Origin of the sequence: Halomonas sp., assembly GCF_034520545.1 — a bacterium.
In the GTDB taxonomy this organism is placed as follows: domain Bacteria; phylum Pseudomonadota; class Gammaproteobacteria; order Pseudomonadales; family Halomonadaceae; genus Halomonas.
In genome coordinates, this window is sequence record NZ_JAXHNN010000010.1 from 1134573 (window position 1) to 1192243 (window position 57671).

At 62.9% G+C, this 57671-nt stretch carries 49 protein-coding genes and 3 pseudogenes (2 of these 52 cut by a window edge); 4 read left to right on the forward strand and 48 right to left on the reverse strand.

The annotated features are described in order from the left end of the window. The 7 genes from gshA to yrfG form a co-directional block, all read right to left on the reverse strand. Positions 1–484 carry the 5' end (the start) of a glutamate--cysteine ligase gene (gene gshA, locus U5L98_RS14000; protein WP_322558874.1) on the reverse strand. It extends 1139 nt beyond the left edge of the window, so only the first 484 of its 1623 coding nucleotides appear in the window; it begins with the start codon at positions 482–484; the stop codon falls past the left edge of the window. Between the two features lie 84 nt (positions 485–568). Then, positions 569–2962 (reverse strand): Tex family protein, encoded by a 2394-nt coding sequence (locus tag U5L98_RS14005; protein WP_322558875.1) that lies wholly within the window; start codon positions 2960–2962, stop codon positions 569–571. A gap of 158 nt (positions 2963–3120) precedes the next feature. Continuing rightward, positions 3121–3618 (reverse strand): peptide-methionine (R)-S-oxide reductase MsrB, encoded by a 498-nt coding sequence (gene msrB / locus U5L98_RS14010; protein WP_322558876.1) that lies wholly within the window; start codon positions 3616–3618, stop codon positions 3121–3123. Between the two features lie 169 nt (positions 3619–3787). Continuing rightward, positions 3788–5356, reverse strand: coding sequence for a phosphoenolpyruvate carboxykinase (locus U5L98_RS14015; RefSeq protein ID WP_322558877.1), 1569 nt, complete (start codon positions 5354–5356; stop codon positions 3788–3790). 268 nt (positions 5357–5624) lie between these two features. Continuing rightward, positions 5625–6500 (reverse strand): Hsp33 family molecular chaperone HslO, encoded by an 876-nt coding sequence (gene hslO / locus U5L98_RS14020; protein WP_322558878.1) that lies wholly within the window; start codon positions 6498–6500, stop codon positions 5625–5627. A 38-nt stretch (positions 6501–6538) separates the two neighbouring features. Then, entirely contained in the window at positions 6539–6925 is a 387-nt protein-coding gene (hslR, locus tag U5L98_RS14025; protein WP_322558879.1) for a ribosome-associated heat shock protein Hsp15, read from the reverse strand. Then, a complete protein-coding gene (gene yrfG / locus U5L98_RS14030; RefSeq protein WP_322558880.1) occupies positions 6918–7652 on the reverse strand; it encodes a GMP/IMP nucleotidase in 735 nt (244 codons plus the stop codon). Before yrfG ends, hslR begins: the two co-directional genes overlap by 8 nt. 73 nt (positions 7653–7725) lie before the next feature. Here yrfG and nudE point away from each other — a divergent pair, with 73 nt between their 5' ends. Beyond that, complete coding sequence (gene nudE, locus U5L98_RS14035; protein WP_322558881.1) at positions 7726–8331, forward strand: ADP compounds hydrolase NudE; 606 nt, start codon at positions 7726–7728, stop codon at positions 8329–8331. 46 nt (positions 8332–8377) lie between these two features. Here the strand turns inward: nudE and U5L98_RS14040 are convergent, their stop codons facing one another. From U5L98_RS14040 to U5L98_RS14095, 12 genes are all read right to left on the reverse strand, one after another. After that, positions 8378–9466: an oxidoreductase gene (locus U5L98_RS14040; RefSeq protein WP_322558976.1), complete on the reverse strand. Its 1089-nt coding sequence runs from the start codon at positions 9464–9466 to the stop codon at positions 8378–8380. 58 nt (positions 9467–9524) lie between these two features. After that, complete coding sequence (gene ilvD / locus U5L98_RS14045) at positions 9525–11369, reverse strand: dihydroxy-acid dehydratase (protein WP_322558882.1); 1845 nt, start codon at positions 11367–11369, stop codon at positions 9525–9527. 422 nt (positions 11370–11791) lie between these two features. After that, on the reverse strand, positions 11792–14224 hold the full coding sequence (lon, locus tag U5L98_RS14050) for an endopeptidase La (RefSeq protein WP_322558883.1): 2433 nt from the start codon (positions 14222–14224) through the stop codon (positions 11792–11794). A gap of 77 nt (positions 14225–14301) precedes the next feature. Continuing rightward, the gene (locus tag U5L98_RS14055) at positions 14302–15573 is read right to left on the reverse strand and encodes a DUF945 family protein (RefSeq protein ID WP_322558884.1); all 1272 of its coding nucleotides are present in this window, start codon (positions 15571–15573) and stop codon (positions 14302–14304) included. Positions 15574–15651: 78 nt separating this feature from the next. Further along, positions 15652–16125 carry a phosphatidylglycerophosphatase A gene (locus U5L98_RS14060; protein ID WP_151443019.1) on the reverse strand — a complete coding sequence of 158 codons (474 nt, stop codon included), beginning with the start codon at positions 16123–16125 and terminating at the stop codon, positions 15652–15654. Continuing rightward, a complete protein-coding gene (thiL, locus tag U5L98_RS14065; protein ID WP_322558885.1) occupies positions 16122–17081 on the reverse strand; it encodes a thiamine-phosphate kinase in 960 nt (319 codons plus the stop codon). The genes U5L98_RS14060 and thiL overlap by 4 nt, the downstream gene beginning before the upstream one ends. Positions 17082–17094: 13 nt before the next feature. Next, positions 17095–17598, reverse strand: a complete 504-nt coding sequence (gene nusB / locus U5L98_RS14070) for a transcription antitermination factor NusB (RefSeq protein WP_322558886.1) — start codon at positions 17596–17598, stop codon at positions 17095–17097. Then, positions 17595–18095, reverse strand: a complete 501-nt coding sequence (gene ribE / locus U5L98_RS14075) for a 6,7-dimethyl-8-ribityllumazine synthase (protein WP_322558887.1) — start codon at positions 18093–18095, stop codon at positions 17595–17597. Before ribE ends, nusB begins: the two co-directional genes overlap by 4 nt. 83 nt (positions 18096–18178) lie before the next feature. Continuing rightward, positions 18179–19342: a bifunctional 3,4-dihydroxy-2-butanone-4-phosphate synthase/GTP cyclohydrolase II gene (ribBA, locus tag U5L98_RS14080; RefSeq protein WP_322558888.1), complete on the reverse strand. Its 1164-nt coding sequence runs from the start codon at positions 19340–19342 to the stop codon at positions 18179–18181. A 189-nt stretch (positions 19343–19531) separates the two neighbouring features. Next, a complete protein-coding gene (ribD, locus tag U5L98_RS14085; protein WP_322558889.1) occupies positions 19532–20698 on the reverse strand; it encodes a bifunctional diaminohydroxyphosphoribosylaminopyrimidine deaminase/5-amino-6-(5-phosphoribosylamino)uracil reductase RibD in 1167 nt (388 codons plus the stop codon). Further along, the gene (gene nrdR, locus U5L98_RS14090; RefSeq protein WP_322558890.1) at positions 20698–21183 is read right to left on the reverse strand and encodes a transcriptional regulator NrdR; all 486 of its coding nucleotides are present in this window, start codon (positions 21181–21183) and stop codon (positions 20698–20700) included. Before nrdR ends, ribD begins: the two co-directional genes overlap by 1 nt. Positions 21184–21268: 85 nt before the next feature. After that, on the reverse strand, positions 21269–21733 hold the full coding sequence (locus U5L98_RS14095) for a copper chaperone PCu(A)C (protein ID WP_322558891.1): 465 nt from the start codon (positions 21731–21733) through the stop codon (positions 21269–21271). An 88-nt stretch (positions 21734–21821) separates the two neighbouring features. Between U5L98_RS14095 and dsbG the strand changes: the two genes are divergently transcribed. Further along, the gene (gene dsbG, locus U5L98_RS14100) at positions 21822–22586 is read left to right on the forward strand and encodes a thiol:disulfide interchange protein DsbG (RefSeq protein ID WP_322558892.1); all 765 of its coding nucleotides are present in this window, start codon (positions 21822–21824) and stop codon (positions 22584–22586) included. A gap of 190 nt (positions 22587–22776) precedes the next feature. On the opposite strand, the gene U5L98_RS14105 is transcribed toward dsbG, so the two are convergent. The 12 genes from U5L98_RS14105 to U5L98_RS14160 all read right to left on the reverse strand — a co-directional run bounded on the left by U5L98_RS14105 (position 22777) and on the right by U5L98_RS14160 (position 31800). After that, the gene (locus tag U5L98_RS14105) at positions 22777–23205 is read right to left on the reverse strand and encodes a DUF6691 family protein (RefSeq protein ID WP_322558893.1); all 429 of its coding nucleotides are present in this window, start codon (positions 23203–23205) and stop codon (positions 22777–22779) included. Beyond that, the gene (locus tag U5L98_RS14110) at positions 23202–23663 is read right to left on the reverse strand and encodes a YeeE/YedE family protein (protein ID WP_322558894.1); all 462 of its coding nucleotides are present in this window, start codon (positions 23661–23663) and stop codon (positions 23202–23204) included. Before U5L98_RS14110 ends, U5L98_RS14105 begins: the two co-directional genes overlap by 4 nt. 68 nt (positions 23664–23731) lie before the next feature. Then, positions 23732–25483, reverse strand: coding sequence for a SulP family inorganic anion transporter (locus U5L98_RS14115; protein WP_322558895.1), 1752 nt, complete (start codon positions 25481–25483; stop codon positions 23732–23734). A 3-nt stretch (positions 25484–25486) separates the two neighbouring features. Continuing rightward, positions 25487–25918 (reverse strand): TIGR01244 family sulfur transferase, encoded by a 432-nt coding sequence (locus U5L98_RS14120; protein WP_322558896.1) that lies wholly within the window; start codon positions 25916–25918, stop codon positions 25487–25489. Positions 25919–25969: 51 nt separating this feature from the next. Beyond that, a complete protein-coding gene (locus tag U5L98_RS14125) occupies positions 25970–26836 on the reverse strand; it encodes an MBL fold metallo-hydrolase (RefSeq protein WP_322558897.1) in 867 nt (288 codons plus the stop codon). 194 nt (positions 26837–27030) lie between these two features. After that, positions 27031–27939: an MBL fold metallo-hydrolase gene (locus U5L98_RS14130; RefSeq protein ID WP_322558898.1), complete on the reverse strand. Its 909-nt coding sequence runs from the start codon at positions 27937–27939 to the stop codon at positions 27031–27033. A gap of 220 nt (positions 27940–28159) precedes the next feature. Continuing rightward, entirely contained in the window at positions 28160–28351 is a 192-nt protein-coding gene (locus U5L98_RS14135) for a DUF2892 domain-containing protein (protein ID WP_322558899.1), read from the reverse strand. A gap of 29 nt (positions 28352–28380) precedes the next feature. Beyond that, on the reverse strand, positions 28381–28854 hold the full coding sequence (locus U5L98_RS14140; RefSeq protein ID WP_322558900.1) for a hypothetical protein: 474 nt from the start codon (positions 28852–28854) through the stop codon (positions 28381–28383). A gap of 252 nt (positions 28855–29106) precedes the next feature. Beyond that, the gene (locus tag U5L98_RS14145) at positions 29107–29658 is read right to left on the reverse strand and encodes an MBL fold metallo-hydrolase RNA specificity domain-containing protein (protein ID WP_322558977.1); all 552 of its coding nucleotides are present in this window, start codon (positions 29656–29658) and stop codon (positions 29107–29109) included. Then, positions 29541–30395 (reverse strand): MBL fold metallo-hydrolase, encoded by an 855-nt coding sequence (locus tag U5L98_RS14150; RefSeq protein WP_322558901.1) that lies wholly within the window; start codon positions 30393–30395, stop codon positions 29541–29543. The genes U5L98_RS14145 and U5L98_RS14150 overlap by 118 nt, the downstream gene beginning before the upstream one ends. Before the next feature lie 469 nt (positions 30396–30864). After that, positions 30865–31179 (reverse strand): HigA family addiction module antitoxin, encoded by a 315-nt coding sequence (locus tag U5L98_RS14155; protein WP_322558902.1) that lies wholly within the window; start codon positions 31177–31179, stop codon positions 30865–30867. 180 nt (positions 31180–31359) lie between these two features. Continuing rightward, positions 31360–31800, reverse strand: coding sequence for an HAD-IIB family hydrolase (locus tag U5L98_RS14160; protein WP_322558903.1), 441 nt, complete (start codon positions 31798–31800; stop codon positions 31360–31362). 419 nt (positions 31801–32219) lie between these two features. Between U5L98_RS14160 and U5L98_RS14165 the strand changes: the two genes are divergently transcribed. Beyond that, on the forward strand, positions 32220–33932 hold the full coding sequence (locus U5L98_RS14165; protein ID WP_322558978.1) for a DUF6311 domain-containing protein: 1713 nt from the start codon (positions 32220–32222) through the stop codon (positions 33930–33932). 212 nt (positions 33933–34144) lie between these two features. Here U5L98_RS14165 and U5L98_RS19065 read toward each other — a convergent pair. From U5L98_RS19065 to U5L98_RS14175, 3 genes and pseudogenes are all read right to left on the reverse strand, one after another. Beyond that, positions 34145–34287, reverse strand: a pseudogene (locus tag U5L98_RS19065) (IS1380 family transposase); the annotation flags it as partial. Between the two features lie 139 nt (positions 34288–34426). Further along, positions 34427–34807 (reverse strand): GtrA family protein, encoded by a 381-nt coding sequence (locus tag U5L98_RS14170; RefSeq protein WP_322558904.1) that lies wholly within the window; start codon positions 34805–34807, stop codon positions 34427–34429. A gap of 65 nt (positions 34808–34872) precedes the next feature. Then, entirely contained in the window at positions 34873–35901 is a 1029-nt protein-coding gene (locus U5L98_RS14175; protein ID WP_322558905.1) for a glycosyltransferase family 2 protein, read from the reverse strand. Between the two features lie 215 nt (positions 35902–36116). Between U5L98_RS14175 and U5L98_RS14180 the strand changes: the two are divergent. After that, positions 36117–36494, forward strand: a pseudogene (locus U5L98_RS14180) (transposase); the annotation flags it as partial. A gap of 378 nt (positions 36495–36872) precedes the next feature. Here the strand turns inward: U5L98_RS14180 and U5L98_RS14185 are convergent. The 14 genes and pseudogenes from U5L98_RS14185 to U5L98_RS14250 form a co-directional block, all read right to left on the reverse strand. Next, positions 36873–37097: a DUF6447 family protein gene (locus tag U5L98_RS14185; protein ID WP_322558906.1), complete on the reverse strand. Its 225-nt coding sequence runs from the start codon at positions 37095–37097 to the stop codon at positions 36873–36875. Between the two features lie 120 nt (positions 37098–37217). Next, a complete protein-coding gene (locus U5L98_RS14190; protein WP_322558907.1) occupies positions 37218–37991 on the reverse strand; it encodes a SapC family protein in 774 nt (257 codons plus the stop codon). A gap of 129 nt (positions 37992–38120) precedes the next feature. After that, positions 38121–43103: a DUF4214 domain-containing protein gene (locus U5L98_RS14195; protein WP_322558908.1), complete on the reverse strand. Its 4983-nt coding sequence runs from the start codon at positions 43101–43103 to the stop codon at positions 38121–38123. 142 nt (positions 43104–43245) lie between these two features. Beyond that, on the reverse strand, positions 43246–45819 hold the full coding sequence (locus U5L98_RS14200; protein WP_322558909.1) for a glycosyltransferase: 2574 nt from the start codon (positions 45817–45819) through the stop codon (positions 43246–43248). Continuing rightward, positions 45816–46853, reverse strand: a complete 1038-nt coding sequence (locus tag U5L98_RS14205; protein ID WP_322558910.1) for a glycosyltransferase family 4 protein — start codon at positions 46851–46853, stop codon at positions 45816–45818. Before U5L98_RS14205 ends, U5L98_RS14200 begins: the two co-directional genes overlap by 4 nt. After that, complete coding sequence (locus tag U5L98_RS14210; protein WP_322558911.1) at positions 46850–49579, reverse strand: Wzt carbohydrate-binding domain-containing protein; 2730 nt, start codon at positions 49577–49579, stop codon at positions 46850–46852. Before U5L98_RS14210 ends, U5L98_RS14205 begins: the two co-directional genes overlap by 4 nt. Before the next feature lie 11 nt (positions 49580–49590). Continuing rightward, positions 49591–50409: an ABC transporter permease gene (locus U5L98_RS14215; RefSeq protein ID WP_322558912.1), complete on the reverse strand. Its 819-nt coding sequence runs from the start codon at positions 50407–50409 to the stop codon at positions 49591–49593. Continuing rightward, positions 50406–53330 (reverse strand): glycosyltransferase, encoded by a 2925-nt coding sequence (locus U5L98_RS14220; protein ID WP_322558913.1) that lies wholly within the window; start codon positions 53328–53330, stop codon positions 50406–50408. Before U5L98_RS14220 ends, U5L98_RS14215 begins: the two co-directional genes overlap by 4 nt. Continuing rightward, positions 53327–53986 (reverse strand): hypothetical protein, encoded by a 660-nt coding sequence (locus tag U5L98_RS14225; protein WP_322558914.1) that lies wholly within the window; start codon positions 53984–53986, stop codon positions 53327–53329. Before U5L98_RS14225 ends, U5L98_RS14220 begins: the two co-directional genes overlap by 4 nt. A gap of 318 nt (positions 53987–54304) precedes the next feature. Beyond that, the gene (locus U5L98_RS14230) at positions 54305–54556 is read right to left on the reverse strand and encodes a hypothetical protein (RefSeq protein ID WP_322558915.1); all 252 of its coding nucleotides are present in this window, start codon (positions 54554–54556) and stop codon (positions 54305–54307) included. Beyond that, the gene (locus U5L98_RS14235) at positions 54553–55728 is read right to left on the reverse strand and encodes a glycosyltransferase (protein WP_322558916.1); all 1176 of its coding nucleotides are present in this window, start codon (positions 55726–55728) and stop codon (positions 54553–54555) included. The genes U5L98_RS14230 and U5L98_RS14235 overlap by 4 nt, the downstream gene beginning before the upstream one ends. Further along, entirely contained in the window at positions 55725–56297 is a 573-nt protein-coding gene (locus U5L98_RS14240) for a cupin domain-containing protein (RefSeq protein WP_416208250.1), read from the reverse strand. Before U5L98_RS14240 ends, U5L98_RS14235 begins: the two co-directional genes overlap by 4 nt. A 242-nt stretch (positions 56298–56539) precedes the next feature. Next, a pseudogene (locus U5L98_RS14245) lies at positions 56540–57181 on the reverse strand (mannose-1-phosphate guanylyltransferase); the annotation flags it as partial. Between the two features lie 101 nt (positions 57182–57282). Continuing rightward, positions 57283–57671 carry the final stretch of an undecaprenyl-phosphate glucose phosphotransferase gene (locus tag U5L98_RS14250; RefSeq protein WP_322558918.1) on the reverse strand. 991 nt of this gene lie beyond the right edge of the window, so the window shows 389 of its 1380 coding nt (coding positions 992–1380); its start codon lies off the right edge, out of view; it ends in the stop codon at positions 57283–57285.

The window sequence follows — 57671 nt, forward strand, 5'->3', positions numbered from 1 at the left end:
AGAGATCGTCGGGCAGCGAGACGTTGTAGTGAACGCCGGCGATGGACTGCATGATCCGCCCGTAGCGCAGGTCCAGCCCCTTGCGATAGACACGCTTCATGAGGCCCACGTTGGAGGAGCCATAGTCGGCGATGGGTACGCTGTCGTTGCCCGCCAGCCGCGATGGCATGCTGGCCGGCCAGATCAGTTCACCGTCCAGCTTGCGGTAGCTGAAGCGATGCAGATCGGCGAGGAAGGCCATGGCATCGCCCGGCCGAGAATAGACCGGTGTGATGTACTCCAGCAGCGCCTCGGAGTAGTCGGTGGTGATGTGCGGGTGGGTCAGCTTCGAGCCCAGTGCGGCGGGATGCGGGGTGGCAGCGATGCGTCCCTCGCCGTCAACCCGCAACCCCTCCTTTTCGATGCCGCGACGCAGGCGCCCGACCCGCCCCTGGTCGGCCAGGGCCTTGAGTCGATCGACGCGGCTGGTGAGCGATTCGGACAAGATGGTCACCCCATGTATGGAAAGGCGGGCGCCATGGCGCCCGGCAAACGTCAGATTATGGTGCCGGCTGGCGGCGCTTCAAGCTCAGCGACCCTTCTTTGCCTGCAGCAGGGCAGCCCCCAGGGCGCCCATCTGTCCGGCGGGCTCGGGTGCCTTGTTGCCGCGACCGGCCTTGCCGGGCCCTTGACCCTTGGCATTGCCACTGCCGCGGCGCGGCTGGTCGCCAATCTTTTCACCGCTTCCGTCGCCGCTCTTTTTTCCGCCCCGGTCACCACGCTGGTCGTCAGGCTGATCATCCAGGCGCATGGTGAGACCGATGCGAGAGCGCGCGAGGTCTACGCTCATCACCTTGACCCGCACGATATCACCGGCCTTGACCACGGTGCGCGGATCCTCGATGAACTTGTCGGAGAGCGCCGAGATGTGCACCAGGCCATCCTGATGCACGCCGATGTCGATGAAGGCGCCGAAGTGGGTGACGTTGGTCACGCTGCCTTCGAGGATCATGCCGGGCTCGAGGTCCTTCAGGGTCTCGACTCCCTCGCGGAACTCGGCCGCCTTGAATTCGGGACGCGGGTCACGTCCCGGCTTGTCGAGCTCGGCGAGGATATCGGTAACCGTGGGCACGCCGAAGCGTTCGTCGGCGAATTCGGCGGGCTTGAGCGACTTGAGGGTGGCGCTGTCGCCTATCAGACCGGCCAACGGACGCCCGCTGCGCTGGGCGATACGCTCCACCAGCGGATAGGCCTCGGGGTGCACGGCGCTGGCATCCAGCGGATTATCCCCCTGCATGATGCGCAAGAAGCCGGCGCACTGCTCGAAGGTCTTGGGCCCTAGGCGGCTGACGTCGAGCAGCGCCCGACGGCTGGTGAAGGCGCCCTCGGTGTTGCGACGGGCGACGATATTGTCGGCCAGGGTCGCATTGAGGCCGGCGACACGGGAGAGCAGCGCGCTCGACGCCGTATTGAGGTCCACCCCCACGGCGTTCACGCAGTCCTCGATCACCGCCTCCAGGCTTCGGGAGAGCTGTAGCTGCGAGACGTCATGCTGGTACTGACCCACGCCGATGGACTTGGGCTCGATCTTGACCAGCTCGGCCAGCGGATCCTGCAGCCGCCGGGCGATGGAGATCGCGCCGCGGATGGTGACGTCGAGATCCGGCAATTCCCGGGAGGCGTATGCCGAGGCGGAATAGACCGAGGCACCCGCCTCACTGACCATCACCTTGGCGAGCGGACGCTTGCCAGCCATGCCTTTCACCAGCTCGCCGGCGAGCTTGTCGGTCTCGCGGCTGGCGGTGCCGTTGCCCACCGCGATCAAGGCCACATCGTGCTTTTCGACAAGCTTTGCCAGTTCTGCGAGCGCGGCATCCCAGCGTTTCTGCGGCGCGTGGGGATAGATGGTGGCGTGCTCGAGGAACTGGCCGGTGGCATCCACCACTGCCACCTTGCAGCCGGTGCGCAGGCCCGGATCGATGGCCAGCGTGGCCTTCTGCCCCGCCGGCGCGGCCAGCAGCAGGTCCTTGAGGTTGGCCGCGAACACCTCGATGGCCTCGATCTCCGCGCGCTCACGAAGGCGGCCCATCAGCTCGGTCTCGAGGTGGGTGTAGAGTTTGACCCGCCAGGTCCAGCGCACCACCTCGGCCAGCCATCTGTCGGCGGGCCGACCCTGATCTCTGATCGCGAAATGCTTGGCAATGGCCAGCTGCGCCGGGTGGAGCGGCGCTTCTTCTTCACCGGGCAGGCGCAGGGTAAGGGCCAGCACGCCCTCGTTGCGGCCACGGAACATGGCCAAGGCGCGGTGCGAGGGCACCTTAGAGAGCGCTTCGTCGTGCTCGAAGTAGTCGGAGAACTTGGCCCCTTCCTCCTCCTTGCCGGCGATCACCCGGGAGGAGAGCTCACCCTCGCGCCATAGCCGCTCGCGTAGCCGCCCGACCAGTTCGGGGTCCTCGGCAAAGCGCTCCATGAGAATCTGCTTGGCGCCGTCCAGGGCGGCCTTGGCATCCTCGACGGCCGGAATGTCTTGCTCCGCGGGACGAAGATAGCGGGCCGCCTCGGTCTCGGGGACGAGGCTCGGGTCCGCCAGCAAGGCATCCGCCAGGGGCTCGAGCCCCGCCTCCCGGGCGATCTGCGCCTTGGTGCGCCGCTTCTTCTTGTAGGGCAGGTAAAGGTCTTCGAGTCGCTGCTTGGTGTCCGCGGCGCGAATGCTGGCAGCCAGGGTGTCGGTGAGCTTGCCCTGCTCGTCGATGGCGGCGAGCACCGCCTCGCGGCGCTCCTCCAGCTCGCGCAGATAGGCGAGGCGCTCGTGGAGCTGGCGCAGCTGGATATCATCGAGCCCGCCGGTGACTTCCTTACGGTAGCGGGCGATGAAGGGCACGGTAGCCCCGCCGTCGAGCAATTCCACCGTCGCCTTGACCTGCGGCGGGCGAACGGCGAGTTCCTCGGCGAGGCGGCTGATTATCTTCTCGTGTGCGTCCATGAAATCCTTGGCAATCAAACGTCCAGACGATCGCGACAAGGTACCACAAGCCCGGCTTCGCCGGGAGCCCGACGGGCTACGGGCTACGGGCTACGGGCTACGGGCTGAAAGTCTAGCTCGTCGCTCGGGGCCCGTAGCTCGCTGCTGGCGCGAAGCGCCTATGCCGGGTGGAAGGTCAGCGCCAGGCCATTGTTGCACCAGCGCAGGCCGGTGGGCTCGGGGCCGTCGTCGAAGACATGGCCCTGGTGGCCGCCACAGCGCGCGCAGTGGTACTCGGTGCGCGGAAACACCAGGAAGTAGTCGACACTGGTCAGCAGGTGTCCTTCCACGTGCTCGAAGAAGCTCGGCCAGCCGGTTCCGGAGTCGTACTTCATGGCACTGGTGAACAGCAGCAGGTCGCAGCCGGCACAGTGGTACTCGCCTTCGCGTGTCTCTTCGTCCAGGGGGCTCGAGAAGGCCGGCTCGGTGCCCTCCTCGCGAAGTATCTCGAACCGCTCGTCGCTCAGGCGCTCTCGCCACTCGGCCTCGGAGAGCTCCAGCACATCGAGCCCCTCGGCACGCGTCAGTTCGGGCTTGGGCCTGGCCGCAGCCAGACCCGGCAGCAGGCCGGCAAGGCTGCCGGCACCCAGCACGCCAAGAAAATGCCGTCGTTTCATGGTCTCTCTCCGTTGGTAATCTGACCCGGGCGCCAGCCCTTCCCCTGAAGATGACGCCAAGACGCAACCGGGGGAAGGAACGGCGTCCTTCCCCCGGTCAGACCGTCGATGCCGCCGACGGTTCGCCGTGCTTACGTCCTCAGTTCAGGCGTCCACGGGACAGGCGCCCTCAGGTCAGGCTGGGACCCGCCTTGACGATCGCTTGGTTGACACCCTCGAACTTCTTGAAGTTATCGACGAACTTGGCTGCCAGTTCCTGGCACTTGCGGTCGTAGGCAGTCTTGTCTTCCCAGGTTTCACGCGGATTGAGGAGACGGGAGTCGACGCCCGGCACGGCGGTGGGCACGGCCAGGTTGAGGCCCTCGATCTCGCGCGTCTCGACGTCGCGCAGCACCCCGGACTGGATAGCGCTGATGATGGCGCGGGTGGTGGGGATCGAGAAGCGCGCGCCGCCCTCTCCGTAGGCGCCACCGGTCCAGCCGGTATTGACCAGGTAGACCTGGGCGTCCTTCTCGGCCACGCGCTTGATCAGCAGGTCGGCGTATTCACGCGCCGGCCGCGGGAAGAAGGGAGCGCCGAAGCAGGTGGAGAAGGTCGCCTCGAGGCCGGCGGAAGACCCCATCTCGGTGGAGCCCACCTTGGCGGTGTAGCCGGAGAGAAAGTGGTAGGCAGCGGCTTCCTTGGAGAGCACAGAGACCGGAGGCAGCACGCCGGACATATCGCAGGTCAGGAAGACGATAGCATTGGGCTCGCCGGCGCGGTTCTCGGGCACGCGCTTCTCGACATGCTCCAGCGGATAGGCGGCACGTGAGTTCTGAGTCAGGCTGTCGTCGGCGTAGTCCGGCTCGCGGCGGTCATCGAGGACCACGTTTTCCAGCACGGTACCGAACTTGATGGCCTGCCAGATGATCGGCTCGTTCTTCTCGGAGAGATCGATGCACTTGGCGTAGCAACCGCCCTCGATGTTGAAGACGGTGCCCGGCCCCCAGCCGTGCTCGTCGTCACCGATCAGGTAGCGGGCCGGGTCGGCGGAGAGGGTGGTCTTGCCGGTACCGGAGAGGCCGAAGAACAGGGTGGTCTCGCCATCCTCACCGACGTTGGCGGAGCAATGCATGGGCAAAACGTCGGCGTCCGGCAGCAGGAAGTTCTGCACCGAGAACATCGCCTTCTTCATCTCGCCGGCGTAGCGCATGCCGGCGATCAGCACCTTCTTCTGGGCGAAATTGAGAATCACACAGCCGTCGGCGTTGGTGCCGTCCCGGGCCGGATCGCACTCGAAGAAAGGGGCATTGAGGATGGTCCACTCGTCCTTGACGGACGGGTTGTAGGCCTCGGGGCGCACGAACATGGTGCGGCCGAAGAGGCCGTGCCAGGCGGTCTGGGTGGTGACACGCACCGGCAGGTAGTGGACGGGGTCACTCCCCACGTGGAGTTCGGAGACATAGTGCTCGTCGCTGGCCAGGTACGCATCGACACGGGCCCAGAGCGCATCGAACTTCTCGGCATCGAACGGGCGGTTGACGCTGCCCCAGTCGATCTGGCCACTGGTGCTCGGCTCGTCGACGATGAAGCGATCCTTGGGCGAACGGCCGGTGCGCTCACCGGTGTTCACCACCAGGGCGCCGTTGGCGGCCAGGCGCCCTTCCCCATTGGCCACTGCCCGCTCGATCAACTCGGCGCTGCAGAGGTTGACGTGGGAAATGGCGGCTTGCTGGGGGGCGGCTTGAGTCATGGTCATGTCGTTTCCTGGGCCTTGCGGCCGCTTTTCTCTCGTGTGCCGGGCGTCGGTGACGCAACGTGGGTCATGCCATGATCGCCGTGTGCGGGTCATTCCCGTCTTGTGAAGGCGATCGGACCGGAAAAAACGGCGCCATTATGGCAAAAACCCGGCCCCCGGGAAACGCTGTTCTTGGGCGAAGTTCATGTAGTTTTACTACTACATCGGCACCGTTCACTACCGCTCACTTGAACTCACATGCTGCTATGCAACACTCGCCACGACGCTCTCAGTGTAGCGTCGGTGCCGGTCCCTCGGGATCGTCGAGCATCGCCTCGACCTCAGCCACCGTGAAGTGGTAACGGGTATGGCAGAAGTGGCACTGGGTATCGATGCCGCCCTGCTCGACCAGCACCTCGCGCAGCTCCTGCTTGCCCAGGGTCAGCAGCGCAGAAGCGATGCGCTCGCGTGAACAGGTGCAGCCGAAGTGCAATGACTTGGGGTCGAAAACGCGCACCGTCTCCTCATGGTAAAGCCGGCGCAGCACCTCGAGCGGCTCGAGACCGAGCAGTTCCTCGTCCTTGACGGTGTCGGCCAGGTGCACGGTGCGATCCCAGGCGTCGGCATCCTGATTGCGGGATTCATCGGGCAGGCGCTGCAGTAGCAGGCCGGCGGCACGCTGGTCGTCGGCGGCCAACCACAGCCGCGTCGGTAGCTGCTCTGATTGGGCGAAGTAGGCGGCCAGGCAGGCAGCCAGGCTGTCATGCTCCAGGGCCACGATGCCCTGATAGCGATGGCCATCGGTGGGGTCGAGGGTGATCATGATCTTGCCCTCCCCCACCAGTTCGCGGAAGCCGGTATCCTCGCCGGGAATCTCTGCGTCCTCGGCCAGGCGAGCAATGGCGCGCAGCTCGCCGCCAGGGTTGGACTCGGCCATCAGCAGGGCGAGCGCCCCCTGGCCGCGCACCTCAATGCTCAGGGTGCCATCGAGCTTGACGGTGTCGGTGAGAAGGGCCACTGCGGCGAGCAACTCGCCGAGCAGATGGTTCACCGCGGGGGGATAGTCGTGGCGCTCGAGCACCTCGCCGTAAGCGCGCTCGAGCGTGACGAGTTCCCCTCGCACATTGGTGTTGTCGAAAAGGAAACGCTGGATCTGATCGGTCATAGAGAATCTGTAAGTGGTGAGGTGTGAGTGGTGAGGTACTAATCCTCACCCCCCTCCTTGAAGCGTCGAATATCCCGGCGCTGCTTCTTGTCGGGTCGCTTGAGCGGGTGCTGCATGACCTGGTTGTTGAGGCGCCGCGCCTCGGCCTCGCGCTCGCGACGCTCAACGCTCTCCTCGGTTTCCCGGTAGAGCGCACGCGCCTCGGGGGCGCCGCGGCGCTGGTCGGAGAGCGCCAGCACCTCCACTTCCAGGATGTCCCAGCCTTGAGGCACCCGAATCAACGCACCGACCTCGACCGACTTGCTGGTCTTGGCCCTGGCACCCTCGTAGTGGACCTTGCCGCCTTCGATGGCCTTCTTGGCCAGGGCCCGGGTCTTGAAGAAGCGTGCCGCCCACAGCCACTTGTCGAGTCGCACGCTATCCACGGGTACCCCTCTCCTTCTCTTCAACAGCCGCAGGCGCTTCGCCCGCCGCAGGCGCTTCGCCAGCCGCGGGTGGCGGGTTATCGGGCAGGATGCTGGCGAAGCGATCCAGGGCGATGAACTCTTCGAGTTCCTTCTCCGGCCGACGACTATTTGGCTGCTTGATGCCCAGCAGGTGGCGGATGCCAAACTCCCGGGCACTCTCCAGCACAGAGGCATTGTCATCGATGAACAGGGTGCGCTGAGGATCGAAGGGCTCGACCTCCTGCAATGCAAACCAGAACGCCTGCTCTTCCTTGGGGACACCGAGATCCGCCGAGGAGACGATGGCATCCAGGTAGTCCTCGAGCCCGGTGAGGGGCAGCTTGAGCTCCAGGCTCGCCCGATCGGCATTGGTGGCCAGCACCACTCGGGGGTGGGCCGCCTTGAGCCAGCGGAGGAAGTCCAGGGCATCGCTGCGCAGACCAATCAGGTGCTGCACCTCGCGCTTGAGCGCCATCACGTCGACGCCCAGCTCGCGACTCCAGTAGGCCAGGCTGTACCAGTTGAGGGTGCCCTGCTCGCGGATGATCCGTGCGCGCAGCTCCTCCTGAGTCGCCTCGTCGAGGCGATGCAGTTCCACGTAGCGCCGCGGCAGGTGCTCGAGCCAGAAGTGGCTGTCGAAATGCAGGTCCAGCAGGGTGCCGTCCATGTCCAGCAGGACGGTGTCGATGGCGCGCCAGTCAATCATCGCGTCTCCGGGAGTGAGTCGGGGGCCGTTGGGACGTAGTATTGTAGCGAATCGCCAACAAGGAATCCCACCCATGTCTGATCCGCACGACGCCTCCCGGCCCTGGCCCGTCAAGCCGCACATCCTCGACCGGCGCAGCGTGGCGAGAAGCCGCCTCTTCCATGTCGAGGAGCTGGACCTGCGCTTCTCCAACGGCGCGGAACGCACCTTCGAGCGGCTCACCGGCACCGGTCAGGGTGTCGGCGCAGTGATGATGGTGGCCATGCCAGACCCGGAACACGTACTGCTTATCCGCGAGTATGCCGCCGGCTTCGAGGACTATGTGCTGACCCTGCCCAAGGGGCTCGTGGATCCGGGCGAGGACATCGTCACTGCGGCCAATCGCGAACTGATGGAAGAGTGCGGCTTCGGCGCCCACCGCATCGAGCCGCTGGTGGAGCTGTCGCTGGCCCCCAACTACATGCGCCATCGCATGCAGGTGCTGCTGGCCAGCGACCTCTACCCGAAGCGCCTGCCCGGCGACGAGCCGGAGCCACTGATCGTGGAGACCCACGCCATCGATGAGCTCTCGGCCCTGCTGGCCCGGGAGGATTTCCACGAAGCCCGCGCGATCGCCGCATTGTTCATTGCCCGGGACAAGCTGCGCAGCGAGGCGCCCGTCGATGCCGGGCTCTGGTGAAACCCGCTCATGACGCCCGGTGCACTGTCGATTACCGGGCGTGAAACTAGCTTGAGTGCAACCGGCGCATCGCGCTCTTGCCGTCCTTGAGCTTCATCCAGCGGCCCTGGCGGTAGCTGTCGAGCCCGGTCTCCAGCAGAATCATCACATCCAGCGCCGACTCGCTGGTCACGGGTGGTGGAGCGCCCTGGATCAGTGCCCGGGCGATGCCGGCATAGAACGCGGGGTAGTCCCCCGGCACGACTCGTGCCTCGCGGCTCGTCAGCGCCTCCGACCCGTCTTCCCCCTCGGCGAGGGTCAGGGTACCGGGCGACGGGTCCAGGCCCCAGCCCGGCGAGGGGGTCTGTCCCGCCTTGAGCCAGTCTTCCTGGGGGTCAAGGCCGTATTTGACGAAGCTGCCGCGGGTTCCGTGTGCCCGGAAGCGCGGGGTCGGCTCGGCAACCAGGGAACTGGCCTGCAGGCTCACCCGCAAGCCGTCGTACTCCAGCAGCGCCAGGAAATCGTCATCCACCTCGGCCCCCTCGCGAGACGTGGCGAGCTCCAGCAGGATCGCCTTGGGCATGCCGAAAAGTTGCTGGGCCTGGTCGAGGAGGTGCGGTCCGAGATCATACCAGATGCCACCACCTGGCTTGTGATGGTCGCGCCAGCGATCGGTGACTCGGGGGCGGAAGCGGTCGAAGCGCGACTCCAGCGCCACCACACGCCCCAGGGCGCCGTCGTCGAGCAACGCCTTGAGGGTCAGAAAGTCGCTGTCCCAGCGGCGGTTGTGGAAGACGCTCAGCAGGCGCTCACTGCCGTCGGCCTGGGCTTTGAGCAGGCGCGCCTCGGAGGCGCTGACGCTGAAGGGCTTGTCGATCACCACATGCTTGCCGGCCGCCAGTGCCGCCTTGGCCAGCGGGAAATGGGTGTCGTTGGGCGTGGCGATCACCACCAGGTCAATGTCGCGCCGCGCGAACAGCTGCGTCGCCTTGGGCAGCACCTCGACTTCGGGATAGTCGGCCCTGACACGCTCGGCATTGCTGCTGACCACGGCGGTCAGCTCCAGGCCGGGAGCAGCCTGGATCAGCGGAGCGTGAAAGGTGCGCCCCGCCATGCCGTAGCCGAGCAGGCCGACGTTGATGGTCTTTGTCTTCATCATGCCAGTTCCCTGCGGGGATCATGGGGTTCCGCCTGACGTTGAACCAGGCCAGGAGCTAGTCGAGCCGGGTCAGATCGCGCACCGCGCCCCTGTCGGCGGAGGTCGCCAGCAGCGCATAGGCCTTGAGCGCCGCGGAGACCCTGCGATCACGAATGATGCGCGGCTTCCAGGCCTCGCCCCCTCTCGCCTCCTCCGCTTCGCGTCGTCGAGCGAGCTCCTCGTCGGAGAGTTTCACGTCGATGCGTCGATTGGGGATGTCGATACGAATGATGTCGCCAGTCTCCACCAGACCGATGGCGCCCCCGGCCGCTGCCTCAGGCGAGGCGTGACCGATGGAGAGCCCGGAAGTGCCGCCGGAGAAGCGCCCGTCGGTGAGCAGTGCGCAGGCCTTGCCCAGCCCCTTCGACTTGAGGTAGCTGGTCGGGTAGAGCATCTCCTGCATGCCAGGGCCACCCTTGGGCCCCTCGTAACGAATCACGACGACCTCCCCCTCGTTCACCTGGCCATCGAGGATATGCTCCACCGCCTGGTCCTGAGACTCCACCACATGGGCCGGGCCCTCGAAGACCAGGATCGCGTCGTCGACACCGGCGGTCTTCACCACGCAGCCGTCTGCGGCGATGTTGCCTTTGAGTACCGCGAGGCCGCCCTCGAGAGAGAAAGCGTGCTCGAGATCACGGATGCAGCCGCCGGCACGGTCGCCGTCGAGGCTCGGCCAGCGGGCGGCCTGGGAGAAGGCTTCCTGGGTGGGAATACCGCCGGGACCGGCCTTGTAGAATTCCACCACCTCGGGGCTCGGCGAGCGCATGATATCCCACTCGTCCAGTGCGTCCTTCAAGCTATCGCCGTAGACGGTCGGCACTCGGGTATCGAGCACCCCGGCGCGATCGAGTTCACCGAGGATGGCCATGATGCCGCCGGCACGATGGCAGTCCTCGATATGGTACTGCTGGGTGTTGGGCGCCAGCTTGCACAGCTGCGGCACCTCCCGGGAGAGCCGGTCGATGTCGGCCATGGTGAAGTCCACCTCCCCCTCCTGGGCGGCAGCCAGCAGGTGCAGGATGGTATTGGTGGAGCCGCCCATGGCGATGTCCAGGGTCATGGCGTTGCGGAAGGCCGCCTTCGAGCCGATGGCCCGCGGCAGCAGATGCGCCTCGTTACCCTCGTAGACGCGCTTGGCAAGCGACACGATACGATAACCTGCCTCCTCGAACAGTCGGCGGCGGTCGGCATGGGTGGCTAGCACCGTGCCGTTGCCCGGGAGCGCCAGGCCCAGAGCCTCCATCAGGCAGTTCATCGAGTTGGCGGTGAACATGCCGGAGCAGCTACCGCAGGTCGGGCAGGCGCTGCGCTCGATCTCCTCGATCTCCGCGTCGCTGTAGGTGTCGTCGGCGGCGGAGATCATGGCATCGATGAGGTCGATGTTGTGGTCCAGGAGCTTGGTCTTGCCGGCCTCCATGGGGCCACCGGAAACGAAGATCACCGGGATGTTCAGGCGCATGGCGGCGTTGAGCATTCCCGGGGTGATCTTGTCGCAGTTGGAGATGCACACCAGCGCATCGGCGCAGTGGGCGTTGACCATGTACTCGACGCTGTCGGCGATCAGGTCGCGGCTAGGCAGCGAGTAGAGCATGCCGTCGTGACCCATGGCGATGCCGTCGTCCACGGCGATGGTATTGAACTCCTTGGCCACCCCGCCGGCCTTCTCGATCTCGCGGGCCACCAGCTGCCCCATGTCCTTCAGGTGCACGTGGCCCGGCACGAACTGGGTGAAGGAGTTGGCCACGGCGATGATCGGCTTGTGGAAGTCGTCATCCTTCATGCCGGTGGCGCGCCACAGGGCACGGGCGCCGGCCATGTTGCGGCCGGCGGTGGTGGTGCGGGAGCGATACTCGGGCATGCTGTCCTCTACTTTAGCGCGGTGTCCAGTGAAGGGAATTCTGGCATGCGGCCGGTCGCCAGGCCAGCATCCGCCTTCGCGTCTTGCACCTCGACACGACAGACTCGAAGATGATCCCAGACAACGAGTCCCAGCCAACTAGGGAAAAGTATCGCCATGCTGCCCGCTTCAAGTACCGACGACGCCCGGCACGATGCAAACCTGCAACGCATCGTCTCTTTGGCTCGGCAACTCGATTTTGGCCGAACGGCGCTGGATGCCCTGGAGGAGCACACCAGGTAACGAGATGCATGCCGAAGGCCCGGTCGCAAGCCCGATACGCCTCCCGCTTATCGGGCCCACGAAACCCCAACACCTTCGAGCTTTGTCCCGACCGCAGGCCCGGTAAGCAACAGCGCACCGGGCAGGGCAGGGCATGCCGGTCAGTCGAACACCACCTTGGCCACGTCACGGTAGTGGCCGGCAAAATGCACCGTCATGCCCTCCTTGAGATAGTCGGGTAGCTCATCGTAGTCACGGCGATTGGCGTCGGGCAGGATCAGCTCGAAGATGTCGCTGCGCCGGGCGGCGATCACCTTCTCGCGGATGCCGCCCACCGGCAGCACCTGGCCGGTCAGGGTCAGCTCGCCGGTCATCGCCATTGGCCGATCGATGGCACAGTGCCTGGCCAGCGACAGCAGCGCCGTGGCGATGGTCACCCCGGCCGAGGGACCATCCTTGGGCGTGGCGCCTTCCGGCACGTGCAGGTGCACGAAAGCGGAATCGAAGAAGTCGGTATCGGCGCCGTACTCGCCCAGATGGCCGAGCACGTAGCTGTAGGCGATGTTGGCCGACTCCTTCATGACGTCGCCGAGCTGGCCGGTGAGCTTGAAGCCGCGGTCCAGGGCATGCACCTTGCCGGCCTCGACGGAGAGTGTGGCGCCACCCATGGTGGTCCAGGCCAGGCCGGTAACTACGCCTTCACCCTTCATCACCTGCTCCTTGCGGAAGATCGGTGGCCCCAGATAGTCCTCCAGGTTGGTCACCGAGACCCGCACCGACTGCTGCTCGCTCTCAAGCAATTTCACGGCGGCCTTGCGCACGATGCGGTGCAGCTGCTTCTCGAGCTGGCGCACCCCGGCCTCGCGAGCGTAGCCCTCGATCACCTGCCGCAACGCCGCTGCAGTGAGGTTGATGCGCTTCTTGGGAATGCGGTCACGCTTGAGCAGCTTGGGCCAGAGGTGGTGTTTGGCGATGTCCACCTTCTCCTCGGCGATATAGCCGGAGAGGCGAATCTGCTCCATGCGATCCAGCAGCGCCGGAGGAATCGCGTCCAGGGTGTTGGCGGTGCACACGAACAGCACCTTGGAAAGATCAAGGCGCACGTCGAGATAGTGATCGAGGAAATCGACGTTCTGTTCCGGGTCGAGTACCTCGAGCAGCGCCGAGGCCGGGTCGCCCTGGAAGGACTGTCCCATCTTGTCGATCTCGTCGAGCATGATCACCGGATTCTCGACCTCCACCTCCTTGAGGGCCTGGGCAAGCTTGCCGGGCATGGCGCCGATGTAGGTGCGGCGATGTCCCTTGATCTCGGCTTCGTCGCGCATGCCGCCCACCGAGAAGCGATAGAACTCGCGGCCCAGGGCCTCGGCGATGGAGCGCCCCACCGAGGTCTTGCCGACCCCTGGAGGACCAACCAGCAGCAGGATGGAGCCCCCCACGTCGCCCTTGAACGTGCCCTCGGCGAGGAACTCGACGATCCGCTCCTTGACGTCCTTGAGGCCGTCATGGTCACGGTCAAGAACCTGCCGGGCATGGACAAGGTCGAGCTGGTCCTTGCTGCGCACCCCCCAGGGCATGCTGGTCAGCCAGTCCAGGTAGTTGCGTGTGGTGCCATATTCCGGCGAGCCGGTCTCCAGTACCGAGAGCTTGTCGAGCTCTTCATCGATGCGCTCCATGACCCGTTCCGGCACCACGCAACCCTCGAGGCGGGCGCGAAACGTGTCGACATCGTTCTCGCGGTCATCCTTGGAGATGCCCAGCTCGCGCTGGATGACCTTGAGCTGCTCACGCAGGAAGAACTCCCGCTGGCGCTCCTGCATCTGCGCATTGACCTGATCGCTGATCTCGCTCTGCAGCTGGGCGACCTCGATCTCCTTGCGCAGCAGCGGCAGCACCTTCTGCATGCGTTCCATCACTGGCAGGGTCTCCAGCACGTCCTGCAGCTCGGGTCCCTTGGCCGAGGTGATGGCGGCGGCGAAATCTGTCAGCGGACCCGGCTCATGGGGACTGAAGCGGTTGAGGTAGTGCTTGAGCTCCTCGCCATACAGCGGATTGATCGGCAGCAGCTCCTTGATGCCGTTGATCAGCGCCATGGCATAGGCGCGGGTCTCGTCATGCTCGGCGTCAACGGGCTCGCGGGGATAGCTCACCTCCACCAGGTAGGGCGGCGTGCGGGAGAGCCAGCGCTGGATGCGGAAGCGGCGCACACCCTGGGCGATGAACTGGATCTGCTGCTCCTCGCCCTGCAACTTGTGTACCTTCACGGCGGTACCGGTCTCGGGGAAGTCCTCGCCACCGAGTTCCTCGACGCCGGTCTCGCCGACGAAGGCCAGGCCCACGGTGTGGTGCGGCGTATTGCCGACGCGGCGGATGGTCTCTTCCCAGCGCTCACGGTTGACCACCAGCGGTTGAACCTGGGCGGGGAAGAAGGGCCGGTTGTGAATCGGCAGCAGGTAAATGCGCTCGGGTAGCGAATCGCTGGCGGGCACCACCGCATGATGGTTGCCCTCGTCAGGCGTCTCGTCGTGGAAGGAATCGTCGGTGTTGGCCTGGATCCAGTCCAGGCCGTCCTGCGCTTCGTGATCGTCGCTCATGCGTTCCTCGTTCTGGATCGTCGGGATAGATTCCCGGTGCTGCCTGAGGAATGCGGGCACCGGCGCCCGACTTCAAGTCACTGGAACCGTTCGAAGACCGGCGGCAGCGGACGACCGTTGATCCGGACCCGGCCACGTACCACATCGATCTCGAGATCCTGGGTATCCAGCGGCAGGCCGAGCCACAGGGCCACCACCTTGGGCACCTGGTGCCAGATGAGGTCACCGTAGAGCCGTGCTCGCCAGCGCGCCTGTTCGCGAGCCTGTTCGTGAGACTGTTCGTGAGGATAGGCAAGCGCGATCAGGCTCAATTCCGAGAGCTCGCGTGAATCGAAGAACAGCGCCCCCTCGCCCAGCGCCTCCAGGCCCAGCATCGGGCTGCGGAGGTCGATGGCATGGATGTCAAGCCGGGGCGAATCCACAAGCATGGCCAGTAACTGCGGCTCCAAGCGCGCCAGCAGCTCGCGCCCCCCCTGGGCGGCATCGCCGCGTGCCGCCTCGCTGCGCAGCACGCCAAGCACGCTGCGCAGGGCGTCGGCGTTAACCCTTGACAGCTCAAGGTCAACACGACCGGTGAGCAACACCTGCCCCGCCGTCACCAGCCGGTCCAGGGTCAACTCGCTATCGACGCGCAGCTCCTGTTCATCGAGGACCGTGCGGCTATGCAGGATCAACCCACGGGCATCCAGCTCGAGATCCGCCTGCTGCCAGGCCAGCCGTTCCACCTTGAGCAGGTCCTGCTGACTGAAATGGTAGGCGGCGTCGGTATAGGCATAGCGGCTCTCCAGGACGGTCGGCCCTGCTTCCAGGGCAGTCGGGCCATCACTGAGGCGCCAGGGCTCGAGCCTGGCCTGCAGCCGCCAGTCGCCGTAGACCCCGCCGAAGGTGATCCGCCCACCACGGAATTCAAGCTCTCGCCCCCCCTGGCTGACGATGAAGGGTGCCAGTTGGAGATGCCCCTCCAAGGTGGCGCCAAGCGTGCGGTAGCTGGCCTGCCAGGTGGGCGGGCTCGAGGGCAGGGCGTCGCCGAACAAGCGCCGATCGCCGGGCCCGAGATGCGGCCTCAGCTCGCCGTCGATGCGCGTGCTGATCACCCCGTGACGTGCCACATAGGGCAGCTCGAGATGCCAGGCCTGGCCGAAGCGAGGCGTCAGATGAAGAGTGCCGCGGGACTCGAGCCAGCCCCGCTCGATGTCGTTGCGCTTTACCGCGAGCTCGCCACGAGCGGCGAGATCCTCGAGGGCGCGCGCGAGTTCGCGCTCGAAGAGCACGCTCGAGAGATACTGGGCGGCACCCCAGAGCAGCGCCAGCCCTACCACCAGCGGGACGATCAATCGTTCCTTGCGCATCATGGCGTTCCTTACTCGCGCCTTGTCCTGACCACACCTGTGTCGCCGAAACGCTGAGGAGCTTTCAATGAGGCCAGGTCAGTGGAGCCAGAACCACAAGTGCATGGTGCTCCATGCATAGACGGCGGCGAGGACATCATCGATCATGATACCGAAGCCACCGGCGACCCGCCGGTCCGCCCAGCGGATCGGCCAGGGCTTGAAGACATCGAAGATACGGAAGACCACGAACCCCCAGAGGGCGGCTTCCCAGGAGAAAGGCACAGCCGCCATGGTCAGCCAGTAACCGACGAATTCGTCCCAGACGATACCCGAGTGATCGTGAACACCCAGGTCGCGGGAGGTCTTGTCGCACAGCCAGATGCCCCAGAAGAAGGTCGCCGCCACCAGGCCCAGATACCACCCGAGGGGCAGCTCGGAAATCAGCCAGTAGAAGGGAATGGCAGCCAGGGTACCGAAGGTGCCGGGGGCGAAGGGCACGGTGCCGCTGCCCAGCCCGAAGGCCAGGAAGTGCACGGGGCGTCGCCATACGCTGGCAGGAGCCTGATTCATGGAGCGACACCTCCCGAAAAGTGCTGCCAGCCCCGCTCGCCGGTGACCGTTACTCCCTGCACGCCGGGCTTGTCGCTGAAGCGGCCGATCACCGTGAAGGCCAGGCCCAGGGCGGCCAGCCGATCGCGAGCCGCATCGAGATGCTCGGGGGGCAGGCCGAGCAGCAGCTCGTAGTCATCACCACCGTGGAGACCCGCCTGTCGAGCCTCCTCCTCGCCCAGCGCCGCCACCAAGCCCTCGGCCAGGGGCAGCGCGTCGAGCGTCAGCTCGGCTCCGACGCCCGAGGCATCAAGGAGATGCCCGAGGTCGGCCAGCAGGCCGTCGGAGATGTCGATGGCGGCACTTGCCAGGCCACGCAGGGCAATTCCCGCCTCGAGACGCGGGAGCGGATGAAGATAGCGCTGCAACAGCGGATGGTCAGTGTCCCGCTCACCACGCTGCCACAGGGCCAGTCCCCCGGCCCCGCCACCCAGCGCACCGGTCACCGCCAGCAGGTCACCCGGCCGGGCTCCGCTGCGGGTCAGCGCCTGCTCGGGAGGCACCTCGCCCATCACCGTCACGCCGATGGCCAGTTCGCCGCGGGTCACATCGCCGCCCACCAGGGCCGTGTCGGTGGTGTCGCAGAGGGCATGGAAGCCCAGGGCGAAATCCGCCAGCCAGGCGTCGTCATCGGCCGCCGGCAAGGTCAGCGACATCAGGCACCAGCGGGCACGGGCGCCCATGGCAGCCAGATCGCTCAGGCTGACCGCTAGCGCCCGGTGGCCGACCGCCACGGCCGGGGCATCCTCGGGAAAGTGGATGCCGGTCACCGAGGTATCCACGCTGACCGCCAGCCGCTGCCCGGGCGTCGGGGCCAACAGGGTACAGTCGTCCCCCACGCCCAGGGTCACGCCGGCCTCGGCCCCCGGAGGGTCGGGCGTGAAGAAGCGGGTGATGAGTTCGAATTCGCTGTGCATCAGGGGCTGGCCTTCAGCGGCGGCGAGCGGTGACCTCGGCGGATCGCAGTCGCCCGGCAAGCTTGTCGAGAATACCGTTGACGTACTTGTGCCCGTCGGTGGCACCAAAGGACTTGGCCAGTTCGACCCCTTCGTTGATCACCGCGCGGTACGGCACCTCGAGGCGACGAGAGAGCTCGTAGGCGCCAAGGCGCAGAATTGCCAGCTCGATGGGATCGAGGTCCTGAAGACGACGGTCGAGTAGCGGCGCGATGGCGGCATCGAGCTCACGACGCTGATTCGCCACGTTGTGCAGCAGCTCATGGAAGAGCGCCAGATCGGCAAACTCCATGACCTTGTGCCAGTTCTCGTGATCTTCGAGATCATCGTCGGCCAACTGGCTACGGAACTCGGCCTCCACGGCGGTGATCGATTTGCCGGTCATCTGCCATTGATAGAGGCCCTGAACCGCCAGTTCACGTGCCGCATGGCGCGACTGCTGGGCCTTCGACGGGGCCCGCGGGCGCTCACCGTTCATGCCTCACCACCCTCGACGGCGTCGTCACTGAAACAGCGCAACAGCGAGACCATTTCCATCGCCGCCATGGCCGCCTCGGCCCCCTTGTTGCCGGCCTTGGTACCGGCGCGCTCGATGGCCTGCTCGATGGATTCGACGGTCAGCACGCCGTTGGCCACCGGGGTGTCGAACTCCAGCTGCAGATTGCCCATGGCGGTATTACAGCCACCGGCGACATACTCGAAGTGCGGGGTACCGCCACGGATCACCGCCCCCAGGGCGATCACTGCCTCGGGGCGTGCCACCTGCAGCACGCGCTTGATGGCCAGCGGCAATTCCCAGGCGCCGGGCACGTGGACGATGTCGATGCCCTGTGGGTCCACGCCATGGCGAACCAGGCTGTCAACGGCGCCTTCGACCAGGCTATCCACCACATGATGATTGAAGCGGCCGACCACGATCACGTAGCGGCCATCGACGTCGACGAAACTGCCTTCGACTTGGGAAATCGGTTGCATGGTTCTGTGTCCTGAAAGATCCGGTGCTTGAGGGTCCTGAAGGCATGGCCCATGGCCATGTCATGATGTAAAAGGCTGCAACGCTAGTCGTCGCCCTGCTCGCCAGTCTCCTGATCGCCGGGTTCCAGGCGCTCCACCACCTCGAGGTCGAAGCCGGAGAGCGCCGAGAACTTCCAGGGTGAACTCAACAGGCGCATCCTGCCCACCCCAAGATGGCGAAGGATCTGCGAGCCGGTGCCGATGGTCAGGTAGTTGCCCGCTCCGTCGGAGTCGCTGGTGCGCGGCGACCGACGACGCCCCAGGAATACCTCGAGCAGATCGTGGAGATCCTGGTGAGGACGCCCATCGTCGAGCAGCACGAAGACACCGTGCTCGGCCCGCGCCACCTCGGCGACCGCCTGCTGGGCGGTCCAGTTCGGCTTGTCGCCCTTCTGCAGGGTGAGCAGATCACGCATCACGTTGGCCAGGTGCACGCGTACCGTGGTCAGGGCCTCGGGATGCGGATGGCCCTTGACCAGCGCCAGGTGATGGGCCCCCTGGATGCTGTCGCGGAAGACGTGCAGGCTGAGCTCGCCAAAGGCAGTATCAACCGGCGTTGACTCCACCGGCTGCACGGTCTGCTCATTGTGGATGCGATAATGGATCAGATCGGCGATGGTGCCCATCTTCAGGCCATGCTCGACGGCGAAGCGCTCGAGCTCCGCCCGGCGCGCCATGCTGCCGTCCTCGTTCATGACCTCGCAGATCACGCCGCTCGGGTCGAGGCCAGCCAGGGCGGAAAGATCGCAGGCCGCTTCGGTGTGACCGGCTCGACGCAGCACGCCGCCGGGCTCTGCCATCAACGGGAAGATGTGGCCGGGCTGGACGATGTCGGAGGCACCCGCATCGCGGGCAACCGCGGCGCGCACGGTGCGCGCCCGGTCGGCGGCGGAAATGCCGGTGGTCACGCCCTCGGCGGCCTCGATCGACAGGGTGAACTTGGTTCCGAAGCCTGAACCATTGTCGCGCACCATCAGTGGCAGCTGGAGTCGTTCACAGCGCTCACGGGTCATCGGCAGGCAGATCAGACCTCTGGCGTGACGCGCCATGAAATTGATGTGCTCGGCCTCGACCTTTTCGGCGGCCATGATGAGGTCACCCTCGTTCTCGCGATCCTCGTCATCCATCAGAATCACCATCTTGCCCTGACGGATGTCCTCGACCAGTTCTTCGATGGGGGCCAGGCCCCCGGATGAGGCGTGCACCATGGAGTCTCCATTAATTCAGCGTGGTGGCTGTTGTCATCCGACGACGGGCGGGTCGCCATCGGGCGTCGCCACCTCGAAACCGCGTCAGGGTACCGTGGCGCAGCGTCGGGCGCCAGCGGCCTGCAGTGGGGTGGCCTGCAGCGGGGTCAGACCCTTAAGCGTACTTAGGATCGAAGATCCTAAGTACGCTTAAGGGTCTGACCCCAATGGCGACGAAGGGCCCCGGGACTTTACCGGCCGGGCGGTGATGCGCCAGTCATCCCCCACCGCTCGGATATCGAGAATCTCCAACCCCTTCTGCTGGGCCATCAGGCTCAGGCCCGGCAGTTCGAAGAGCGGACGCGCCTCGCCACCGAGCAGGGTCGGCGCTACGAACAGTTGCATCTCATCGATCAGGCCAGCCTCGAGCATGGCGCCGGCCAGCGTCGCGCCGGTCTCCAGCAACACCTCGTTGGCCCGCTCCGCCTCGGCAAGGTGGCGCAGCAGGGCGTCGAGATCCACGCGGCCTTCGGAGCCAGCAGAAATGACCACCACCTCGGCACCGGCGGCCTCAAGTCTCTCGCGCCGCTCGGGCTCGTGGTCGGCCAGGGTAGCCACCAAGGTGCGGCCGGGTTCGCGCAGACAGGCCGCGGCCAGAGGCAGGCGCAGCCGGGAGTCCACCACCACGCGCAACGGCTGACGGGCGGCAAGCGCCTCGCCCTCGGGCAGCTCAAGTTGCTCGGGGCGCACGGTGAGCCTGGCATTGTCGAAGATGATCGACTCGACCCCGGTGAGGATGGCGCTGGAACGAGCGCGCAGGCGCTGCACCTCGCGGCGAGCGCTCGGCCCGGTGATCCATTGGGACTCACCGGAGCGCATGGCGGTGCGGCCATCGAGGCTCATGGCCATCTTAAGGCGCACGAAGGGGCGGTTGTGGGACATGCGCATCACGAAACCGGGATTGAGCGCCAGGGCCTCCTCCTCGAGCATGCCGACAACCACCTCGATGCCGGCTTCACGCAATCGGGCAATGCCTCGACCCGCCACCCGGGGGTTGGGGTCCTGCATGGCCACGACCACCCGCGTCACGCCGGCCTCGACCAGCGCCAGGTCGCAGGGGCCGGTGCGCCCGTGGTAGGAACAGGGCTCCAGGGTCACGTAAGCGGTGGCATCACGGGCCTGCTCCCCCGCCGCACGCAGCGCATGGATCTCGGCATGGGGTTCGCCGGCCCGCTCGTGCCAACCCTCGCCGATGACGCGGCCATCCTTGACCAGCACGCACCCCACTCGAGGATTCGGATCGGTGGTATAACGCCCGCGATGCGCGAGCGTCAGGGCGCGCGCCATCCAGGCCTCGGGGACGGTGTGCTCCGCCATCAGGACGCTCCAGAAGGGTCCGAAGCAAAACCGGGTTCCTGGGCCAGGCGGTCGATCTCGGCGCGGAACTCGTCGATGTCCTGGAAGCTGCGATAGACCGAGGCAAAGCGGATATAGGCCACCTGGTCGAGGCGCTTGAGGGCCTGCATGACCTCCTCGCCAATATCCCGGGCGTGAATCTCTCGCTCGCCACGCGCCCGCAGATTCTGGCGAATGCGCTCCACGGCCGCCTCGATGGACTCGGCGCTGACCGGCCGCTTCTCCAGCGCCCGGAGCATGCCGGCGCGCAGCTTGACCTCGTCGAACACTTCCCGGGTGCCGTCAGACTTGATCACGCGCGGCATCACCAACTCGGCGGTCTCGTAGGTGGTGAAGCGCTCGCCGCAGGCCGCGCACTGACGCCGCCGCCTTACCTGGTCGCCCTCCGCCACCAGGCGAGAGTCGGTCACGCGCGTGTCATTGGCGCCACAGAAGGGGCAATGCATAGGGATAACCCGAGATCGTTGGAAAGGTGTCGCTGCATTGTAACGTTTAGCAGGGAAGGCGCCCAGTGACTGCCGGAACCGGGAATCAGTGGCTTCCGGGCTGGTCCTCTCCCTGCATCTCCATCGGCTGCACCCGCTTGACCGGCGCCTCGATGCTCAGGGTCTCGCCATTGTCGAGGGTCAGCGTGAGTGTGACGCGGTCGCCCTCGGCCGGGGGCCTGGTCAAGTCGAAGAGCATCAGGTGCCAGCCGCCCGGGGCCAGCCGCACGGTCTCGCCAGCCGGGAGCGGAATCTCCTCGACCTGGCGCATCTGCATCACACCCTCGACCATCACATGATTGTGCAACTCCAGAGTACCGGCCAGCGGTGAGACACCCCCGACCAGCGCCAGATCCGTCTCGCCCGGATTGGTCAGATCCATGAAGGCGGCCGTGGTCGGCGATCCGGGAGGCACCGCCCGCACTCGGGCATCCTCGACGGAGAGGGACTGAGCCAGGGCAGTTGCGCTGAACAGCGAGAACAGAACCAGCGGTAAGGCGGCGATACGCATGTCGGTCGACTCCAGAGGCTGAAAGGGTAATCCATTGAGCTTACCCTGCACATTCCCTCACCACACCCCACACCAACAGGACAACGCGATGCGCCCCCTTCCCCTCTCCCTGACGGCCGGCCTGGTCACGCTCTCGCTCACATCCCCGCTGCTCGCCGACGACCACTGGCCGGCACCGGTCCAGGCCCTGGTGGACCAGGGCCTGGAGATTCACGGCGAGTTCGCGGCACCAAGCGGCCTCAGCGGCTTCGCTGCCAGCCATCGGGGCCGCGAGATGGCCGTCTACCTCACGCCGGACGCCGAGCATGCTCTGGTCGGCACCCTGCTCGATGCCGAGGGCAACGATCTCTCCGCGGCGCCGCTCGACGAATATGTGCGCAGCGGCCAGGAGGCCGAGGTGTGGCAACGGCTCGAAGAGAGCCACTGGATCCGGGACGGAGACCCGCAGGCAGCGCGCGTGATCTACACCTTCACCGACCCCAACTGCCCCTACTGCGCACGCTTCCACGACCAGAGCCGCCCCTGGGTCAAGGCCGGCGAGGTACAGCTGCGCCATATCATGGTCGGCATCCTGCGCAGCGACAGCCCGGCCAAGGCCGCCGCCCTGCTCGGCGCCGAGGACCCCGCCGCGGCGCTGCAGGCACACCAGGCCAGTGACGAGGGCATCGAGGGTTCCGCCCAACCCCGAAAGATCGAGGAGCAGGTCTACGCCAACAACCAGCTCTTCGAGACCCTGGGGCTGATGGCCACCCCCACCAGCTACTACCGCAACGACGAGAGCCGCCTGGAGAAGGTCGAGGGTGCCCCCGATGCGGAACGGCTCGAGGCAATGATGGGCTCTCCACGGCCCTGAGCCAGGCCCCGGCGATGCGTCGCCTCCCCCGACACCACCACGTAAGGCTCTTCACAGACTGGCCACCCAACCCTCGTAGGTATAGCGCGGGTCCTGCGGGCGCTCCTGGCGGGTCACCCTCGTCGTTATCGTTGATCCCTTGCGGGCTTGCTTCCAGGTGCCGACAGTTCCGGCCACCTCGTAATCGTCGTCAGCGGCTGGCGGGGATCGCTCGAGCCAGGAACCAGCCGGCCACCATGGCTATCAGCATAGCGAGCAACGGGACGCTCAGCCCGGCGATGGAGGCGAAGGCCGGCCCCGGGCAGTAGCCGGAGAGCCCCCAGCCGATGCCGAACAACGCGGCGCCGCCGATCAAGCGGCCGTCCAGGTCCTGGCGGGTCGGCAACTGGAAGGCGTTGCCGAAGAGCGGTGCCTTGCGACGCAGTACCAGCCGGTAGCCGATGAAGTTGGTGACTACCGCACCACCCAGCACGAACATCAGGGTCGGGTCCCAGGCACCGAAGAGGTCGAGAAAGCCCAGTACCCGTGCCGGGTCGGTCATGCCGGAGATGGCCAGGCCGAGGCCGAAGATCAGGCCGGCGACATAGCCCATGATCGCCTTGAGGGTCGAGGTCTTCATGCGCCACCTCCGATCATGTGCCGGACCACATAGACGGTGACGATCGCCGCCACCAGGAAGGTCAGGGTCGCCACCAGGGAGCGTGGAGACAGCCGCGCCAGGCCGCAGACCCCGTGGCCGCTGGTACAACCGCTACCGATCCCGGTGCCCACGCCAACCAGCAGGCCGGCCACCAGCATCAGCGCCACACCACCGGCGGGCTCGCCGACGACCTCGCCCGGCGCGCCAGCGACGTTGCCCAGGCCACCGCCCAGCAGCAGCAAGACCACAGGGCCGCTGATCAGGCCGAGCAGGAAGGTAATGCGCCAGGCGCTGTCGCCCTTGGGTCTAAGGGTAATCAGGTTGCCGAGGATGCCGCTGATGCCGGCGATGCGGCCCAGCGTGGCCATCAGCCAGGTGGCAGACAGGCCGATCAGGATGCCACCGGTAAGTCCCTGCAGGGATGAACTCCAGTCCACGTTTTTTCTCCTCTTTTATATTCAAGGCCCGATAAGCCGGAGGCGCATCGGGCGTGGTAAGCCCGCCACTACCCCTGCAGCTCGGCACAGCGCTGTGCCAGGGTCCCATCGCTCTCGCCGCGCAGCTCTCGCCAGGCGTCAAAGGTGCTGAGGAACACGTGTCCGGTGAGCTCGCGGCAGAATTCGGTGTTCCGCAACCGATCCATCACCGGCCCCTTGACCTCGGCCAGGTGCAGAACAACGCCGGAGTCCTTGAGCCGCGCATTGATGGCCTCCAGGCTCTCCAGTGCCGAGGCGTCGATGACATTGACCGCCTGGCAGGCCAGCACGAGGTGCTCAAGGCCCGGCTGGTGGGCGGCCAGTTCCATCACGGTATCCTCGAGGTAGCGAGCATTGGCGAAGTAGAGGCTCTCGTCGACCCGCAGGATCGCCAGTCGCTCGTCGGTCTCCACGTCATGGCGCTTGACGTTGCGGAAGTGCTCGCTGCCCGGCACCCGCCCCACCACGGCACTATGAGGACGGCTGGTTCGATAGAGGTGCAGCGCCAGGGAGAGCCCCACCCCCACCGTGATGCCGCTTTCGACGCCTACGCCCAGGGTGACCAGAATGGTAGCCAGCATCGCCGCGAAGTCGCTGCGCGAGTAGTCCCAGGTGCGCTTGATGGCCGGGAAGTCGACCAGCGAGAGCACCGCCACGATGATGGTAGCCGCCAGGGTGGCGATGGGCAGGTAAGCGATCAGCGGCGTGAGCAGCAGCGCCGCCCCGGCGATGCCCACCGCGGTGAAGGCCCCGGCCGCCGGCGTCTCGGCCCCGGCATCGAAGTTCACTACCGAACGGGCGAAGCCGCCGGTGACCGGCATGCCGCCGGTCAGCGACGCGGCGATATTGGAGGTGCCCAGGCCCACCAGTTCCTGGTCGGGATCGATGCGCTGACGGCGCTTGGCAGCCAGGGTCTGACCCACCGACACCGATTCCACAAAGCCGACGATGCTGATCAGCAGTGCCGCCAGGAACAGCTGGCTCCACAGGCCACTGTCGAACCCGGGCAGGGTCAACGGCGGCAGGCCTGCCGGCACGCTGCCGACTACGGCTACACCTCGCGCGTCGAGGCCCAGCCCCCATGTGGCCAGGGTGGTGACCGCCACGGCGAGGATCGGCGCGGCCTTGGTCAGCATGTCCGCCGGCCGGGCCGGGACACTGAGCGCCAACAAGGCGGGCTTCAGCCAACGCCGTGCGGCGTAGAGAAAGATCAGCACAGAGGCGCCGATCATCAGGGTCGACACGTTCACCCCGCCGAGGCCCTGGATCAGTCCGGCAAGCAGATCCAGCAGGTTGTGGCCGTTGGCCTCCACGCCCAGCACATGCTTGAACTGGCTGGCGGCGATGATCAGCCCCGAGGCGGTGATGAAGCCCGAGATCACCGGGTGGCTAAGGAAATTGGTCAGAAAGCCCAGCCGCGCAACGCCCATCAGGGTCAGCATCAGCCCGGACATCAGCGCCAGCACCAGGGCGGCACCGAGGTATTCCGGCGAACCCTGGGGGGCAATCTGCCCCACTGCCGCCGCCGTCATCAGCGATACCACCGCCACCGGCCCCACCGCCAGGGTGCGGCTGGTGCCGAATATCGCGTAGACCACCAGCGGCGCGATGCTGGCGTAAAGGCCCACCTCCGGCGGCAGCCCGGCCAGCATGGCGTAGGCCAGCGACTGAGGGATCAGCATGACCGTAACGATCACCGCCGCCAGCAGGTCGCTGGTCAGGGTGGCGCGGCCATAGCCGGGTAGCCACTGCAGGATGGGCAGATAGCGCTTGGGGTTCATCGCTCAACCTTTCCCGGCGGCTTCCAGCATCGAGCGGCGCTCTTCCAGGTCATGGCCGGCGGCATGGGCCGCTTCCAGCAGCGCCGGGATGTTGCAGTTCCCTTCCTGACTGCGGGCGTGGGCCCAGAGGTGAACGGCCCGCTTGCCCGTCTTGCAGAACGCCAGGATAGGCGTGGGCAGCCCCTCGAGGGCCTGGCCGAAGGCGTCGATGTCGGCCTCTGAGTAGTCGCCCGGGGTAACGGGGATGCAGCGCCATTCCAGGCCCAGTTCGGCGGCCCGGGCACTCAGGGCGCGGTCGTCGGGGTGATCCTCGGCTTCGCCAGGGCGGCGATTGCAGATCACCGAGCGAAAGCCGCGACGCGCGACCTCGTCGAGATCGGCTGGGGTCACGGCATCGGTGATGGCGAAGCCGGGTTCGAGTTCATGAATCTGCATGGGGGCTTTCCTAGGAAGATGACCTGAGAAGATGGCCTGGGAAGTGGATGCTCAGAACGTGTTGATCGGCACCTTGAGGTAGACCTGGCCGTTATCCTCGGGCGGCGGCATATGGCCGGCACGCATGTTGACCTGCACCGAGGGCACGATCAGACGAGGCATGCCCAGGGTTGCGTCGCGTTCGGTGCGCATCTTGACGAACTCGTCCTCACTGACGCCCTCGTGGACATGCACGTTGTGGGTACGCTGCTCCGCCACGCTGGTCTCGTGCTGGTAGGTCTCGCGCTCCGGCGCCTTGTAGTCGTGGCACAGGAAGAGGCGCGTCTCGGCCGGCAGCGCCAGCACCTTCTGGATGGAACGAAAGAGGGTGCGGGCATCACCACCCGGGAAATCACAGCGCGCGGTGCCGTAGTCAGGCATGAACAGGGTATCGCCGACGAAGGCGGCATCGCCGATCACGTAGGTCAGGCAGGCCGGCGTGTGGCCCGGCGTGTGCAGCACCTGCCCTTCCAGGGTGCCGATGGTAAAGGTGTCGCCCTCCTCGAAGAGGCGGTCGAACTGGCTGCCGTCGCGGGCGAACTCGGTGCCGGCATTGAAGGCCTTGCCGAAGACATCCTGCACCACGGTGATCTGGGCGCCGATGCCGGTCTTGCCGCCCAGTTGGTCATGCAGGTAAGGCGCCGCCGAGAGGTGGTCGGCGTGCACGTGGGTCTCGAGAACCCACTCCACCTCGAGGCCGTTGTCACGCACGAAGGCGATGATCTCGTCGGCGGAGCGCACATCGGTGCGCCCGGCGGCGTAGTCGAAATCGAGCACCGAATCGAGGATCGCGCAGGCGCGGCTCGAGGGATCCTGCACCACATAGCTGAAGGTGTTGGTCGGCTCGTCGAAGAAATGGGTCACGATGGGATGAGACATGGGAAACGCTCTCCGTCTGTGTGCTGTCCTGCAGCGATGGCACCAGCTTAACGCAAATTTATGTTCTAAACATAGATTGTTTATTTATAAAAAAGACCACAAAAGATCGCATCCCATCGAATATCTGGCCTATCGCCTCCACCAGGCACGGCAGCAGCCCCGATAAGCCGCAGGCGCACCGGGCAGCCGGTGATCTACTCCCAGCTCGCACCCTCAAGAGCATCCAGCGGAATCTTCAAGTAGCGCTTGCCGTCGGCCTCGGGCTCCGGCAGGCGACCACCGCCGATGTTCACCTGCAGGGAGTGCAGGATCAGCTTGGGCATCGGCAGCTCGCTGTCACGCTCGTTGCGCATCGCCACGTACTCTTCCTCGGGAACGCCGACCAGGTGCTTGTTGGTCTCGCGCTGCTCGCGCACCGTGCTTTCCCACTGCGGCTCGCGGCCATCGGGCATGTAGTCGTGGCCGGTGAACAGCCGGGTCTCGTCGGGCAGCGCGAGGATTGCCTGGATGGATCGCCACAGCTGATGGGCATCCCCGCCGGGGAAGTCGGCCCGGGCGGAGCCGAAATCCGGCTGGAAGAGGGTGTCGTGGACGAACGCCGTATCGCCGATCACGTAGGTGATGGAGGCCAGGGTATGACCCGGCGAGAACATCACCCGTGCCTCGAGTTCGCCGATGCGAAAGGTATCGCCCTCGGCGAACAGTCGATCCCACTGGGAGCCGTCGGCGGGAAAGTCCGGCCAGTGGTAGAGCGTCTTCCAGAGCTTCTGCACCTCCACGACCTGATCGCCGATGGCGGTAGGCGCACCGGTTTTCTCCTTCAAATACTGTGCGGCAGAGAAGTGATCGGCGTGCGGGTGAGTATCGAGGATCAACTGCACCTCGAGACCCTGTTCTTTCACGTACGCCAACATTTCATCGGCATGGTGAGTCGCGGTGGCACCGGACTTCTCCTCGAAGTCGTGCACCGGGTCGATGATGGCGCACTGGCGGGTCGCCGGGTCGCTGACCACGTACTGAATGCTGAAGGTCCGCGGATCGAAGAAGCCTGCCACGTCGGGCGTGCCGGGCCCGGTGTTCCGGGAGAGCGCAAAGGTCTTCATGAATCATCTCCTGTTGACGCCCGGTCTTACCGGGCGTCGCTTGCGAAATATGGAATAACCTTAGCATATTAGGCTCTATATGCCGATTGAGGCCGTCCATGATCACGATAGTTCAAGGCTGTCCCGTCCCGTCCCGGCCTGACACGACCCCAATGCAGGGCGCCCGCAACTCGGAAGTCGCGGGCGCCCTGTGAAACACGACTGTACTGAGCCGATTCGCCTACTGGTTCGACTTGCGGGTATTGACGCCCAGCAGTTTCCAGGCCGGGCAGAAGTTGAACAGGCCGGTGGCCAGCGGTAGCACGCCGATCCAGCCCCAAACCCCGATCGTGCCGGTCAGGGCCAGCAGGATCAGCGCGGCGCCAATCACGATACGGGCTATCTTGTCGATACCGCCCACGTTGCTCGTCATAAGAGTCTCCTTCGGTTCGCTTCGGCTTCTCAGAAGCTGTAAACGGGAATGGACGGATCACGCATCATCTCAGCCATCGGTCCCGGGGCAGCCACACCGACGCCCTCGCGAAGGTTCTCCTCGTCCAGGTCACTGTTGGGCAGGTAGATGGCGCAGACGTCCACCTGGGCGCCGTTGCCCATCAGCATCTGCAGAATGCCTTCCGGCTTGACCTGGCCGGCGGGGTTGCCGGGCGGTGTATTGATCGCCTCGGCACTTTCGTAACCCTCAACGGCCAGATGGCCGGCAGCGTCACACAGCAGGATATGCAGATCGGTGCCCTGCTGCTGCATGGCATTGGAGAGGATCATCGCCATGCCCTGCGTCTGCAGCGAGTCGCTGGTAAGAATCACCAGCGCCTGGTCCTTGGATTCGTCGCCGCCGTGGCTGTCGGCCAGGGCCGCACCGGTGAGACCGATGGTTGCCGCCAGCAGAGAACCTGCCAATACATGCGTCATTTTCATAACCTAAATCTCTAAGTAAATAACTATGTTTACATCACATAGAGCTTAGTGCATTGCCGCATGGTCTGCATGGGGCATGTCGACGCACCTTGATGCAGGTCAACTTTCTACCGACAGCGCACCGGGCAGGGAGAGCCGATCAGCGCAGAACTAGGCGGGCGGGCCAAACAGTTGACCCGAGAAACGCAGGCACCAGGCCGAGCAGCAGGGCCACCGGAATCGCCACCACCAGGTTGTCGCGGGATGACCCGCTCAGAGCTCGATACGCTCCCCGTAGGCAGGAATCTCGGCCTCGATGTCGCTCTCGGCGAGGGCCGCCTGCAGCGCCTGCTGGGCACCGGGCTCGCCATGCACCAGATAGAAGCGCGGCCGATGTCGAAAGGCCCCGGCCCACCCCAGCAGCTGGGTCTGGCCGGCATGGGCGGAGAAGCCACCGATGGTATGCACCCTCGCCCTGACCGCGAGGTCTCGGCCCAGCACGCGAATGCGCTCGGCGCCGTCGACGATCTGGCGCCCCACCGTGCCGGCCGCCTGGAAGCCGACGATCACCAGCTGGGTATCAGGCCGCTCCAGGTTGTAGCGGAAGTGGTGGATGATGCGCCCGCCGTTGCACATGCCCGCGCCGGCGATGATGATCGCCCCGCCGTGGATGCGATTGATGGCCATGGACTCCTCCACCGTGCGGGTCATGCGCAGAATCGGCAGGTACTGGCGGGTGTCCCCGCTCGCCACCTTGTTAAACACCTTGGGGTCCTCGGCATCCAGCGACTTGCGGGCGCGGTGATAGAGCTCGGTGACCTTGATCGCCATGAGGCTGTTGAGGAACACCATCTGCTGGCTAACTCCTCGAGGGTTTCCTCCAGGGGCCGATGATCGCGATCGCCGTAGGTGCTCTCCATCAGCACCAGGTCGGCATCAAAGAGCTTCTCGGGGTCCTTTATCAGCACCGAGCCGGGGTTGCCCAGATCCCCCGAGAAGACCAGCCGCTTCTCCTGACGGCCGGAGGGAATGGTCAGCTCGACGATGGCGGAGCCAAGGATATGCCCGGCGTCACGGAACACCATGGTCACCCCACCCGGCAGCCGGGTCGGCTGGCCATAGGCGTGGGTCTCGCACAGCGACAGGGTCAGCGCCACGTCGTCCAGGCCGTAGAGCGGCTCGATCAGCGGCTTGCCGTTGCGGCGTCGCCACTTGTTCTCCCACTCGACGTCCTTGGCCATGATGAAGGCCGCGTCCTGCAGCATGATCTCCAGCAGGTCGCGAGTGCCTCGGGTGCAGTGAATCGGCCCGCGGTAGCCCTCGCGCACCAGCTTGGGCAACAGGCCGGAGTGGTCGAGATGGCCATGGGAGAGCACCACCGCCTCGAGCTCTCTCGGCAGCTTGCCAAAGGAGCGGGCATTGGCCGCGTCAGCCTCGCTGCCGCCCTGATGCAGGCCGCACTCCAGTAGCAGCTTGTGCGAGCGGCCATTGCCGTCCATTTCGATGAGGTAGCGCGAGCCAGTGACTTCCTTGACGGCGCCCTGAAAGGTGAGTGTCGACATGGTCTCGCTCCTGGTCTCCGAAGAACGGGCAATCGCAGAACCGCGCCAAGCTACGCCAATGGCTTGATCCTTGACCTCAGCATAATGGATTCCCTATCGCCCGGCGTGCTCCATACCGCCCCGCTGAGTTCGGGTCACCCCTCCCGGGAAAGCGCCGCTTGAGATCAGCTCACGATCACGGCTGACAGGGAAGACGCGCCGATCCTCTTGCTGGCGATGGAGGTTTCAGGACGCGGAAACGCTAAAGCAGCAGGTGAGGATTCAGACTCTAGTCCGCGTCGCGATTACTGACGGCGATGTCATCCGGTAATACGCCAGTATTCGCCGGATGCGCCTCCGGCTTATCCACCCAAGACCTATGAACCTCGCCCGACACGCACCTGCATAATTTGGTTGCACGTATTATTGAGGGAATGTCCCCGATTCCCGCCGATTACCGTGCCGGATTGCCTGGGCCTGTACGCCGAGACTATGCTGCATCGAGCGGTTTGATCCGCTCCACTTCGTCCTTGATGGCTGCGGCTGCCACCCAGAGGTCGACGGCGCGCTGGGCATTCAGCCAGAATTCCGACGAGTTGCCGAACAAGCGGCCGAGCCTCAACGCCATCTCCGGACTGACGGCTCGCCGCTCGCGTAACAGTTCATTGATGGACTGGCGCGATACACCCAACGCTTCGGCAAGCCCCTCCACGGTCAGGCCATAGTCCGGCAGGAAATCCTCGCGCAACATTTCACCGGGATGCGTGGGCTTTCGCTGTATGCCACCCGTATTTTGAATGGCCATCTTCTCCTCCTCATGTCAGTGGTAGTCGCATACTTCGACATCGTAGGCATCACCGTCTTCAAAGCGAAAGCAGATACGCCATTGTGTAGCCGTCAACAAAGCATAACAAAGCGACTGTCCATTCTTTCGCTCAATCCCCGTAGGAAAAATCTCGGCCTCGATGTCCGCGTACTCGGATCGCTAGACGATCGCCGCCGGTCCTGGCCGTCCATCGACTCGCTCCCACCAGTGAGCTACTCCCTCGGCCCAGCCGAGAGGGCCGGTGGCCTCGCTGCGATAGAGCGCCGGCTGCCGTGGCGACACGTTCAAGTCATGACCGCCGCGGATCACCACCGCCTGGTCCACCGTCTCGAGCATGGGAATGTCGTTGGGGCCATCGCCCAGCGCCAGGGTCAGCGACCGCTGACCGCGCAGTGCCTCGAAGCGCTTGATCAGCCAGCGGACGGCGCTGCCCTTGTGGCAATCCCCGGTAACGTGCCAGAAGCGCCCGCCGCGCACCAGTCGCAGGCCATCGCCCGACAGGCCCTCGCGGAACGCGGCCAGGCGCTCGGGCGAATCCTCCCAGAGCAGCGGCTCGCTGCCCTCGCGCCGCTGCGCCAGCGAAGCCGACAGGCCGGTCACTGCCCCTTCGGGGACCCGGGCCGCGCGGTTCTGTGGCTCTCTATCCGGGGATCGGGATGGCCCGGATATGACGATGCCTGGCCACGCTGGTGGGAAAGTAGTATTTTTTGAGGGTTTTTCCCTGATTAGCCCAACAAACCATTGAGCGACACGCATGGCCAGGCCTGTCACCGAGCTCCTTCCCGAGTACTGGCAACACAGCACTGATCAATGGCCACTGTCGATAAGCGTTCTCTTATGCGCAAGGCAGTGCCATATCGAGCCTGAATTCGGGCTTTACACCTGCCCCAACAACGGCTAGCGTCGCGACAGCCTGTCCGCGATGTGAGGCAGTCAAACAACTTGGATACAGGGATAAGGCCTCCTAGACGATGCAGCCAGCCCACTCATACCCACGCGCCATCGAGCCAGCCTTGGCCGTGTTTACAGCACTGCTTATGTCAGGCCTCGCCTGGTACCTCTATCGCCCTGTGCTCAATCCCCTTGAGGTCAACTGGCTGCTGCATGAGGGTGACACATTCCAGCACTATATCGGCTGGCATTTTTTCCGGCGGGAAGAGTGGGGCTGGCCCCTCGGTGCAATCGAAAACCTGGCCAGCGACTTGTCCACCAGCATCGTCTTTACTGACTCTCTGCCCCTCTTGGCACTCCCCTTGAAATTATTTCATGGTTGGCTCCCTGATCCCTTCCAGTACCTGGGGCTCTGGATGCTGACGAATTATGCACTGAACGGCTTCTTCGCCACCCGGCTCCTGCTCAGGATGCATCTGCCCATCCCCGTTGCCTTGGCTGGGGCCCTGCTGATGAGCAGCCTGCCCATCATCAGCGCCCGTGGTCTCGGCATGCATGGCCATGAGGCACTGACCGCCCACTGGCTAATCTTTCTGGCAATTGAATACACCCTATTTTTGTCGCGTCCAACTTTCGGCAATGCTGCCAAATGGCTCGCCCTATTGACACTTGCTGTACTGACCCACTTCTATCTGTTCTTCATGGTCGGCACTTTCTGGGCAGTATGGTGGTGCTCACATATCGTTCGCGAATATCGCCATACCCGGCATAACGGCAACTTTATGCAGCACTTGAAGCCGTGGATACCCATTGGAATGGCGACACCCCTGGCCGTGCTGATGGTGATGTGGAGTGCGGGCTACATTTTGCCTGGCCGCGAAAGCACACCACCTGGGGGCTACGGCTATTTCTCGGCAGAACTGCTGACTTATTTCAATCCAAGCTCTAGCTCATCCTGGTTCCATGAAGAGATCCCCTCGATGTCACGGCTCTTCAAAGGCTGGAATCCCAGTATCGGTGGCCAATATGAGGGCATGGCCTATATGGGTGCTGGAGTGCTACTGCTATGGTTCAGCGTTGCCATCACGTGGCTCAGGAGCCCCTCGACCTCAGGGAATCGAATGCAAGGGCCTGCGCTCGCGGTTCTGATAGCCGCTATTATCCTGTTTCTATATGCCCTGGCCGGCAGGGTATCCTTCTTCCATGGCAGCATTCCCCTCTACTATGACAGCCTCTTTGGTCCCATCCGGGACTATCTTCGTTCCAGCGGCCGTATGGTGTGGCCACTGGGTTACGTGCTGCTGATCGGGGCCCTGGTGATGCTTACACGCCGCTGGCGCCCCGCTTGCATGCTACCACTGCTGGCTCTGGCAATAGTGGTTCAGCGCGAGGACCTCCGCGTGTGGTACAGCATGGTCCACCACAATATAGAGAATCGCGCTGCCGCAGCTCGGCACGACCCGAAGCCATTTAGTGTGCTCCATGACAGTCAACTCAACGATGTCTGGCAATCCCATGACAGACTCGTTGCTTTTCCTGCCCAAGACCTGGACGCACTAAAGCCATACCTGTGGTTAGCCGCTGAACATGGGATGTCGATCAATGTGGCATATCTGGCTAGTCAAAACATTGAAATGGTAAAGCGTGCTACGCAGCCATACCATGAGGCAGTAGCTCAAGGAACCCTGCCAGAAGGAGCCATCTATCTCGTAACGGATCCGGAGTTGGCGCAGCAGGCCTGTGCACTTGAAGGCTGGGTGTGCCGAGAGCATCCAGGTGTCAGTGTTATCTGGCAAAGTAAAAGAACAGGCGACACCCCTGAAGGCGAGGAAAATCAATGAGTTTATACAGATATTACAACGGGCATCTCTCTAGTATCTGAATCCGTGAAGCTTGTGCCGACACTTTTCCTATCACCGCCAGAAAGTATTTCTTGATGACCTAATTCGAAAATTGCGGGGTGATTGCGCGCGATGTTACCGAAAATGCCAGTGCCGAACAGCACGTATAGCCCGGATTTTCCGGCTTTTTCACCCACCAGGCACGGCCAGTCTGGCGACTCGGCCAGCGACATCAGGGTGAAGTGGACCAGGTCGCGGTTCGTGCCTGGAGATCATTAGCGGCGAGCTTCTCCAGCCGCTGACGCAGGGTGGCAGTGCTCGGCACCTTCTGCAGGGTCAGCAATGCTAGTGAGGGTGCGGCCACTGGCGCGGAACTTGACGTTGGGCATGGGACTGTCCGGGTGAACGGCGAAATTCGTTATATTGCCATGCACATCAGAAGGTTAGAAGCGTTTTGAGGTGCCGGTTTCACGGATTCAGGACATTGAAAGCTGTCAATCAGCAAAAGCCCAGAAACGCGCGGCAATATAAACCAACATCGGCACCGCAAAGGTGGCAAGGACAATAGCTAAAAAACCCGGCAGCGGCGTGACCGCTAGCAAGGTAGCCAAGACACCGTTGTTCAATGCAAACCCTCCTAGAGCGAGGGTAAGGAACCGATACAGCCGGCCACCTCGGCGAAAGGTAAAGTGTCGATGGCCCCAGAATGAAACCTGAAAGGCCACCAAAAATGCCAGCATATTTGCCAGAAACGGCGAGATAGAGGGCCAGAGCTGAAAACACAATCCCGCCACCGACAAATGCACCAGCGTCGCCATGACACCGACGCCACCAAACCTAGCCAACATCCCTGCTTCTCCCAGCAGACGGCTCATTAGCTACCGCCCCCTCCCGAGCCGCAATCGCCCAAGCCCCGAGTAAGTCCCACCACCGTGCTCGGCTATAAGATAGAGTGGGCGCTGCTTTGTTTCCACAAACAGACGTCCAACATACTCCCCAGAATACCGATAGAGAGCAGCTGCATACCACCAAAGAAAAGCACCGCAGACATGACCGAAGCATAGCCAGGCGTGACGGAACCGAACACCAGAGTTTTGGTGATGATGATTAGCACATAAACGAAAGCCAGCAGCGCCACCGCACCGCCGATATAGCTCCAGACTCTCAATGGCCAAGTGGAAAAGCCCACCAGGCCATCAAGGGCAAAATTCCACAGCTTCCAATAATTGAAGCGGCTCTTGCCTATAGCGCGTGGCGGCTGGCAGTAGGGGATGTCAATCGAACGGAAGCCAACCCATGAAAAGAGCCCCTTCATAAACCGGTTACGCTCCGGTAGCTGCTTCATGGCCTCCACCACCCGCCGATCCAGCAACCGAAAATCTCCCGCACCGGGAGGAATTTCAGTATGGGCCACCCGATTGAAGACTCGGTAAAATAACCCTGAAGTCGTCTTTTTGGCCGCTGTTTCTTCATTATCCTCATGCCGGATCCCGTACACCATGTCATAGCCATGCTCACGCCACAGCCTGACAAACTCAAGAACGACCTCGGGAGGATGCTGAAGGTCCACGTCAATAGGTACAACGGCGTCACCCAGGGCGTGATCGATGCCAGCCGTCATCGCCAGTTCCTTGCCGAAGTTGCGTGAAAGAGAGAGATAACGAACACGTGGGTCGGACGCAGCTGCCTGCCGAAGCTTATTCAGGGTCGAGTCACGGGAGCCATCATCCACAAAGAGGATTTCAAGTCGTGGTACATGCTCGTCAAGGCTGGAGAACACAGCCTCCAGAAAAGGCGTAATGTTTTCCTCTTCGTTCATTACCGGTACCACCAGGCTCAGCATCCAGCTGTCCTCAAGTCCGCGAGAACCCTCTTGCGGAAAATGTCCCGGTTCTTGCATGTTGTACTCAACCTTCAATTCATTCGCCTCTGGCATGCCAGGTCTGGGGGCTGTGGAAAATTGCGGCATTTGGCTTCTTCCATCCTGCAGAGCTGGCTGAGCGTGCTGTATTCTGTTGATGCCCATCAGCAGTGACCGTATCACCGGTAATTAGTGTCCGTCCATAAAAAAATAACGTCCTGATGTTGTTAATAATTTCATCCAAACGGCGATACAAGACTCCGTTAACTTGGTAAGATTAAAGCTGCTAAGCCACTGATATTCCTTGAAAATGGGTGTGACTGATGCGCACAGAACGCACCGCCCAGCACAGTATATTCGAACGCTATGCTGATCACGAGATCGGCCTGGAATTGCAGGCCATGTCAGCCTGGCTGGATGCGTATCCTGAGCTGCTGACCTGGGTAGCCGCGGACCTGATGCCCGGCGCCATGCGAGCCACCGGCCGCCGAGGCCTGACCTACGAATCGGTGTTGCGCTGTGCGATTCTCAAGCAAAACCGGCAGCTCAGCTACGAGGAACTGGCGTTCTGTCTGCTAGATTCCATATCGTATCAGGCGTTTGCCCGGCTGACGACGGGCTGGATCCCCAAGAAGGCGGCGTTGCAAAACGCGATCAGTCAACTCTCGGACTCGACCTGGGAACGAATCAACCAGCACCTGGGTGAAGGAGCGGGGGCCGGTAGCTCAGCCTCGGCAACCGGTTGAGATAAGGAGACTGGAAGCGTGGCAGTGTGGGGTCAGGAAACACCAGGTGGGCATTCTGCAACTCCTTGAGTGCCAGCGTCACCTGATGGCCATGGGCCCGAGCCTGATCGACGAAGGGCTTGAGACTGGCCAGATGACCAAGAGCACCGCCCATTTCCCACACACAACGGATGTTTGCCATCTTGCCACCACCTATGACTGCCAGACGTCCAACATAACGCGACGGACGATAGCATACGGGGAGAAACAGCTGCTAACCGCCATTCGGCGCGTTTCACGAATTGAAAAACGGGGCCAGAAGGCCCCGTTGCTGGACAAACTTTCTGGGCGTGCTTAGTGAGCCGTTGCTTCACCCACCCCTTCGATCTCTTGCTTCAGGGCGTTGGCATACGCCGAGCGAGCGGTCTGAGCGATGGAAAGCTGGTGATTGAGGCGCTGGATCTCCTCGTCGGTGATGCGCAGGTTGACCAGCTGCTTCTTGGCCTTCTCGCTGAGGCTGTCCAACTGGTATTCCTTACCGTCAATGGTCACGGTGCGCTCGGTTTGTTTCTCGGCCATCGAGAATCTCCTTGTGAGTCATGGGGAAAGAAGGAAAAAAATCAGAACAATATGATAGCGCAACCGCAGGGGGTGTGTCAGGCGGTGCACGATCAATCATCGCCGAAATCTAGGCTTAGCTCATCGTTTGCAGAGAAAAACGCATCCAGGTTCTCGGGGGTTTCGACGTGGCCCTCGGCGCCCCCTTGCTGGCCGATAAATTTTCCCCGCTCGAGCAGTCGTGGGAGGTGCTCGGCGGTCGATCGGCTGCAGCGCGGCCAATGGCAGCACGCCGGCTGCGTTAAGCCGCGCCAGCGCCTCGCCACTTAGGGCAGCCAGGGCGTTGTGATCAATGCGCCATAGCCCCGGCAACACTTCCGGCTCGGCACCGGCTTCCAGGCGTACCTTCAACGGCCAAGGCACCACTAGCTCCAGCTCCACCAGCAGTTGGGCCGCCTTGCGGGTCTGCACGCGCTGGCGTTCACGCTGCTTGAGAAACTCGCTCACCCCAGCGACATCGGCACTGGGGTTACCCTCGGCATCAAAAAGCGGCCGGGCGCCCTCTTCTCCCGCCGCCACCAGATGTTCGCTGCGGATGCCCAGCGCCGGTTTGCCATCGGCATTGTCGACCATGCCGAAGGGGTAGGCGCGTAGCTCAGCCGGCACATAGTGCGACAGCCAGCGACCTTGCGCATCCACATAGAGATTACGCCCCAGGCCGATATCGGTCAGCACCACGGGCTCGGGCGCCTCCCTCTCACCGGCCAGGGCGATCACGTACTCCCCCGGCAACTTGGGCAGCTCCGCCAAGGCGATGGGGAGCCAATTCAGCTCGCTGGCGAAGTAAAACCCCTGGCGCGGCAACCAGCCGTACTCGGCATGCTGGCGGCGCGAGACAATCTGCCAATCGCTCATCGTAAACTCCTCTTGTGCCTCAAATAGAAAAAACCCCGCGTTTCCGCGGGGTTTCGTTAATCACCAATTGACTTGGCGGTTCACCCTAGGGAACCACCAGCCGCCTTGCGGCGGCTGGCCGGTCTCCTATCAGGCTATGTTCGCTGTATCAATGGAGGTGATGACACCGATATCGGTGATAGATTCGATGTTAGCCACCAGATCGACCTGCCACACCTGGCCAGCATCCTGATCGATATCCTGAACATAGTAGACATCGAAGCTATCGAAGCCGGCGATACCGCCGGTATCCATACCGGCGATGACCACACCCTGACCATTGTCAGCGATGGTCACGCCATTGGCGGGGTTTACGTCGATGTGAGACGCATCCAGCTCAAAGCCATCGTTGACGGCAAGAGCAGCGACACTGCCAGTGCTGTCCAACACACCCTGCGGACCACTGCGCCAGTCGGAATGCTGAATAGCAGTATCGTTCACCCCACCGAAGCTGGTGAAGTCCAGAATATCCTCGGCACCCGGGCCATTCAACTCGAAGTTGAAGTTGGTGATGGTGTCCAAGTTAGCGTCATCAGATGCCAGACCAGCCGTTTGGGTGTTGGCAACTTGAACTTGGTTGACGTCATAGATGACGTCACCGAAGACGATGGTGTCTGCACCGCCATTACCGTTGTCGTAGGCTTGATCCGACAGGGTAATATCGTCGTTACCAACACCGCCAGTGATGGTGGAGGTCTCACTGACAGCATTGTCAGTCAGCACGGTGATGTCGTCATCTCCCGAACCACCCGTGACATTGACAGTACCTGTCAAGGACACGTTGATGGTGTCGTCACCGCCATCGCCATTGACGTTCGCGGTAGTAGCGTTGAAGACAGTCAGATCGTCATCGTCGCTGCCGCCATTGACGGTCGCAGTAGTGACATTAGACACCTCGACGGTGTCGTTGCCGCTGCCGGCATTGACGGTGGCCGTGGTGGTATTGGTCACGGTGATATCGTCGTCACCCCCGTTACCGTTGACGGTCACGGAGGCATTGCCCTGACCGTTGGCGTCGATGGTATTGGCACTGTTGCTGTCATTGACCGTTTCGACGTTATTGGCGAAGACGGTACCGCCGATGGCGCCAGAGACGTTCACTGTGTCGTTGCTGGAATTAAAGAACCCAGCACCTACGCCGCCATTGACAGTAATATCACCATTGTCGACGTTTTGCGCGATGGTCACAGTATCGTCACCGTCGAACAGGTTGACCGTTTCCACATCGGTCACGTCCAGAACATCCACTCCGGCATAGAACGGGAAGTTGTCGGTACCATTTACGGTATCCTCACCCGCTCCACCGTCAATGGTGGTCAACCCAAAACCTGCTGCCAGGCTGATGGTGTCATCGCCGCGGCGCAGGTTATAGGTGTAGCCCTTGTCCATATCGTCGAGCAAATCATTACCGTAGCCGGTGGTTACGGTATCCAGCGAACCAGGCACAGCACCCAACCCATCCATCTGGACGTTGTTGCCAGTCTCGAAGGTAATCTCCTCGATGCTGGTGAACGACGGGTTCTCCAGCTGAGCCATCAGGCTGTCGGCAGGGTTGGAGATAGCAAAGTCCAGCTGCACGGTATCGCGATTAGCAAGACCGTCAACGCTATCGGCCTGCTGCACCTGATCCACGCTAGCGGCTCTGAAGATATCATTGCCGCTGGTGCCTACCAGGGAGTCAGCGTTGCTGGTAAACAGCAGAGCCGGATTGACCACTACGCTGTAGGTACTGCCTGTCAAGCTGAGGTCAACTCCATACTGCGGCTCGGTGACCAGACTGTTGTTGATATAGATATCAACATTGCCATTAGTCTCGATGCGCACGTTGCTGTTGGCATTGATGGTGCTGGGGTCGAGCTGGATGTTGACGCGGCTGCCGGCGGCGACTTCCGGATCGATACGGATCACGAAGTCGGAGGAGCCAGTGGTCTGGTTGACCACGCGATCATTCAACTCGATATTCCAGGTCTGGGCGCTTTGGAGGTTCGCCTGCAGCTCGATGATCTCGAGGCCCGTGACATTGCGCAGATCGGCGGCGGTGATGGTCGCCTTATCGATCACGCGCAGTGTGTCCTGGGTGGACTGGGCATCACCCGCGGTGTTGTCGTAGCTCAGCTCCAGGCGACTGCTGATGGCGGCATCGTCGGCGATGACGATGTCACGCACGTTACCACCTTCCAGCTTGAAGCCACGACCGGAGATCACAGAGAGCGGAATACCGGTGATATCCACGGTCTGAGTACCGGGCTCGGTCAGGAAGTTGACCTGATCCGCATCCGGGTCATCACTGGCGAAAACGGTATCACTAACTTCGTCGTAAATAGTGTCAAACGTAGGCGGGTTCTCACCGCTGGTATCACGATCAGCGAAGTCCACGGCATCAACCGGATTCTGGTTATTCGCAGTACCGGGAGGCTCGAAACCGATCAGCCAGTCTTCCAGGGATGCGTTACCACCTGTCGGGTACTCAACGTAGAGACCGTCCTCCCAGTTCTCACGGATCTGGTTGTACTCGGCACGGCTCATGCCCTGGGTAAATGCAACCTTTTCGCCGGTCGACTTCAGCGTAAGTTCCGCCAGCTCATCAGTAAACGAGTTGGTGGTCTTAACGGTGATGTGCTTGTTTTCGGCGGTATCGAAGTTATCCGAGGAGAGCTCCAGCACCTGGGCGCTATCCCACAGATCGAAGACTTCGATGCTGCTGGTGCTGCTGGTCTCGGAGATACCGGTGGTAACGATGCCGCTGGTGAAGTTGCGCAGCGACAGGGTATCGCGACCCTCGCCGCCATCGATGACATCATCGACGGTCAGCTCATCGGCAAGCAGCTCGAGACGATCATCGCCTTCGTTCAGCTCAACATTGAGGAAGTGATCGCCCCAGACGGTGACGTCATCATCACCTTCACCGGCGACGATCCTGGTCTGCAGATCCTCGATGGTGTTGTCGATGTTGTTGTTAGGCAGACGAGAGCCGAAGATTTCCAGTACATCGTCGCCGGTTCCCAGCTCGATATCGTGGACGCCGTCGCCGTTGATTTGAACAAAGTCGTCATCGGCACCTGCACGGATCAGCTGATCACCATCGACGTTCATCACAAGATCGTCTTCGCCGTCGCCGAGAGTGATCTCGTAATCGCCCTGGCCGTTTAAGCCGGTGTCGGAGGCGTAGTCGGTCTGGTCGGTCTGACCATCGCTAACGCTGCCGTTGATGCGAACGGTGTCGTCGCCGTCACCGGTGTCGACGGTGCTGGTGCCGTCGCCGGGGACCGGGGTGCGCAGGTCATCGACATCGCCGTTGATATAGACGGTGTCGTTGCCTTCGCCAGTGGTCACGTTCTGCAGGCCCCTGGCATTCAGCACCACGGTGTCACTGCCCGGGCCGCTATCTACCACATTGTGGCCGATGGTGTGCTCGGCGAAATAGGCCTCGTCGCTGCTGTTACCCACGCGCAGCAGGTCGTCGCCGGTACCCAGGCTATAGAAGCCGTTGGTGCCGCGAACTTCCTGACCACCAGCGAACTCGCCGCGGACATCGATACGATCATCGCCCTGAGCGCCCAGCACGACCAGCGGATCGATCAGTGCACGAGCGGGGGTGATGGCACCGTGACCCAGCAGGTCGAGGGCCAGATCGGCTTCCAGTGCTGTGGCATCGACCAGCCTGACGCCCTCATCGAGGAATTTCTCGATCTCGAGGTCGGCCATGCCGTCGATGAACAGCTCGTTAAACACGGGGCCGACGTTCAGGTCCCACACATAGTTGTCAGGCGTGGTGTTGACCTGAGTGCGTTCGTCGGAGGTGATGTTCACCTGATCGACATGGGAGCGTTGATTGCCCCCCGGGGTGTTCTGGATGCCGGTCACGTTTTGCAGGGTGATGGTGGAGCCATCGACTTCCTGCAGGTAGAGATCCATGACGTCATCGTCGCCACCAAAGAGCGTCTGGTAGGCGTTGGTGTCGTAGGTGTACCGGTGATTCAGGTTGGTGTCGATGATCCGCAGATCGGTACCATTGACGTTCTGGATATCACGGAAGGTGACGGTGGCGTTGGCCTGGGTCGCGGCTTGATTCTGAACGGCGCTAGGCAAGCCACCCTCGGTGGTCTGGAAAGATTCCAGGGTGTTGTAACCGTCGGAATTGGACAGATCGAAGGTGATGCTGTCACCAGCCAACAGGTTGGGGCCGTTGACCTGAATGGTCTCGACGTTGCTGACGGTCGGTGCGGTGAAGAAAGCACCACTGCCTTGGGCGACGGCCAGGCTCAGCTGGTCGTTGCCGCCGGCACCGTCGATGTCGTCACCGTTCTGCAGGGTGTCCTGAGTACCACGGATATCGTCGTCACCGGCGGTACCGGGCACGATGTCCTGCTGAGGCGTCAACACGGTGGTCACACCAGGAACCGGGGGACCTGCCACCAGGGTATTAATGAAGGCATCGACATCGACGCTTGACGGGTCGGTATTCTCGTCGACCTGGGCGAGAAAATCGCGCGCCTCATTAGCGGCAAACGTGCCATCGTAAGCATTAATTTCCTGGGCTGTGTCGAGGCTGTCGGTGAACTCCTGCGCGACGGCCACCTTGTTGGCCAGGGCAACGGCATCCTGCCCCCCGGCCGCTTCGGCGATGGCGAAGGCGATTTCGGCAAGTGACTTGTTGCCGGTGACCAGCTCGTTCACCCAGAAGTTGAGGCCCCCAAGCTCGGGATCACGGCCGAACATCTGCTGATAGAGGTTAGTGATCAACTGATTGTTGGTCAGGCTGCCGAAACGGGCATCGAACTCGGGTGATGTGCCGAAAGCATCCATGATGTCATAGACGCCGTTGGGGCTGTTGTCGATCTGGTCGGCCCAGAACTGCTGACCGGTGAAGTCTGCCGGGCGGCCGTAGTAGGCGACGTACAGCAACTGCGCCTGATCTAAACTCTGTTGTGTTGCCATGGGACTAGTCTCCTTGCTATTGAAAATGCTGAATATGGCCTGTCGATTCTTGAGGTCATTCCAGCATATGCAACCTTGAGCGCTCAAGGTTAAGTTCCGTGCACTCGCCGTTCCTTGTGGGTCTTCTTGCGGCATCGAGCCAGGAAAATCCTATCCTGAATTACCGCCCCCTGGGCACTGACGAGTCTCGCTAATGTATAGGCCACCACGATGGCAAGTCAACGCTAGCCTTGGCAGGGCCGGGAGCGAGGACATGGGGTGCATACAGCAACATAAGTTAACGAACACTGATTGCCAACCCTTCTGACATGCTAGTTCGGGCCGGGGAAGTCTGCAAGCACTTTTCATTCCGTAACATTGTAACGGCATGTGACCAGCTGTAGTGTGACTCGGTCAGGGTGCGCGCTTCCTGTACCCGGCTCTGGCGTCGAGGGTCCGGCGTGGCCAGCAGCGCCTTCAAGGCGGTGGCCATCTGCACAGGCTCAGCGAGCCAAAGGTGGCGCTGGGTAAAGGCTAGACCGCGGTTGCCGAAGGAAGTGGTGAGTACCGGCACTCCGCTCGCAGTATAGTCGAGCATCTTGAGGTTGCTGCCTGAGCCGGAAAACATGGGGTTTAGGGCAACATCCACACTGGCCAGCAGCACGCCCAGCTGGGGGGCGCTGACCCGCCCCAGGGCCCGGACGTTGGAGGGCAGTGTCGAGAAATCCGGGTGTTCGCACAGGCTGCCGGCCAGCAGGAAGGCTACGTCTGGGCAGGTCGGTGCCAGCCGCTCACAAACAAAGCGTGCGGCCTCCAGGTTGGGGCCGTGCCAGCTGCCCAGAAAGAAGGCAACCGGACGATGCTGCTGCAGGCTCTGCTGCCAGCGGCGTCGCGTCGGCATGTCGATGAAGGGAAGGCGTTCCAGATCGGCGCAGTTGGGCACCACTCGCGCCTTGTCTGCCGTCAGCCCATAGCAGGCCGCAAAGGTGGCCAGGTCCTCGGCGGCACAGGCCAGCACCTGCTCGCTCCGGGTACAGGCCAGACGCTCCACGGCCTCCACGCGTTCCAGCGCCTGCCTTGCCTCGGGCTCACCGCGACTCAGACCCTCGGCGAGGATATCGCGCTTGAGCGTCACCTCGACGTTGTGGGATTCGTACCACCAAGGGCCGGCGAAGTGCTCATGCAGGGCGTAAGCCAGATAGGGGTGGGCGCAGAGGGCCAGGGTGGCCGTGGCGGCATGCCGCTGCAGTGCCTCGACAAAGCGTGGGTTGTGTCGCCAGCCGTCGATGGCGGCGATATCCTCGGCGGGCACACCCAGGGCCTTCTGCAGTGCTTCTAGAGTCTGATGCTGCTCGGCGCTGAGCGGTATACGATGCTCGAAGAGTCCGGGGGCAATCTCACGGTGCTGCTCGTGGCCAGAGACCGGCGCCAGAACCAGCAAGGTGACTCGTACATCCAGCTCGCTGGCGATATGTCGATAGAGGTGGAAGATGCGATTCTGCCCTCCTCCCATCGGCGGGTAGACCGGGAAGGTGTTGAGCACAAGCCAGTGGGGGCGGCCACTTCCGCCTTCCACTATCGGAAAACGGCGGTCTTGATACTGAACGTCCTCTGTAGCGAGGAGCAGCTCATGGACGGTATTGGGCCAGTTGACATGGGCCACGGCATCCTTCGCTCGCTGGCCCATGGCGCGGGTACGCTCGGGGGCCTGCCCGGCCTCGTCGATAGCGGTGGCCAGCGCCTGGGGCCTGGGTGCCACGCACCAGCCGGTCTCGCCATGTACCACGAACTCGTTGGTACCTCCCGAATCGCGGCAAGTGATCACCGGTTTGCCGGCTTGCATGGCTTCCACCGTGATCAGGCCGTAGTCTTCATCGTACGGCAGGTAAGGCACGGCCAGCGCCTGGCGATACTGCTCGATCAGCTCGCTGTCGCGGACGAAACCGAGAAAGCGGATGCGTTCATCCGCCGCCGCCAGCTCCTTGAGCTCGGCTTCCTGGGGGCCGGTCCCGGCAATGCGCAATTCCGCCTCCAGATCGGTGGCCATGAATCCTCTAATCAGCAGATCGAGCCGCTTGGGACCATCGAGGCGGCTGGCCGTGAACAGATAGGGACGCCCGGGAGGAGCGGCAGGAGCGGCAGGAGCGGCAGGAGCGGCAGGAGCCTCGGGGAAAGGCGGCAGGTCAGAGGGATGATGGATCACCTTGATCGGCACGCCTTCAGGAAAATAGTCGGCGCGACGGGTGACGTTGCGGGAGATGGCAGCATAGCCCGAGATGGCATTGGGTGACAGGGCGATGGCATCCAGATGGTGAACCAGGGCGCGAGTCAGAGGGCCGGGGAAGGCGAGCAGGGCGTCGCGAGCATGCGGTGACATCCAGCGCCCCTGCTGCAGCCGCTCGAGGGTAGCGAACAGCTCGGGCAGTTGGCTCCGCTCGGGCCGGCCGGAAAGCAGCTGGCGAAGCCGGCGCAGCAACGGGTGGTGACGCAGTCGCCTGATCAGCCGCTGCTGGTACCGCTCGGGCCAGGCATCGGCGGTGAAGGGGTCGACTGCGGCACGCTGGAGCCAGGGATAGGTGTCGTAGAGACCGCGCAGGGTGTGCTGCAGGTAGAGCTGGTGATCCGGGTGCTCCACCATCCAGGCGGGGTACTTGGTGGAGATCACCCGATCGAAATGGCTGAGGTCCAGCTCGCTGAAGCGCCGGTAGCTGCTCATCAGCTCGCCGAAGTTGCGCTCCGGCGAGGGCAGCTTGATCAGCTCCATCTGGTGGTCGGTCAGCTGGTTGACCTGGTGCAGCAAGCCCCACCAGAGCTTCTCGGCTCCACCCACGGTAAAAGGCACGCTGCTGGGGGCTATCAGGGCGATCTTCATGCCGTTTCTTCACCCAGCAGGGTAGCCACTACCCGTTCCCAGCCGATATCGGCCTTCTGGTAGGCGGCCTGACCGGCCCTGCCCATTTCCGCGGTACGGTGGCGGTTGGCCCAGGCGGAATCGATCGCTTCAGCTAGCTGGTGCGGCTGCGGCTCGACCACCCAGCCGGTCTCGTCATGCTGTACGAACTCGCATGGGCCGCCGCTGTCGGTGCAGGTGATAACGGGCTTGCCGGCGAGCATGGCCTCCAGGGTGACATAGCCGTAATCTTCGTCGAAGGGACCAAAGAACACCGCCATGGCATTGGCATACCAGGCCAGCTTTTCGTCTTCACTGATGCGTCCGGTGAGGCGCACGCGATCCCTGAGGCCGTGGTGCTCGATCAACGCCCGATAGCGCTGATACTGCCCCCCTTCCCCGGCGATGATGATTCGAACCGGACTTTTCAGATAGCGAGCCGCCTCGATCAACAGGTCCTGACGCTTCAGGCTTTCAAGACGGCTGGGATAGAATACATAGCCCCAGTCGTCATAGCAGCGAAAGCGTTCGGCCGCATAGGGGGGATGGTAGAGCGGCTCGGCCTTCAGGCCATTGTAGTGCCGCAGCCGCTCGGCCACGCGCCGGGAGTTGGCCAGCAGGCGACGGGCTTGGGGCAGGTGACGGCTGTCGAAGGCATGCACGGCACCGCACAGTTCGCGCTGGACCGGCGTGGCCAGGGCATCATCGTACAGCTCATAACAGGCGCGGTGCTGATGCATCACCCAGACGGTATGATCCGGATGATGGAGTCCCCAGGTGGGGAACTGCAGGCTGATGGCCCGGTCGATCTCGATGCCGTTGGGGGCAGCCATGTCGAGGGTTTCGACGTGACGCATCAGTTCTCGGATATCGGCTTCCGGACCGAAGCGAAACGGCAGCCGCATCAACTCCACCTCGTGGCCACGCTCGCGCAGCGCCTTGGCTACCCCCTGTATGTGGTAGTCGGCTCCCCCGTGGATAAAGGGCACCAGCGTTGCGCTAAGCAGAATTCTCACGCTGACTGATCCTCCTGGTTGGGGATGACTCGTTCTTGCCCAGGCTTCTGTTCCTGGGGCAGGGTCGCGACCACCGCATAATCCTGGGGCCCGCAAAGATGGCCATTGACCCGCTCGGTCAAGGGGTCGCTGCCAGGCACCTTGGCACTCTCTGGATAGGGGTTGAAGCGCCGGATATTCACTGCCTCGAAGCCGTGGTACTCCAGCAGGAAACAGAGCGAGGTAGGGGTCAAAGGGTTGCGATGGGTCGGGTCGTGATAGAAGGTATGGCTTCCGACCAGTACGTTCTCGGGGTTGGGGGTCTCGATGATCAGCACACCGCCAGACGCAAGGACGCGAGCCACCTCTTCGACCATGGCGTAGAGCACATCGAATGGCAGGTGCTCGGCGATGTGAAAGGCGCTGACCAGGGCGTGACTTTGATCCGGCTGGGCGCGCAGCACACTGAGAAGATCGCTGTGGGTGACCTCAAACCCCTTCTCGCGGCAATGCTCTACCATGACGGGGCTGAGGTCGACCCCGTGGGGATCAAAGCCCTCTTGGGCCAGCAGGCGAAGCCATTCACCTCGCCCACAGCCCAGGTCCAGCGCACGGGTTCCGACCTCGAGGGCCTGCTGCAGCTGAGGCTGATACTGGTTCAGATGCTCGCGTATCTGGGTTTCATCGCCGCGAAAGATTGCCTCGAAAGCCAAGTAGTAATCGTCCAGCTTGTGCTGTTCCACAGCCGGTTCAACGGTGCTGGCTTTGTCACTCCCTCCCGCCCGGCGCTCCTGGTCGGCTATCCGTTGCAAACTTCGATTCAGACGGGCTTCTTGCGCCCGAGCGTGTTCTCGCTGCTGGATGATCTCCTGGGCCTGACGATTCAATTCACCATCCAGCATCAGGGCCAGATGGCGTATGCGGTCGTGGAACCAGCCCTGAAGAGTTTCGAGTGCCTGCAGGCGGCTCAGCCCTTCGCGACGCCTCAGGGTCGGCCTCAACAGAATACTTGCCACTCGATAGCCCATCTGCACCGGTCGCTCCAGGGCGCTGCCGAGCGCCCCCAGCCGGGCATGCAGGCGCAGCGGTAAGCGCAGCCAGCGGCGAGCCGCTATCCGAATCTCGTGCTGTGCCAGGTAGTGATGGGCCTCCTCGGCTCCCAGCAGCTCAGCAAGCACGAACAGCCGTCCGGCAATGGGCAGCAGCACCAAGTAATGTTCACGACCTTCACTATCCGGGTCTCGCCCCATCAGCCGCTGGTAGGCATTATCGAGAAATTCCTCATCGCTGCGCGAGGGCACGACTAGTTCAGCCAGTTCGGGGTGTCGAGGATCACCCGGCACCCGGACCTCTTCGGGGGGCTCGAGCAGCTCCCCCAGATCTTGTCGATAGGCGAAGGCTTCAAGAGGCTGCTCTGGCCGATGCTGATACTGTTGTGCGGTGTCCTGAATCCTGGCGATCAGGGCGTCAATGTCATCGAAGCTATTGCTCATGAGGGCGTTTCCGGTTGTGCGTATGCTACCGCACGAGGGTCGGTATCGTTCTTTGTCGCTTGGGGGAAGCATGTCCAGTGACAGGGGAAGGCGACATACGCCGGAGAAAAGATGCTCCCGAAAGCCCGCCACCTCGAACTGGAGGTAGCTGTCGCACCACCAGTAGCACTCTTCCAGGTGGTGCTCGCGACTGTGTAGAGCAATGGTAACGGTGTATTTGCCGGGCGCGATATCGGCACGCAGTGTAAAACGCGCTCGGCACTGTTCACCCGCATCGAGACGGATCGTCTGGCCGAGCTGAAAGCTGTTGGCACCGAAGATGTCCTGACCGAAGCGGTCACGGATCATCAGCCCCAGGGTGATATCATCCAGCGAGCGATGCGCAGCCAGGTCCAGCTCTATATCCACGAGCTCGCCGCTCGAAATGCTGCTGGTGCCACTGTCGCGACCGACGACACGACCGTCGAGCACCTCCACCTCGCGGGTGCCGTAGGCCTCGCGGGCCTGAGCCAAATGACGGCTTTCCTGCTCCTCTGCCTGGCGTGCCATGATGCGGTTGTAGTGATTGACCGCCTTTTCGGCACTTCCGATATAAGCCATCTCGCCCCCCTCTATCACCATCACTCTATCGCAGAGAATCTTCACGGCGTTGAGGTCATGGGATACAAAAAGGATAGAACCGCCGCCTTCCTTGAATTCACGAATGCGCTTCATGCATTTCTGCTGAAAGTAGCCGTCGCCCACTGACAGTGCTTCATCGACCAGGAAACAGCTGGGGTCGGCATGAATGGCGATGGAAAATGCCAGGCGCATGGTCATGCCCGATGAGTAGGTGCGCAGCGGCTCGTCGATGTAGCTTCCCAGCTCGGAGAATTCGATGATGTCCCGGCGACGTGTCTCGATCTCGTCGTGCGTCATACCCAGCATCAGGGCATTGGCGGTGATATTCTGGGCGCCCGTCAATTCGGTGTTGAAGCCGGTACCCAACTCGAGCAGGCCAGTGACGCGGCCATCGATATGGATACTGCCGCTATCCGGCACCAGAACACCAGTCAAGAGCTTGAGCAGTGTGGACTTGCCGGCGCCATTGCGACCCAGCACACCCATCACCTCCCCTGGCGCCACGCTGAAAGTGATTTCCTTGAGCGCCTGGTAACTGGCGTGCCGAGTGCGACCGGTAATGGCTTCGAGCAGCCGATCGCCAGGCCTGTGAAACAGCTTGAAGGTCTTGTTCAAGCCTTCGATCTCTATCATTGCCGGATCTCCTAGAGACAGTCTCGCAGGTCGCTTTCCGTGCGCCCCAGCAGCCACAGGGCGGCGGCCAGCAACATAGCGGTCAACACGCTGATGCCCGCCAGGCCCGACAGGCTCGGCAACTGGTGATACATGACCAGGTCGCGATAGGCATCCACCAGGTGATAGAGGGGGTTATATTCCATCATTGCCATGGCCCCGGCCGGCAGGATATCGCTGACGTAGACAATCGGCGTGGTCCAGAACAGCACGGGCAGCAATACGGCCACCATCTCCTTTATGTCCTTTATGTATACCGCCAGAACCGCGAGCAGAAGCCCCAGCGCATAGGTGAAAGCCAGCTGCAGGGCAAAGACCAGCGGTACACCCAGCCACCAGGCGCTGAAGGGAAAGCTGATGATCAGCAGGAAGACCGCAAAGAAGCCCATGCTAATGGCATAGACTACTGATTCGGCCATCAGCACCGACAGGGGTAGCGCCTTCAAGGACACCTTGACCTTGGTGATCAAATGGGCGCGCTCGCCAAACAGGTTTGTGATGGTGCTGAGGCTCTTGGCGAAGGCGGTCCAGGAGAGGATGCCGCTAATCAGGTAGATGCTGTAGGTGTACTGATCGATTTCGGCACCGAAGCCTTCCAAGCGAGCGCCCATGATCTTGGAGAAGACCAGCACGAAGACAAGGATATTGACAAGGGGAGCAATCAGCGTCCAGGCCCTGCCGATGATCGAACCCTTGTGGCGATCCACCAGTTCTTCACGTGCCATGTGCCAGATAAGAGGAAGCTGGTTGCGCCACCCGGCCAGGCGGGGCTGCAGAGATGCCAGAATCATGCCTGTTCTCCTTGTGGCTGTGCTACGGCCAGCGGCCTGTGCTGATCAGCCAGGATAGGTGCCAGCCACTGTTCGGCGCTCTGGGACCAGGTCTGGCTGGGCATGCCGTCCGATCCTCGGATCTCGCCAACCACCCAGCGCCGATACCAGTCCTCCAGTTCGGTGGCCAGCTGCTCCGCAGTCTCGGCGACAAAGTAAACGGCATAGCCCCCGGCTACCTCACGAAAGACAGCGATGTCGCGAGCCAGGATGGGAATGCCATGGTGGGCGGCTTCTATCAGGGGAAGGCCAAACCCTTCTCCCCGAGAGGCAGCCACCAGGCAGTCGCTGTCGCTATAGAGCTGCTCCAGCAAGGCATCGCTGGCACCTTCCACCCAGAACAGCTGATGACCGCGGCGTGGATGGTGAGCCAGTCGCGTTGCCAGATCCTCCACTTCCCAGCCCTGCTTGCCGACGATCACCAGGTTCAGCGGCATTTTCCTATGCCAGCAGCGCTCCAGCGCATCGAGTACCTGACGGTGACCTTTGCGTGGCTCCATGGTGCCCACCATCAACAGGGTGGCTCCGAGGGAGCCATTGATGGCTTGCAAGGTTTTCTGCTCCTCCTCGGACAGCTGATGAATAGCCGCTGAACTTGCCGAGAAGTCGGCACCCAGGTGGAAATGCCGCACCCAAGGGCGGTACTCCAGGGGAAGCGCCTGGAGCTCATGCCTGACGTCGCCAGCCACCTGGGCCGAGACACAGGTAATTCCATCGGCAAGTTCGGCAATGCCATTGAACCAGCGGCGCATGGTCGTTGAGGTGCCCTCAGGAAAGCAGTCGGGCAGATAGAGCGGTAGCAGGTCGTGCACGGTGAAGTAGCAGCGCACCCCCCGAGCGCGCATTCTCTTAAGGAAATGACCGGCCTGCTCGAGCAACGGCGGGGCCCACTCGACGCTGACATAGATATCGCCTTCACGTGCCTCACAAGGACGATCAGGCGCCGGCGGATCGATCCCTAACTGGGCACTGGCAAAACTCCGGGACAGGTGGAAGTCATCCCCTCCCCAATGGATCAGCTCGACTCGCCAGCCGGCCGGTGGATGACGTAGCAGCTGGTCGGCCAGACGACGAGTGACACGTTCGATGCCAGTCTTGAGGTCGTGCCAGGCGATGGTGCTGACATCGAAAAGAATCCGTGGGGGTTGAGTGAGCGAAGTAGTATCGAGCTCCACCAGTGCACGGCTGGCGGCCATCAGAGCCTCGTCATCGGCCCGACGAAGGGCGGAATTGGCGGCGAGACTATCGAGACAGGCATCTCGCCGATGACGCAAGCTGTCCGCGGCGAAGCCTTCGATGGCGTTGGCATAGGCCCTCGCCACACGGGAGGGATCGAGATGACGGGCTACATAGTGACGAGCGACCTGCCCCAGCGCCCGACAACGTGCGCTGTCGTCGACCAATTGATTCAGGGTGTCTCCCAAATCGGCGGCGCTGACATGGTCAGGCAACTTGACCAGGGCCTCATCGGGTAGCTCGGCGCTGCTGCCATGGGCATTCGCCACCAGTGCCAGGCCACTGGCCATGGCATCGAAGATGGCCCCGGAGCTCTCGCCACGAGACTCTTGACGCAGTTGCACGGCGATATCGGTGGCCTGCAGCCAGAGTCGGTAATGTCTGCGATCCACGTAATCGGTGATGGTGATGCGTGCGGCACCGGCGTGATCGCGCAGCTGCCGGGCCAGGCGACTGCCGAACTCCCCGCCGGGCCTGGCACCGACGAGCACCAGTTGCAAGTCCTTGCGTGTGGCGAGGGGACCCTCGAGGAAGGCTTCCACCAGAACATCACTGAGCTTCTTGGCACTAATGCCGCCGAAGCTGGCTATCAGCCGGACGTCCTCGGCTATGCCTAGCTCGGCCCTGGCAGCCGCCCGGTCCGTTTCATCAGTGACAGGCGGCAATTCACGAAGGTGGGGTATCACTGCCGCCGGTTCGCGAAAAGCATCCGCACGCCAACGGCGGTCCAGATCCCGGGCAAAGGCGGAGTGGACGATCAATCCTGCCGCTTCGCGGGTCACGAAACCGTTGACCGGATACTGTTCGGGGCCACGGGAGTACTTTTCCCGTGCCGAGCCGGCCTCGCGTCGCGGGGGCCGGTCTTCAAGCGCGATGACGGCGGGGAATCCGTGGTCACTGAACAATTGGCGGCGCAGGGCATCCGGCCAGACCCGACTCTCCTGCAGCCACCAGACGGCATCGGAGGAGAAAGACATCGTGCAGTACCACGACACCCGGATGATGACGCAGCAGGTCGAACTGCCATGCGTGATATGGCGAGTTGCCGATCTGGGTAAAGCACCCGATCGAAACCGGGGGCAGTGCGCGGGAAGGCGTAGAGGTCGATGACCCGGGAGCGCACTCTTCAGCAGGGTGTCCGCCACTTTCGGCTGAGAAGTGATCAGAGTGATCTCGTAATGCTCGGCCAGATAGGGGAGCAGTTCGGCGCTGTAGTCGGCAATCCCGGTGGGTTCGGGTGGAAAAGGTGAGACGAAAGCGAGACGCAGACGCCGTCCGGACACGCCAACGGCCCTTCCGGGGGGGGCGAGGGTTAACAGCCAATCGCGTAGTATCTGGCCGGCATGGCCGTGATATTCAATATCGGCAGGGGCCAGGCCGGCGACGACACCCTGAATGGCGAGCCGACAAAGTTCAGGATCCAGAGTGTCGAGTCGATCCTGGGTCTCCCGGGTGACCGAAAGCATGGTCGCCTCGGCAAGGACACTGGCAAGGCGGCGACGAATAGCCACCAGATCGTCATCGGCGAAACCTATCAACAGCAATTTGTCGCTAATACCGGCCTGCTCGGCCAGTTGCTCCAGCCAGTGAGGGTCGTCGCCAAGGGGCAAATTGCCTGGATTGTCGACAAAGTATAGGGTGCTCATGGCTTATTCCTCCAGCGCTGCGCGAGCTCCTCGATCAGGTGCTGCTGATGGGTACCCCAGCGGGCGACGTCGGGGGAGCTGACGGTGGCTTTACCGTCCAGCGATCCCAGGCCCTGTTCAAGGATGCGCCTGACCTGAATACTGAATTGCTGGAGATAGCTGGCATCGCGTTCCTGCTCCAGCAACGAGTCGAGGCAACGGGTCAGTTGGGGCCCGAGTGTCTCGAACCACTGGCTGGACTGCGTTTCGAGTTCGCGCAGGCGGGCTTCAGTCCTGAAGCAGCGTGCTTCAAGCGCCAGTGTCGGGCCTCGCCACCACTCCCAGGTACGAAAGACGGCTACCATGGGAAGGAGCATCAGCCTGCCCGGCGGGCCCATGGCCTTCAAACGTCCGACGGGCGAGTAAACCCGGGCGCCAGGCGGCAACTGGATGCCGGCGTTGGCCCGGTAGCAACGGGACTCCTCGGAGCTGATCATGGTCGCCAGCAAAAAGAGCCGACCTCGCCGGGGAATCCCTCTCAGGCAGGCTGCCAATCCTTCCGGGTCAGGTTCTCTGCCCAGCAGGTGGCGATATAGCTGACGAACGAAGGTCTCATTGTCCTGGTCGACGGCCAAAAGCTCGGCCAGGGTAGGGCGATGAGGGTCGAGAAGCGTCATACCGTCTCCATGGTCTGCCGCAGCGAGCGATGCAAGGCCCTGACGCTAGCTGGCCAGCTGAAATCGGTGGCGGGCTCGCGGGCCCGGTACACAGTGTCACGATGGTTATCTTGGATGAATGTCTCGAGACCGATACGAATGGCCGATGTGTCCTGCGGGACTACAGAAAGGATGCCCCCACCGGCTACCTCCACGGTAGCCGTGTCGTTGGCGATAAGCAGCAATCTGTCACTGGTGCGGCCTGTTTAACGATTCGCTCCTGCCAAGCCGTGTCCGCATTGTATAGCCAGTTGTCACGATTATCGATAACGTTAATGGTCATGGCGAGTCTCGCTTCCATCGCTCTTGCAGGTCATCCAGTAAGCGCTGCTGTCGCTCGCCGCGAGCATCGAAATCGTATACCCGACTCGGGTTGAGCTCGAACAGAGGACCGCCGTGGATCACACGCAGCACTAGGGCCCGTACACGCGGCACGCGCGACAGGAGACGCTGGCCGGTAGACTTGATTCGCGGCTGACGCAACAGCAGATGAACCAGCTGAGAAAGCAGGCGACGCAGTCGTCGCTTCATGCGGGAGCCTCCCCTTGTAGCAAGACATCACACCAGGAGGCCCAGAAAGCTGTAGGACCGAAACGTTCGGCATTGGCACGACAAGCTCGAGCAGAAAGGCTCGAGGCCTCGAAGTGCTCGAGCGCCTCGCGCAGGGAATCCGAACTCTGCTCCAGGAAGAAGCGTCCGGTGGCGTCTTCGCCGTGGGACGGGTCGCGAACGGTTTCCAGCGCACCGCCACGGCCGTAGGCGATCACCGGGGTGCCGCAGGCCTGGGCTTCGAGCGGCATGATGCCGAAATCTTCTTCGGCAGCAAAGAGGTAAGCTCGAGCATTGGCCATGAGGTGCTGCAACTCGGCGTCGGGAAAGTAACCCAGCAGCTCGATGTTGCGACAGCCCTCGGCCAGGCGTGCCAGGCGCTTATGCTCGGGGCCATCACCCACCACCTTGAGCCGACGCTCAGGCATATCGCGAAAGACCTTGATGATCAGATCGAGGCGTTTGTAGGGTACCAGCCGGGAAGCGGCCAGGTAGTAGTCGTCCCGCGGGCCGGGATTGAAGGGGAAGGCCTCCAGGTTGACTGGAGGATGGATCACCTCGGCCTCGCGGCGGTAGTACTTGGCTATGCGCCTGGCCACGTTGCTCGAATTGGCGACGAAATGATCCACCTGACTGGCGGTAAAGTGATCCCACTGGCGCAGGCGCTGGAGGGTGTGGCGCACGTAGGTTTCTAGCCCCGGCACACGAAACCCGGCATCTTCCAGGTAGGCTTCTTTCATGTCCCAGGCGTAACGCATCGGGGTATGGCAGTAGCAGATATGAGTCTGCCCCGGATGGGTGACCACGCCTTTGGCCACACAGTGACTGGAGGATATCACCAAGTCGAAGCCGCGCAGGTCGAACTGCTCGATAGCGTAGGGCATCAACGGCAGATAGTGGCGGTAATGGCGCCTGGCCAGGGGCATACGCTGCAGAAAACTAGTGTGCACGCGATGACGGGGCAGTCGGCCGCGCTGCCCTTCGGGCAGGAAGTCGACCAGGGTGAATACCTCGGCAGCCGGAAAGGCCTGCAGCAGGGCGTCAAGGACCTTCTCGGCGCCGCCCTGTAACACCAGCCAGTCGTGGACGATGGCGATGCGCTTTTGCCTGCCCCAGGCCTGCAAACCTACCAACGGCTCTTGCACTTCTCTCATGGGCTAGAGATTTGTTGCATGCGCCCATAGACATCGTCGAAACGCACGATGTCATCTTCTCCCAGATAGCTACCGGTCTGGACCTCGATAAGCCGCAGCGGGATGACACCAGGATTTTCAAGACGATGAACGGTACCCAAGGGGATATAGGTAGATTCATCCTCGCTGAGCAGGAAGCTGTTCAGCTGTTCAATATCCCCGTGGCCCTCCCCTTGGGTCACCTGCGCCGTACCGGCCACCACCACCCAGTGTTCGGCACGATGGTGATGCATCTGCAGGGAGAGCTTTGCTCCAGGCTTGACGACGATCTCCTTCACCTGAAACCCTTCGGTGATCACCATGGTGCGGTAGTGACCCCATGGACGGTAGACCTGAGGCATCGCCTGGCTTTCGCTGCGACTCGCGGCCTTGAGTTGCTCAACGATGCGCTTGGTGTCCTGGGCATGGGCCCGGCCCGCCACCAGCACGGCATCCTCGGTCTCCACCACGACAAGATCCTCGATACCCACAGTGGCCACCAACCGCGAATGGCTGTGCACCAAACTATTGCGGGTATCGTGTAACAGCACATCCCCCTGAACGGCGTTGCCCTGAAGCTCGGCGATCCCATTGAGTTCGAAGACCGCATCCCAAGCGCCGATGTCGCTCCACGCCAGGGTCCATAGGAATCACCGCGGCCTGGGTGGGTGTGCTCCATCACGGCATAGTCGATGGATTCGCTGCGACAGGCCGCAAAGGCCTCGACGTCGAAGCGTAGGAAATCGAGGTCTTCACGGCGACCGGCATAGGCGGCCTGGCAGGCCTGGTGGATATCCGCGGCATGGGCCTCGAGCTCTTCAAGGTAGCGATCGGCCCGGAACAGAAAGATTCCGCTGTTCCAGAGATAACCACCCTCAGCCAGGTAGCGCTCAGCGCGTTTCTGGTCAGGCTTTTCGATAAAGCTGTCGACGCGAAAGCCAGCCGTCTGGGGTTCTCCACAGCGAATGTAGCCATAGCCGGTGTGGGGCCTGGACGGCGTGATCCCGAAAGTGACGAGCTGGCCCTGCTCTGCCAGTGCCCTGCCCTGTTCCACCGCCTGTCGGAAGGCTTGATCATCCATAATGACATGATCGGCCGGCATCACCAGCAGCAGGGTGGCAGGGTCTTGCTCGGCCGCCTGGCAGGCGGCGAGTGCCACGGCCGGCGCCGTATTTCGGCCGCAGGGCTCCAGCAGGATCCGCCATGGGTCGATACCGGCCTGTTGCAGCTGCTCGGCCGCCAGGAAACGATGAGATTCATTGCACACCAGCAAGGGAGCATGAATGGCGGACAAATCCGTCAGCCGCAGGGCGGACTCCTGAAGAAGGCTGTGCTCGGTGGAATTGAAACGCTGAAATTGCTTGGGATACTGTTCGCGCGAGACTGGCCATAGGCGGGAACCCGAGCCACCGGACAGTATGACAGGCAGGATCATGACGTCTCCTTGATGATGTCATTCGGCTGCTGACAGGGCTGGCCAAATCGCAGCGTACTTGAGGCGCAATATAGTATCACCGTCCCTTGTCGATGACATGCCTATGGCTGGCGATTGATGAAGCCGCGAGTCGCGGTCATCAGAAGAATCTTGAGATCAAGGCCCAGTGACCAATGATCGATATAATAGAGGTCGTATTCCACCCGCTTGCGCATCAGTTCGATATCCTCGGTGATGCCGCGCAACCCGTTGACCTGTGCCCAACCCGTCATGCCGGGCTTTACTCGATGGCGCTGCATGTAGGTATCGATAACATCCTTGTAGTGATCGTTGTGATCAATGGCATGCGGGCGTGGGCCGACCAAGGACATCCGCCCCTGCAGCACATTGTAGAGCTGCGGTAACTCGTCGAGACTGGTGCGCCGCAGAAGGGCCCCCAGCGGCGTCACCCTGGAGTCACCATGGCTCGCCTGGGGAGTGCCTTTAGCTG

Coding starts and splice junctions, on each gene's coding strand:
- U5L98_RS14005 (WP_322558875.1), bottom strand. CDS start 2,962: ATGGACGCACACGAGAAGATAATCAGCCGCCTCGCCGAGGAACTCGCC.
- msrB (WP_322558876.1), bottom strand. CDS start 3,618: ATGAAACGACGGCATTTTCTTGGCGTGCTGGGTGCCGGCAGCCTTGCC.
- U5L98_RS14015 (WP_322558877.1), bottom strand. CDS start 5,356: ATGACCATGACTCAAGCCGCCCCCCAGCAAGCCGCCATTTCCCACGTC.
- hslO (WP_322558878.1), bottom strand. CDS start 6,500: ATGACCGATCAGATCCAGCGTTTCCTTTTCGACAACACCAATGTGCGA.
- yrfG (WP_322558880.1), bottom strand. CDS start 7,652: ATGATTGACTGGCGCGCCATCGACACCGTCCTGCTGGACATGGACGGC.
- nudE (WP_322558881.1), top strand. CDS start 7,726: ATGTCTGATCCGCACGACGCCTCCCGGCCCTGGCCCGTCAAGCCGCAC.
- U5L98_RS14040 (WP_322558976.1), bottom strand. CDS start 9,466: ATGAAGACAAAGACCATCAACGTCGGCCTGCTCGGCTACGGCATGGCG.
- ilvD (WP_322558882.1), bottom strand. CDS start 11,369: ATGCCCGAGTATCGCTCCCGCACCACCACCGCCGGCCGCAACATGGCC.
- lon (WP_322558883.1), bottom strand. CDS start 14,224: ATGAGCGACGATCACGAAGCGCAGGACGGCCTGGACTGGATCCAGGCC.
- U5L98_RS14055 (WP_322558884.1), bottom strand. CDS start 15,573: ATGCGCAAGGAACGATTGATCGTCCCGCTGGTGGTAGGGCTGGCGCTG.
- U5L98_RS14060 (WP_151443019.1), bottom strand. CDS start 16,125: ATGAATCAGGCTCCTGCCAGCGTATGGCGACGCCCCGTGCACTTCCTG.
- thiL (WP_322558885.1), bottom strand. CDS start 17,081: ATGCACAGCGAATTCGAACTCATCACCCGCTTCTTCACGCCCGACCCT.
- nusB (WP_322558886.1), bottom strand. CDS start 17,598: ATGAACGGTGAGCGCCCGCGGGCCCCGTCGAAGGCCCAGCAGTCGCGC.
- ribE (WP_322558887.1), bottom strand. CDS start 18,095: ATGCAACCGATTTCCCAAGTCGAAGGCAGTTTCGTCGACGTCGATGGC.
- ribBA (WP_322558888.1), bottom strand. CDS start 19,342: ATGGTGCACGCCTCATCCGGGGGCCTGGCCCCCATCGAAGAACTGGTC.
- ribD (WP_322558889.1), bottom strand. CDS start 20,698: ATGGCGGAGCACACCGTCCCCGAGGCCTGGATGGCGCGCGCCCTGACG.
- nrdR (WP_322558890.1), bottom strand. CDS start 21,183: ATGCATTGCCCCTTCTGTGGCGCCAATGACACGCGCGTGACCGACTCT.
- U5L98_RS14095 (WP_322558891.1), bottom strand. CDS start 21,733: ATGCGTATCGCCGCCTTACCGCTGGTTCTGTTCTCGCTGTTCAGCGCA.
- dsbG (WP_322558892.1), top strand. CDS start 21,822: ATGCGCCCCCTTCCCCTCTCCCTGACGGCCGGCCTGGTCACGCTCTCG.
- U5L98_RS14105 (WP_322558893.1), bottom strand. CDS start 23,205: ATGAAGACCTCGACCCTCAAGGCGATCATGGGCTATGTCGCCGGCCTG.
- U5L98_RS14115 (WP_322558895.1), bottom strand. CDS start 25,483: ATGAACCCCAAGCGCTATCTGCCCATCCTGCAGTGGCTACCCGGCTAT.
- U5L98_RS14120 (WP_322558896.1), bottom strand. CDS start 25,918: ATGCAGATTCATGAACTCGAACCCGGCTTCGCCATCACCGATGCCGTG.
- U5L98_RS14125 (WP_322558897.1), bottom strand. CDS start 26,836: ATGTCTCATCCCATCGTGACCCATTTCTTCGACGAGCCGACCAACACC.
- U5L98_RS14130 (WP_322558898.1), bottom strand. CDS start 27,939: ATGAAGACCTTTGCGCTCTCCCGGAACACCGGGCCCGGCACGCCCGAC.
- U5L98_RS14135 (WP_322558899.1), bottom strand. CDS start 28,351: ATGACGAGCAACGTGGGCGGTATCGACAAGATAGCCCGTATCGTGATT.
- U5L98_RS14140 (WP_322558900.1), bottom strand. CDS start 28,854: ATGAAAATGACGCATGTATTGGCAGGTTCTCTGCTGGCGGCAACCATC.
- U5L98_RS14150 (WP_322558901.1), bottom strand. CDS start 30,395: ATGTCGACACTCACCTTTCAGGGCGCCGTCAAGGAAGTCACTGGCTCG.
- U5L98_RS14155 (WP_322558902.1), bottom strand. CDS start 31,179: ATGGCCATTCAAAATACGGGTGGCATACAGCGAAAGCCCACGCATCCC.
- U5L98_RS14170 (WP_322558904.1), bottom strand. CDS start 34,807: ATGAGCCGTCTGCTGGGAGAAGCAGGGATGTTGGCTAGGTTTGGTGGC.
- U5L98_RS14175 (WP_322558905.1), bottom strand. CDS start 35,901: ATGCCGCAATTTTCCACAGCCCCCAGACCTGGCATGCCAGAGGCGAAT.
- U5L98_RS14185 (WP_322558906.1), bottom strand. CDS start 37,097: ATGGCCGAGAAACAAACCGAGCGCACCGTGACCATTGACGGTAAGGAA.
- U5L98_RS14190 (WP_322558907.1), bottom strand. CDS start 37,991: ATGAGCGATTGGCAGATTGTCTCGCGCCGCCAGCATGCCGAGTACGGC.
- U5L98_RS14195 (WP_322558908.1), bottom strand. CDS start 43,103: ATGCCGCAAGAAGACCCACAAGGAACGGCGAGTGCACGGAACTTAACC.
- U5L98_RS14200 (WP_322558909.1), bottom strand. CDS start 45,819: ATGAAGATCGCCCTGATAGCCCCCAGCAGCGTGCCTTTTACCGTGGGT.
- U5L98_RS14210 (WP_322558911.1), bottom strand. CDS start 49,579: ATGATAGAGATCGAAGGCTTGAACAAGACCTTCAAGCTGTTTCACAGG.
- U5L98_RS14215 (WP_322558912.1), bottom strand. CDS start 50,409: ATGATTCTGGCATCTCTGCAGCCCCGCCTGGCCGGGTGGCGCAACCAG.
- U5L98_RS14220 (WP_322558913.1), bottom strand. CDS start 53,330: ATGAGCACCCTATACTTTGTCGACAATCCAGGCAATTTGCCCCTTGGC.
- U5L98_RS14225 (WP_322558914.1), bottom strand. CDS start 53,986: ATGACGCTTCTCGACCCTCATCGCCCTACCCTGGCCGAGCTTTTGGCC.
- U5L98_RS14230 (WP_322558915.1), bottom strand. CDS start 54,556: ATGAAGCGACGACTGCGTCGCCTGCTTTCTCAGCTGGTTCATCTGCTG.
- U5L98_RS14235 (WP_322558916.1), bottom strand. CDS start 55,728: ATGAGAGAAGTGCAAGAGCCGTTGGTAGGTTTGCAGGCCTGGGGCAGG.